This is a genomic window from Streptomyces sp. NPDC102259 (genome assembly GCF_044766465.1).
Taxonomy (GTDB): Bacteria; Actinomycetota; Actinomycetes; order Streptomycetales; family Streptomycetaceae; genus Streptomyces.
Map to the genome: position 1 here is coordinate 1 of NZ_JBIWMA010000007.1, position 55,587 is coordinate 55,587.

General features: G+C 72.0%; 50 protein-coding genes and 3 pseudogenes (1 of these 53 only partly in view). 34 read left to right on the forward strand and 19 right to left on the reverse strand.

The annotated features are described in order from the left end of the window. Together ACIRPU_RS18165 and ACIRPU_RS18170 are read left to right on the forward strand one after the other, a co-directional pair. Window positions 1-157: inositol monophosphatase family protein (locus ACIRPU_RS18165; RefSeq protein WP_403868726.1), on the forward strand; the 157-nt coding region annotated here is incomplete at its 5' end. A 41-nt stretch (window positions 158-198) separates the two neighbouring features. After that, on the forward strand, window positions 199-795 hold the full coding sequence (locus ACIRPU_RS18170; protein WP_403867996.1) for an NADPH-dependent F420 reductase: 597 nt from the start codon (window positions 199-201) through the stop codon (window positions 793-795). 57 nt (window positions 796-852) lie between these two features. Here the strand turns inward: ACIRPU_RS18170 and ACIRPU_RS18175 are convergent. Then, a pseudogene (locus tag ACIRPU_RS18175) lies at window positions 853-933 on the reverse strand (hypothetical protein); the annotation flags it as partial. 452 nt (window positions 934-1,385) lie between these two features. Between ACIRPU_RS18175 and ACIRPU_RS18180 the strand changes: the two are divergent. Further along, a complete protein-coding gene (locus ACIRPU_RS18180; protein WP_403867999.1) occupies window positions 1,386-3,977 on the forward strand; it encodes a fibronectin type III domain-containing protein in 2,592 nt (863 codons plus the stop codon). Window positions 3,978-4,164: 187 nt separating this feature from the next. Here the strand turns inward: ACIRPU_RS18180 and ACIRPU_RS18185 are convergent. Further along, a pseudogene (locus tag ACIRPU_RS18185) lies at window positions 4,165-4,635 on the reverse strand (transposase); the annotation flags it as partial. Between the two features lie 203 nt (window positions 4,636-4,838). Here ACIRPU_RS18185 and ACIRPU_RS18190 point away from each other — a divergent pair. Together ACIRPU_RS18190 and ACIRPU_RS18195 are read left to right on the forward strand one after the other, a co-directional pair. Then, window positions 4,839-5,027 (forward strand): aldehyde dehydrogenase family protein, encoded by a 189-nt coding sequence (locus ACIRPU_RS18190; protein ID WP_403868002.1) that lies wholly within the window; start codon window positions 4,839-4,841, stop codon window positions 5,025-5,027. A 2-nt stretch (window positions 5,028-5,029) separates the two neighbouring features. Further along, a complete protein-coding gene (locus tag ACIRPU_RS18195; protein ID WP_403868005.1) occupies window positions 5,030-6,076 on the forward strand; it encodes an aldehyde dehydrogenase family protein in 1,047 nt (348 codons plus the stop codon). Window positions 6,077-6,312: 236 nt separating this feature from the next. Here the strand turns inward: ACIRPU_RS18195 and ACIRPU_RS18200 are convergent, their stop codons facing one another. Then, on the reverse strand, window positions 6,313-9,144 hold the full coding sequence (locus ACIRPU_RS18200; protein ID WP_403868008.1) for a transcriptional regulator: 2,832 nt from the start codon (window positions 9,142-9,144) through the stop codon (window positions 6,313-6,315). Window positions 9,145-9,278: 134 nt separating this feature from the next. On the opposite strand from ACIRPU_RS18200, the gene ACIRPU_RS18205 reads away from it, so the two are divergent. From ACIRPU_RS18205 to infA, 3 genes are all read left to right on the forward strand, one after another. Continuing rightward, window positions 9,279-9,485 carry a hypothetical protein gene (locus ACIRPU_RS18205; protein ID WP_403868010.1) on the forward strand — a complete coding sequence of 69 codons (207 nt, stop codon included), beginning with the start codon at window positions 9,279-9,281 and terminating at the stop codon, window positions 9,483-9,485. A gap of 327 nt (window positions 9,486-9,812) precedes the next feature. Next, the gene (locus ACIRPU_RS18210; protein ID WP_403868013.1) at window positions 9,813-10,604 is read left to right on the forward strand and encodes a GNAT family N-acetyltransferase; all 792 of its coding nucleotides are present in this window, start codon (window positions 9,813-9,815) and stop codon (window positions 10,602-10,604) included. Beyond that, on the forward strand, window positions 10,601-10,825 hold the full coding sequence (infA, locus tag ACIRPU_RS18215; RefSeq protein WP_403868016.1) for a translation initiation factor IF-1: 225 nt from the start codon (window positions 10,601-10,603) through the stop codon (window positions 10,823-10,825). Before ACIRPU_RS18210 ends, infA begins: the two co-directional genes overlap by 4 nt. 272 nt (window positions 10,826-11,097) lie before the next feature. Here infA and ACIRPU_RS18220 read toward each other — a convergent pair whose 3' ends face one another. Then, window positions 11,098-11,451, reverse strand: coding sequence for a hypothetical protein (locus tag ACIRPU_RS18220; protein ID WP_403868019.1), 354 nt, complete (start codon window positions 11,449-11,451; stop codon window positions 11,098-11,100). Window positions 11,452-11,765: 314 nt separating this feature from the next. Between ACIRPU_RS18220 and ACIRPU_RS18225 the strand changes: the two are divergent. Then, window positions 11,766-11,984, forward strand: a pseudogene (locus ACIRPU_RS18225) (response regulator transcription factor); the annotation flags it as partial. 150 nt (window positions 11,985-12,134) lie between these two features. Here the strand turns inward: ACIRPU_RS18225 and ACIRPU_RS18230 are convergent. From ACIRPU_RS18230 to ACIRPU_RS18245, 4 genes are all read right to left on the reverse strand, one after another. Beyond that, a complete protein-coding gene (locus ACIRPU_RS18230; RefSeq protein ID WP_403868022.1) occupies window positions 12,135-15,071 on the reverse strand; it encodes a hypothetical protein in 2,937 nt (978 codons plus the stop codon). A gap of 2 nt (window positions 15,072-15,073) precedes the next feature. Next, window positions 15,074-16,921 (reverse strand): HSP90 family protein, encoded by a 1,848-nt coding sequence (locus ACIRPU_RS18235; RefSeq protein WP_403868025.1) that lies wholly within the window; start codon window positions 16,919-16,921, stop codon window positions 15,074-15,076. 63 nt (window positions 16,922-16,984) lie between these two features. Continuing rightward, window positions 16,985-17,974: a hypothetical protein gene (locus ACIRPU_RS18240; RefSeq protein ID WP_403868028.1), complete on the reverse strand. Its 990-nt coding sequence runs from the start codon at window positions 17,972-17,974 to the stop codon at window positions 16,985-16,987. A gap of 182 nt (window positions 17,975-18,156) precedes the next feature. Next, entirely contained in the window at window positions 18,157-18,993 is an 837-nt protein-coding gene (locus ACIRPU_RS18245) for a helix-turn-helix domain-containing protein (RefSeq protein WP_403868031.1), read from the reverse strand. Between the two features lie 112 nt (window positions 18,994-19,105). Here ACIRPU_RS18245 and ACIRPU_RS18250 point away from each other — a divergent pair, with 112 nt between their 5' ends. The 4 genes from ACIRPU_RS18250 to ACIRPU_RS18265 all read left to right on the forward strand — a co-directional run bounded on the left by ACIRPU_RS18250 (window position 19,106) and on the right by ACIRPU_RS18265 (window position 22,804). After that, a complete protein-coding gene (locus ACIRPU_RS18250) occupies window positions 19,106-19,702 on the forward strand; it encodes an NADPH-dependent FMN reductase (RefSeq protein ID WP_403868034.1) in 597 nt (198 codons plus the stop codon). Between the two features lie 303 nt (window positions 19,703-20,005). Beyond that, a complete protein-coding gene (locus ACIRPU_RS18255) occupies window positions 20,006-20,743 on the forward strand; it encodes a DUF4232 domain-containing protein (protein WP_403868037.1) in 738 nt (245 codons plus the stop codon). A gap of 144 nt (window positions 20,744-20,887) precedes the next feature. After that, window positions 20,888-22,081 (forward strand): sensor histidine kinase, encoded by a 1,194-nt coding sequence (locus tag ACIRPU_RS18260; protein WP_403868040.1) that lies wholly within the window; start codon window positions 20,888-20,890, stop codon window positions 22,079-22,081. 30 nt (window positions 22,082-22,111) lie between these two features. Beyond that, on the forward strand, window positions 22,112-22,804 hold the full coding sequence (locus tag ACIRPU_RS18265; protein WP_403868043.1) for a response regulator: 693 nt from the start codon (window positions 22,112-22,114) through the stop codon (window positions 22,802-22,804). Between the two features lie 167 nt (window positions 22,805-22,971). Here ACIRPU_RS18265 and ACIRPU_RS18270 read toward each other — a convergent pair whose 3' ends face one another. Beyond that, window positions 22,972-23,370 carry an ATP-binding protein gene (locus ACIRPU_RS18270; protein WP_403868727.1) on the reverse strand — a complete coding sequence of 133 codons (399 nt, stop codon included), beginning with the start codon at window positions 23,368-23,370 and terminating at the stop codon, window positions 22,972-22,974. Between the two features lie 234 nt (window positions 23,371-23,604). On the opposite strand from ACIRPU_RS18270, the gene ACIRPU_RS18275 reads away from it, so the two are divergent. The 4 genes from ACIRPU_RS18275 to ACIRPU_RS18290 all read left to right on the forward strand — a co-directional run bounded on the left by ACIRPU_RS18275 (window position 23,605) and on the right by ACIRPU_RS18290 (window position 25,739). Continuing rightward, window positions 23,605-23,982, forward strand: coding sequence for an STAS domain-containing protein (locus ACIRPU_RS18275; RefSeq protein ID WP_403868046.1), 378 nt, complete (start codon window positions 23,605-23,607; stop codon window positions 23,980-23,982). Window positions 23,983-24,134: 152 nt separating this feature from the next. Beyond that, window positions 24,135-24,701 (forward strand): universal stress protein, encoded by a 567-nt coding sequence (locus ACIRPU_RS18280; protein WP_403868049.1) that lies wholly within the window; start codon window positions 24,135-24,137, stop codon window positions 24,699-24,701. 42 nt (window positions 24,702-24,743) lie between these two features. Further along, on the forward strand, window positions 24,744-25,226 hold the full coding sequence (locus ACIRPU_RS18285; protein WP_403868052.1) for a MarR family winged helix-turn-helix transcriptional regulator: 483 nt from the start codon (window positions 24,744-24,746) through the stop codon (window positions 25,224-25,226). 141 nt (window positions 25,227-25,367) lie between these two features. Then, a complete protein-coding gene (locus tag ACIRPU_RS18290; RefSeq protein WP_403868055.1) occupies window positions 25,368-25,739 on the forward strand; it encodes a tetratricopeptide repeat protein in 372 nt (123 codons plus the stop codon). Between the two features lie 64 nt (window positions 25,740-25,803). Here the strand turns inward: ACIRPU_RS18290 and ACIRPU_RS18295 are convergent, their stop codons facing one another. Then, on the reverse strand, window positions 25,804-27,237 hold the full coding sequence (locus tag ACIRPU_RS18295; protein ID WP_403868058.1) for a PepSY-associated TM helix domain-containing protein: 1,434 nt from the start codon (window positions 27,235-27,237) through the stop codon (window positions 25,804-25,806). A gap of 158 nt (window positions 27,238-27,395) precedes the next feature. Between ACIRPU_RS18295 and ACIRPU_RS18300 the strand changes: the two genes are divergently transcribed. After that, a complete protein-coding gene (locus ACIRPU_RS18300; protein ID WP_403868060.1) occupies window positions 27,396-28,040 on the forward strand; it encodes a peptide deformylase in 645 nt (214 codons plus the stop codon). 22 nt (window positions 28,041-28,062) lie between these two features. Here the strand turns inward: ACIRPU_RS18300 and ACIRPU_RS18305 are convergent, their stop codons facing one another. Beyond that, on the reverse strand, window positions 28,063-29,481 hold the full coding sequence (locus ACIRPU_RS18305; RefSeq protein ID WP_403868063.1) for a dihydrolipoyl dehydrogenase family protein: 1,419 nt from the start codon (window positions 29,479-29,481) through the stop codon (window positions 28,063-28,065). Window positions 29,482-29,624: 143 nt separating this feature from the next. On the opposite strand from ACIRPU_RS18305, the gene trxA reads away from it, so the two are divergent. Beyond that, the gene (trxA, locus tag ACIRPU_RS18310; RefSeq protein ID WP_384115720.1) at window positions 29,625-30,029 is read left to right on the forward strand and encodes a thioredoxin; all 405 of its coding nucleotides are present in this window, start codon (window positions 29,625-29,627) and stop codon (window positions 30,027-30,029) included. 12 nt (window positions 30,030-30,041) lie between these two features. On the opposite strand, the gene ACIRPU_RS18315 is transcribed toward trxA, so the two are convergent. The 3 genes from ACIRPU_RS18315 to ACIRPU_RS18325 are packed head-to-tail and all read right to left on the reverse strand — an operon-like array spanning window position 30,042 to window position 33,759. Then, the gene (locus ACIRPU_RS18315) at window positions 30,042-31,478 is read right to left on the reverse strand and encodes an aldehyde dehydrogenase family protein (RefSeq protein WP_403868066.1); all 1,437 of its coding nucleotides are present in this window, start codon (window positions 31,476-31,478) and stop codon (window positions 30,042-30,044) included. Window positions 31,479-31,517: 39 nt separating this feature from the next. After that, complete coding sequence (locus tag ACIRPU_RS18320) at window positions 31,518-32,696, reverse strand: 4-hydroxybenzoate 3-monooxygenase (protein ID WP_403868069.1); 1,179 nt, start codon at window positions 32,694-32,696, stop codon at window positions 31,518-31,520. Between the two features lie 25 nt (window positions 32,697-32,721). After that, window positions 32,722-33,759: a LacI family DNA-binding transcriptional regulator gene (locus tag ACIRPU_RS18325; protein ID WP_403868072.1), complete on the reverse strand. Its 1,038-nt coding sequence runs from the start codon at window positions 33,757-33,759 to the stop codon at window positions 32,722-32,724. 128 nt (window positions 33,760-33,887) lie between these two features. On the opposite strand from ACIRPU_RS18325, the gene ACIRPU_RS18330 reads away from it, so the two are divergent. Both ACIRPU_RS18330 and ACIRPU_RS18335 read left to right on the forward strand, forming a co-directional pair. After that, entirely contained in the window at window positions 33,888-34,559 is a 672-nt protein-coding gene (locus ACIRPU_RS18330; protein WP_403868075.1) for a TetR/AcrR family transcriptional regulator, read from the forward strand. Window positions 34,560-34,576: 17 nt separating this feature from the next. Then, window positions 34,577-35,707 carry an FAD-dependent oxidoreductase gene (locus tag ACIRPU_RS18335; RefSeq protein WP_403868078.1) on the forward strand — a complete coding sequence of 377 codons (1,131 nt, stop codon included), beginning with the start codon at window positions 34,577-34,579 and terminating at the stop codon, window positions 35,705-35,707. Here ACIRPU_RS18335 and ACIRPU_RS18340 read toward each other — a convergent pair. Next, the gene (locus ACIRPU_RS18340; RefSeq protein WP_403868081.1) at window positions 35,691-36,416 is read right to left on the reverse strand and encodes a TetR/AcrR family transcriptional regulator; all 726 of its coding nucleotides are present in this window, start codon (window positions 36,414-36,416) and stop codon (window positions 35,691-35,693) included. The two genes, ACIRPU_RS18335 and ACIRPU_RS18340, sit on opposite strands and share 17 nt — an antisense overlap. A 100-nt stretch (window positions 36,417-36,516) precedes the next feature. Here ACIRPU_RS18340 and ACIRPU_RS18345 point away from each other — a divergent pair, with 100 nt between their 5' ends. After that, window positions 36,517-37,080, forward strand: a complete 564-nt coding sequence (locus ACIRPU_RS18345; RefSeq protein WP_355702163.1) for an NAD(P)H-dependent oxidoreductase — start codon at window positions 36,517-36,519, stop codon at window positions 37,078-37,080. Between the two features lie 217 nt (window positions 37,081-37,297). On the opposite strand, the gene ACIRPU_RS18350 is transcribed toward ACIRPU_RS18345, so the two are convergent. Then, entirely contained in the window at window positions 37,298-38,179 is an 882-nt protein-coding gene (locus tag ACIRPU_RS18350) for an LLM class F420-dependent oxidoreductase (protein WP_403868084.1), read from the reverse strand. A 259-nt stretch (window positions 38,180-38,438) separates the two neighbouring features. Here ACIRPU_RS18350 and ACIRPU_RS18355 point away from each other — a divergent pair, with 259 nt between their 5' ends. Beyond that, complete coding sequence (locus tag ACIRPU_RS18355) at window positions 38,439-39,386, forward strand: FkbM family methyltransferase (protein ID WP_355702165.1); 948 nt, start codon at window positions 38,439-38,441, stop codon at window positions 39,384-39,386. Here the strand turns inward: ACIRPU_RS18355 and ACIRPU_RS18360 are convergent. Next, window positions 39,376-40,365, reverse strand: a complete 990-nt coding sequence (locus tag ACIRPU_RS18360; protein WP_403868087.1) for a TerC family protein — start codon at window positions 40,363-40,365, stop codon at window positions 39,376-39,378. The two genes, ACIRPU_RS18355 and ACIRPU_RS18360, sit on opposite strands and share 11 nt — an antisense overlap. Window positions 40,366-40,607: 242 nt before the next feature. On the opposite strand from ACIRPU_RS18360, the gene ACIRPU_RS18365 reads away from it, so the two are divergent. Together ACIRPU_RS18365 and ACIRPU_RS18370 are read left to right on the forward strand one after the other, a co-directional pair. Beyond that, window positions 40,608-41,582, forward strand: coding sequence for an alpha/beta hydrolase (locus ACIRPU_RS18365; RefSeq protein WP_403868090.1), 975 nt, complete (start codon window positions 40,608-40,610; stop codon window positions 41,580-41,582). Window positions 41,583-41,741: 159 nt separating this feature from the next. Continuing rightward, on the forward strand, window positions 41,742-42,731 hold the full coding sequence (locus tag ACIRPU_RS18370) for a helix-turn-helix domain-containing protein (protein WP_403868093.1): 990 nt from the start codon (window positions 41,742-41,744) through the stop codon (window positions 42,729-42,731). Window positions 42,732-42,820: 89 nt separating this feature from the next. Here ACIRPU_RS18370 and ACIRPU_RS18375 read toward each other — a convergent pair whose 3' ends face one another. Continuing rightward, the gene (locus ACIRPU_RS18375) at window positions 42,821-44,278 is read right to left on the reverse strand and encodes an MFS transporter (RefSeq protein WP_403868096.1); all 1,458 of its coding nucleotides are present in this window, start codon (window positions 44,276-44,278) and stop codon (window positions 42,821-42,823) included. A gap of 173 nt (window positions 44,279-44,451) precedes the next feature. Between ACIRPU_RS18375 and ACIRPU_RS18380 the strand changes: the two genes are divergently transcribed. From ACIRPU_RS18380 to ACIRPU_RS18400, 5 genes are all read left to right on the forward strand, one after another. After that, entirely contained in the window at window positions 44,452-44,907 is a 456-nt protein-coding gene (locus tag ACIRPU_RS18380; RefSeq protein WP_403868099.1) for a MarR family winged helix-turn-helix transcriptional regulator, read from the forward strand. Between the two features lie 203 nt (window positions 44,908-45,110). Further along, window positions 45,111-46,232, forward strand: a complete 1,122-nt coding sequence (locus ACIRPU_RS18385) for a PP2C family protein-serine/threonine phosphatase (protein WP_403868102.1) — start codon at window positions 45,111-45,113, stop codon at window positions 46,230-46,232. A gap of 93 nt (window positions 46,233-46,325) precedes the next feature. Then, the gene (locus tag ACIRPU_RS18390) at window positions 46,326-47,051 is read left to right on the forward strand and encodes a response regulator transcription factor (protein ID WP_403868105.1); all 726 of its coding nucleotides are present in this window, start codon (window positions 46,326-46,328) and stop codon (window positions 47,049-47,051) included. After that, complete coding sequence (locus tag ACIRPU_RS18395; RefSeq protein WP_403868108.1) at window positions 47,048-48,649, forward strand: sensor histidine kinase; 1,602 nt, start codon at window positions 47,048-47,050, stop codon at window positions 48,647-48,649. Before ACIRPU_RS18390 ends, ACIRPU_RS18395 begins: the two co-directional genes overlap by 4 nt. Before the next feature lie 166 nt (window positions 48,650-48,815). Next, window positions 48,816-50,156 carry a DUF3500 domain-containing protein gene (locus ACIRPU_RS18400; protein WP_403868111.1) on the forward strand — a complete coding sequence of 447 codons (1,341 nt, stop codon included), beginning with the start codon at window positions 48,816-48,818 and terminating at the stop codon, window positions 50,154-50,156. A gap of 57 nt (window positions 50,157-50,213) precedes the next feature. Here the strand turns inward: ACIRPU_RS18400 and ACIRPU_RS18405 are convergent, their stop codons facing one another. Further along, window positions 50,214-51,602, reverse strand: a complete 1,389-nt coding sequence (locus ACIRPU_RS18405; protein ID WP_403868117.1) for an AbfB domain-containing protein — start codon at window positions 51,600-51,602, stop codon at window positions 50,214-50,216. A gap of 259 nt (window positions 51,603-51,861) precedes the next feature. Between ACIRPU_RS18405 and ACIRPU_RS18410 the strand changes: the two genes are divergently transcribed. From ACIRPU_RS18410 to ACIRPU_RS18425, 4 genes are all read left to right on the forward strand, one after another. After that, window positions 51,862-53,283 carry an amidase gene (locus ACIRPU_RS18410; protein WP_403868120.1) on the forward strand — a complete coding sequence of 474 codons (1,422 nt, stop codon included), beginning with the start codon at window positions 51,862-51,864 and terminating at the stop codon, window positions 53,281-53,283. A 26-nt stretch (window positions 53,284-53,309) separates the two neighbouring features. Next, window positions 53,310-53,528 carry a hypothetical protein gene (locus ACIRPU_RS18415; RefSeq protein WP_307166599.1) on the forward strand — a complete coding sequence of 73 codons (219 nt, stop codon included), beginning with the start codon at window positions 53,310-53,312 and terminating at the stop codon, window positions 53,526-53,528. Between the two features lie 154 nt (window positions 53,529-53,682). After that, the gene (locus tag ACIRPU_RS18420) at window positions 53,683-55,179 is read left to right on the forward strand and encodes a flotillin family protein (RefSeq protein WP_403868123.1); all 1,497 of its coding nucleotides are present in this window, start codon (window positions 53,683-53,685) and stop codon (window positions 55,177-55,179) included. A gap of 44 nt (window positions 55,180-55,223) precedes the next feature. Further along, window positions 55,224-55,587: the 5' portion of a type II toxin-antitoxin system PemK/MazF family toxin gene (locus ACIRPU_RS18425; protein WP_384115671.1), read on the forward strand. It continues 83 nt past the right edge of the window; 364 of the gene's 447 nt are visible here — the first part of the coding sequence; the start codon lies at window positions 55,224-55,226; the stop codon falls past the right edge of the window.

Consider the following 55,587-nt stretch of genomic DNA (forward strand, 5'->3'; position numbering starts at 1 on the left):
CGCCCGCGCGGACCTGCTTCCCGGAGCGCTGCTCGTCACCGAGGCCGGCGGACGGATCTCCGACGCCGAGGGCCGCCCCTGGACCCCACAGAGCCGGAGCTTCCTGGCCGCCGCACCCGGCGTCCACGCCGAGGCCGTATCCACGCTCTCGCGCTGACCACACACCACTATCCGCACATACGAAAGGACCTGATCAACATGACCACGATCGCAGTTCTCGGAAACGGCCGCGTCGGCGGCAACCTCGCCACCGCCCTCACCCGGGCAGGGCACGAGGTCACAGCAGTGGACCGCGCGCCGGGTGCCGCCGCCGACGCCGCCCGCACAGCCCAGGTCGTCTTCAATGCCACCCCGGGCGCCGGCTCGCTGGACCGGCTCGCCGCGCTGCGCGAAGACCTGCGGGGCAAGATCCTCGTCGACGTCTCCAACGCCACCACCGACGGAGCCGACGGACTGCCCGCCGACCTGATCTACCCCGGCTCCAGCCTCGCCGAACAACTCCAGGAAGCCCTCCCCGACACACACGTCGTCAAGACCCTCAACACCATGCTGTTCATGGTCATGACTGCCCCGGGAAAGCTGGCCACCCCGCCCACCGCCTACCTGTCCGGAAACGACGAGCAGGCCAAGAAGACCATCGCCGGTCTCCTCGGCGACCTGGGATGGGATCCCGCCTGGATCGAGGACCTCGGCGACATCACCACCGCTCGTGCCACCGAAGCCATGATCCTCGTCGTTCCGCACATCCTGCGCCGCAACGGGTTCACCCCGTTCGCCGTCTCCCTCGCTCGCTGACTTCGGAGCCCGGCCCCCGATTCCCCCCGCCGCCACCCGAAGGACAGGGCACCACGCCTCGTCGTTCGGCACGCGACGCGACAGCAGCCGCCTGCCTTCGCCGTCCAGGACCACGCAGTGGTGATGGGTCTTGCCCATGTCCACGCCCGCCCATATCTGGGGCACGGGTTCATCCGGTTCGTCGGTGTGTACTGCTCTCCCGAACAACCTCGCCAGCGTGGTCCCACTCAGCGATACACCCGCAGGTGCCCGCAGCTCCTCATCAGCGGCCGAGTCGTCGTAAGACACCGGGGGGGGCTGGGTGAGCTGAACCATCCAGGGCAACCGCCTGAAAGCCATACCCGGTGTCTCCGGGCCTCTGGACCTTACGACGGCCCGTCCCACCCACCAACAACGTAGGACCGCCTGAACCCCTCGTCAGCAGAAGGGGACGTCACCTTGTCCAGTTTCCCATGCAGGGTTCATCGGATGAAGAACTGTCTTTCAAACGAGGAGATGAGAAGGTGAATCCGCACATATTTGAGGGCTTGCGCAGATGGGCGAGCCGTCGGCTTTCAGGGCGTCGAAGACGTGCTTCATGGACGGCGGCTGTGGCCCTCGTGGTGGCCACGGCACTGATCTGCGGCACAGGGGTGTCGGCTGAGGCCGCACCGGGCCGGAAGCCGGTCGTCGCGCAGCTGGCCACCGACGCTCTGAACGGTTCGGTGACCGCCGAGGCCGACGGGGATCTCACGTTCACCCTTGACCCGCTCGTCACGTACGACTCGACGGCCATGCAGCAGCGGCTCGACGAGGCCGAGGACCTGAATCCCCGCTTGAGTGACACGGTCAAGGCGGAGCTTGAGCAGTTCCCGGTGGGCATTGGCAGCGAAGATGCCTCGGCGTGGGTGGATTTCGACGGCACGCTGAGCATGACGGCAGACCACACCGGCCTGTCCCTCACCATTGATGCCTCGGATGTACAGGCTTCCGAGACCTGGTTGCAGTGGGCGTTCGCCATGGCGATGGGCTATCTGACCAACTATCTGACTGTATTCGGTTGCTTATACCTCTTCCCTGAACTAGCCCGCGCCTGCTCCATCGTCGGGGGATTCACCGGTGCCCTCATCAGAGGCCTCGTCACCCAGTTCTTCAACCATCAGCTGGGGGACGCGCAAGCGTACCGGCAGACCTTTCTGAGAGCGTTGAAGGCGGCGGTTTGGGTGTACGCGAAGGGCAAGTTCCTGGACTGGCTGGAATCGAAGTTCCCCGGGCTCGTCACCGAGGTGAGTAACGCGCTGAGGGAACAGGCGTGGTCGTGGGCGAAGGACGCTGCGACCTGGGTCGCCGATGTGCTCAGGGACATGGCCGAGATGCTTCCCGACGGGATAGCGGAGTGGGGTCCGCCGCCGCCGGGCACCACCGACGCGCCGCTCAGGGTCATGGTGGTGGGCGACTCGATGACCCAGGGCGACGAAGGGGACTGGACATGGCGTTACCGCCTGTGGGAATGGTTTAGGGACCAGGGCGTCAATGTCGACTTCGTCGGCCCGTACAACGGGACCAAGAATCCACCGGAGGCCGCCGCCCCGGCCCCGCCGCCGCTTCAGGGATTCCCGCCCCCACCTTCGGGCCAACCCCCCACCACCGGCGGGTACACCGCAGACGCCGACCCCTCCTTCGACAGCGACCACTTCGCCGTGTGGGGCCGACAGGTGGCGCAGGACAAGACGCTCATCCGTCAGATGGTGCAGAATTACAAGCCCGACCTGCTGCTGGTCGGGCTCGGGTTCAACGACATGGGCTGGTTCGTCAGCGGCCCCGAGGGAACTCTCGACAGCATGAGGATGCTGGTCAGCGAGGCCCGCGCCGCGAAGCCCGACATCAACTTCGCCCTGGCCAACGTGCCGCAGCGAACCCGCATCGGGGGCCGTGAGGACTTGATCGTCAGCACCGACGCGTACAACCGGATGCTCGCCGACGCGATTCCGCGGTGGAGCACCATCCTCTCCCCTGTGGCTCTCGTCGACTGGCGCGGCAACTACAGCTGCGGACCCGACAGTTGCCCGGCCGGCTACGACGGCCTGCACCCCAACGCTCTCGGCGAGTTCCAGATCGCCCAGGCTTTCGAGCGCACCCTGCACACCACGTACCACCTCGGCTTCAGTGTGCCCGGCTTCTCCGGACCGCCGTTCCGGCCCACCTCCACGCCGAGCAACGTCAGTGCCGAGGCCGTCCCGTCGGGCATCAAGGTGACCTGGGACCGCGCCTACGGCGCCCATGGCTACGACGTCCAGTACCGGATCCGGGGCGCTGCGGACTGGAGCCAGTTCCACGTGTCGACGAACCGCTTCGACACCACGTGGACCATCGACGGCCTGGCGTGGGAATACCAGGTCCGTACCAACAACGGCGACCAGACCTCCGACTGGTCCCCAGTGGTCAGCGCGATCTCCCACCCGCAGACCGCCCCACCGCCGACCGACGTCGCCACCCACGCCACCGCCACCGGCGTCGACGTCTCATGGACGCCGCCGACCGGTGATTTCACCGGTTCGATCGACCGCTACGAGGTCATCACCTGGGACTTTGACACCCCCGGCACGTTCATCGAGAGCGTGGGAATCCGGGGCACATCGGCGCACATCGGCGGCCTCATACCCGGGCGCCGATACCTGATCGCGGTGGCGACATGGAACGCCGCCGGCGGTGGCCTGCCCAAGATCGGCCATTCGGTAATCGTCGGCGGCGGCACCCCCGCGGTGCCGAGCGGCCTGAAGGTCACCTCCACCGACCCCACCACCGTTCAGCTGACTTGGAACGGATCGAGCGGGGCAGCCGGTTACCAGGTCTGGATCCGTAGCACATCCGTCGACAGCGGCGGCACCTACCAACCGGACACCACCACCGCCGACAGCACCAGCCACACTGTGGCCTTCCTGTTCCCCGGCACCTGGAACTACGAATTCTGCGTCAGTGCGTTCAACGGGAACGACGAGTCGCGTCGCTCCGACTGCGTGGTCGCACCCCGCCCCCCTGACACGGGGGCAAGCGATCCTGCGACGGGCGACAAGCCCGCCGGTCCCTCTGCCGCGGAAGTCTCACCGCCCGCGGTGACGGGACGCGACGGCGCGCTCGATGAGTTCGCTCAGCTCAATGAGCTTGCTCGATCTGTTCAGCTGTCGACCTCGACGACCTGGTAGCCGACAAGCCGACTCATTGAGCCTCTTCCAACCTGACTTTGTTGACCGCGAGTTGGACGGCTCTGCGCAACGACGAAGCTCCTGGTGGACGGGTTCTCGACCAAGATCACCCGTGTCCGCCGGGAGCTTCGCGTGCTTGTCTACCCGTCCGTCGTTTGATCTCTGACAGAGTGGAGTGCTGGGGACGGCGAGTGAGACGACGGGTCATCAGGGTGATTGCCGCCCAGGTGATCAGGCGCTCTGAGTGCTGGATGAGAACGCTCCCTCGCCTGGATCATGAACGCCCGCAGACACGCCCGCGACTACGAACGGCTCGACGATGGTGATCTCCGGGTGCATCAGCCGAAGCCGGAACAGGACTTCCTTCGCCGCCTGGGCGTCATGGAGGTCGGCGGGGTTGACCATGACCATCAGCGGCAGGCCGCGGGTGTCGACCACGAGATGCCGTTTGCGGCCGTTGATCTTTTTGCCTGGGGTCGTAACCGCGGGAGTCCTTCCCCACGGTCGATGCCGCTTTGACTGACTGCGAGTCGATGAACGTTGCGACCGCCCGGGGCCCCTCGCTCATCTCGCGGCGGACCCGCCCTGCCAGATGGTCGCGGATCTGGCCGATCACGCAGCGGGCCGCCCAGCGGGCCATGAAGCCCCAGACCATTCTTCTATGAGTTACGTGGACGTTCCGGCAGTACCCGGCGGACTGGGGTTCCTGACCTCGCTCACGGTCCACCGGCTCGCGCATGAAGCTTCCGGCCGCCGCGGTGGACGGTCGAACTCGGCATCGGCGCCGCCATGGCGAGCCCCGCTCTCAGGTCGGCTCACGCTCCCCCGGATTCGACGGGCGGATTGGCCGCAGCACGTCGTGTGGCCCATCGCTGCACGCCTGAGGCAGTCAGTTCCTCGACACGAGCAACAACGAAGTTCCACCACATTGAGGGCATCGACGACGCCGTACGCGCCGCCGAGGCCGCGCTGCCCGCCTGGCGCGACACCAGCCCCGCCGTACGCGGTGAACTCCTCTACCGCTGGGCCGAGCTGGTGCGCTGGGCCTGACCTTGCGCGAGGCGTACGGCGTGGTCGGCGCCATCATCCCGTGGAACGCGCCCGGCCCGATGACCGTCTTCAACACCGCCGCCCCGATCGCCGCCGGGAACACCGTCGTCCTCAAGCCGGCCGAGGACGCCCCGCTCACCGCGCTCTACCTGGCCCGACTGGCCCAGGAAGCGGGCATCCCGCCCGGCGTGTTCAACGTCGTCACCGGATACGGCGGTGAAGCCGGCGCCGCCCTTCCCGCACACCCCGGCATCCGCAAGATGAGCTTCACCGGCTCGCCCGCCACCGGATCCGCCGTGATGGAGGCCTGCGCCCGCAACCTGATCCCGCTCCAGCTCGAACTCGGCGGCAAGTCACCCCAGATCGTGCTGCCGGACGCCGACCTCGCCAAGGCCGTACCGGCGATCGTCCGCAGCATCGTCATGAACAGCGGCCAGGTCTGCGCCGCCGGCTCCCGTGTCCTGGTCCACTCCTCCCTGCACGACCGGCTCGTCGCCGAGCTCGCGGACGCCTTCCGTGCCGTCCGGGTCGGACTGTGGGACCAGCCCGTCGACATGGGACCGCTGATCAACGCCCGGCAGGAGAAGCGGGTGCTGGACTACCTCGCCATCGGGCGGGAGGAGGGCGCCGAAGTGGTCGTAGGCGGCGGCAAGTTGACCGGCGCGCCCTACGACGACGGCTACTTCGTCGAACCGACCCTCTTCGACCGTGTCACCCCGGACATGCGCATCGCCCAGGAGGAGATCTTCGGCCCCGTACTCTCCGTCCTCACCTACGAGGACGAGGAAGAGGCGGTCGCCATCGCCAACGGCACCCGCTACGGCCTCACCGCCACCGTCTGGACCCAGGACGTCGGCCGCGCCGTACGCCTCGCCCGCCGGATCCAGGCCGGCCAGGTCGCCGTCAACACCCTCGGTGACGGAGGGCCCGCCGGGGCGATCGGCGCACCCTTCGGCGGCTACAAGCACAGCGGCTTCGGCCGCTCCATGGGCCCCGACTACCTGGAGGACTGGACCCAGGTGAAGTGCGTCGTCATCAACTCCGCCTGACCGCCGCCTGGCTGGCCCAGCAGGCGTCGCAGTCCTCTGCCACCGCGCAGCTGGCCGCGTCACCGCGCGCGTCACGCTGGGTACGGCTGCGACGCGTCGATGCGCACGGTGGCGAGCCTGGGCGTGGCAGAGAGCCGGCTCGAGGTCGTCCAGGCCCATCACTGCCACGTCCTCGGGCACCCGCGGCCCGAGGTCGCCCAAGGCCGACCGTATGCCACGGCCAACCAGCTGGGTCGTCAGAGTGCTGATGAAGGCGGATGACGGCTTGCCGTCAGTTCTGGTCCTCGATCGGACACCCTCAGTTCCGCCAGGCGGGCGAGGGCACTGGGGTTGCCCGCGTCGGCGGCGTCCCGGGCAAGTTGGTCGGCCTGCCGTCGGTCTCCTGCCCTTTCGCGCATGATCGCGAGTCGTGTCATGGCATGTGTGTCCCCTGCCTCAGCTGCCGACCGGGCGAGTTCCTCCGCCCCTTGCCGGTCTCCCGCGGCTTCCCGCATATCGGCCAATCGCATCACGGCAGTGTTGCTTCCCCTCTGGGCGGCCTGCTGGGCGAGACGCGCCGCTCCTTGCCGATCCCCCGCGAGTTCACGCATCTCAGCCAGCCGAGTGAGAGCGCTGGTGTCTCCGGCGTCAGCCGCCAGCCGGGCCAGTTGCTCGGCTCCGTCTCGGTCCCCTGCCGCCTCCCTCAGGTCGGCCAGGCGGGCCGCGGCGCTGGGATTACCCGCTTCAGCAGCCTGGCGAGCGAGGCGTTCGGCGCCCTCCGGGTCCCCGGCAACCACTTTCATCTCGGCGAGTCGGGCCAGCGCGGTGGGATTGCCGTCTGCCGCGGCCTGCTGGAACAGCCGTTCGGCCCCGGGCAGGTCCCCGGCCGCCTCACGGATGGCAGCGATACGGATCAAGGCAAAGCGGTGACCGGCCTCGATGGCCTGTTGCGCAAGCTTCTCGGCCTCCTCGTGCGCACCCGCGGCCTCACGCATCTCGGCGAGCCGAACCAGGGCGAAGGACTGTCCCGCATGCGCGGCTCGCCTGGCGAGTTGCTCGGCCTCTCCTCGGCTGCCGGCCGTCTCCCGTTCAGCGGCCAGCCGGGCCAGCGCGCTGGCGTTCCCCACCCGACCGGCACGCTGGTAGAGGCGCTGGGCCTCGTGGCGGGCCGTCGGCCCCCCGGTTTCCCGGATCGCTGCCAGTCGGACCAGGGCAGTGGTGTCGCCGGCCTTGGCCGCCAACTGGCCCAGACGTTCGGCTCCCTGCGTGGCTCCGGCCAGCTCTCGCGCCTCGGCCAGGCGGACGAGCGGGCCGGTGTCGCCGCCCGCAGCGGCCCGCACGGCGAGTTCTTCCGCCTTCTTCCGGTTCCCGCCGGCCTCATGGATCTCCGCGAGCTGGCCCAGTCCCCTGGCGTCGCCCGCCTCGGCGGCCCGCTGCGCGAGATCCTCGGCATCCTCACGGTGGCCTGCCCTGTGCCGCATGACGGCCAGCCGGATGAGGGCGCTGGTACTCCCGGCGTCGGCAGCCTGTTGGAGTAGCTGGTCGGCCTCACCCCAGGCTCCGTTCGCGAGTCGGATCTCGGCGAGCCGCGCGATGGCATCGGTGTCACCCGAGTCGGCCGCCTGTTGGGCAAGTTGTCCGGCCCACCGGAAGCGCTGGCGGATGCGAGCGGCGTCAGCGAGATTGATGAGGCTCTCGGGGGTGAGATGGTCGTGTGCCGCCTGCCAGAACGACTCAGGAGGGCACAGCCGTGCACGGCTGCGTCGCCCGTGTTGCTCCAGGTAGTCGGCCAGCCGGTAGGAGTGCGGCGGAGCAGCCCCCGCCGCGGAGGATCTTCGAGTGGGGCGGGGCCGGACGCGCCGCAGGGGAGCAAGGCGACCATGGACGGGCGAGGTCACCTCGGCGAACGCCTGATCGATCCAGTTGTCCGCGAGATCGTCGTATTCGTCGTCGCTGAGGTAGTCGTCCACGGCCTGTTCGAGAAAGCCGACCGGCAGATACGGTCCCGCGCCAAGACGCCGAGCGTCCATGGAGACGTCGAGCAGGGCCCGAACAGGCGGGTCTGCCGACTCGTAACGACGCAGAAGCTCCGGTGCTCCCGCGAGGAATTGGGTCAGCCGACCGCTGTCGGTGTGCTGTAGGGCATGAGCGAGCTGGCGGTCACCGGCGGCCGCAAGGGCCCTGGCCTTGCTGATGGCGATGTGGTCGAAGCGGTCCGGCAGGGTGATGAGCCGCCCTGCCAGCAGTGAACGAGCCTGCGGATGCGGATCGGGGCTTCCGGGTCGAGGCAGGGCCATGTAGTCGTTCTGGTACTCGGGCCACAAGGTGCCCAGGACCAGCACCGGGCTGCGCGACACATCGGTGAGCAGGGTGTGGACGGCGGCGGCGATCCGTTCGCCGCTCTCGCCACCGACGTACTGCTGGGCGTCGTTCAGCCAGACCACGGTCCGTGGCTCGACTCGGGGCAGATCGGCGAGCGCGGCTTCGGTCCGGGTGGGATCGAAGGGGTGCCAGAGCCGCCATCCAAGCGCCGCCAACGGCTGTACGGCTTCCCAGCAGGCCCGTGTCTTGCCGGTCGAGGACGACCCCACCAGCACCGCCATCCCGCTGTGGCCCTCATCGGCGACCTCGACGAGTGTGGCGAGATGTTCGTCGTGCGGTCGACGCACATACGCGGGCAGTATCCCGCCCCTGCCCTGCCGACTCTGATCTCTGGGACTGTTCGGGCCGAACCGGGTGCCCGGTGCCTCGACCGCGAAATGAACTTCGAGATCGTGCGGATCCCACATAGGGATCGGCCGGCCCAGAGATCCGGTGTCGGCGACGGCGGCCGGTCCGCGCCCGTACGCGGTGTCGAGGAGGCCCAGCAGCACCTTCACGTCCAGGCGCAGAGCCCGTGCCAGCGCTCCCACGGTGTCCGCGGACGGCCCCGGCGCACCGACGCTCAGCGCCCGACTGACCGTTGTGCGCCCCAGCCGAGCCGCCTGCGCCAACTGGGTCTGGTTGATTCCCCGGGCTATCCGGCCCGTTTCGAGGCGAGACCGTAATTCCGCCAGCGCCGCAGCATCGCGCACATCGTCCGTACCCACGCGGAGCCCCCACCTTTGGCCATCGCCTGTTGTTCACCCATGTTCATCTTCGACCAGCGCACCGCGATGAACATCGCATCCCCGAAAGTCGGTGACACGACGGCAGCCATGCCGACCCGAAGGGACCTTCGAGAATGTCCGATCACTCCGCTCTGGTAGTCCTCGCCTGTGCCCTGGTGACCCTGGCCGGAATCTTCGTCGCAGCCGCAGCCGGCTACCTCGCCCGCCGCGACAGCGCCTCCTATCCAACGGCACTCACCCGGGCGGCCACCGCGTTCGCCGCCACTCTCACCCTGACCGCCGCTCTGGCAGCGGCCCTCACCGACGTGGCACACCGATGATCCAGGACATCGCCCCGCAACTCCTCCCGCTGGAGCGGGGGTTCGGGTGCGGGCGGACCCGCTGGCGGTGACTGGACCGCTCGGACGCGAGGCGGAGTCCTCGCGCGGTCGCACCGGATCGTGATCGCCTGACACCTCATGGAAAGGATTTGAGCGAGGCGGCGTCCCGCTGCTACTTTCGTCGTGGACCGTGAAATCGTCGTATGGAGGTGAGCCCCGTGAACGCAGTTACCCGTGGGTGCTCCCTCGATCCGTCACGGTCCGGCGGCTGACGTTCGGTGTCGCCAGGAGCGCCTGAGATCAAGGCACTCCTGGAAGGAAACACCGATGAACACGAAGCCCTTCACCTCTGGCCTGAGCGACAACGCGGTGACGATCACGCGCGTCGCGGACAGGCAATGGCATGCACTGGATGACGACCTGGTGGTCGGCCGCGGGCATGCCGATCACCGTCCCGACGGACGCTTGTTCGTCAGCATCGACGCCTGGCACGACGCCGCCTTCGACCGGCTCGCCGAGGCGATGCTGGCGGAACTGCCGACGCCGCTGCACACGGTGGTCGACGAAGCCGACGTCGAGCTGACGGCCGGCTGGCGGCGGGCCGGTTTCACGGTCCGGCGCCGCGAGTGGGAGTACGTCGTGCCGACCGACCCGCGGGTCACAGGACTCGAAGCAGTCCTGCCGCCTTCGGGCGTGACGATCGTGCCCGCCGGTCAGGCGGACGAGAGTCTGCTGCGGGCGGTGGACCGCGCGATCCGTGACGAAGTCGAGGCGACCGTCGGGTGGCAGTCGATGCCCGCGGAGGTGATCCCCCGCCCCGCAGGCGACACCATCGTCGACCCGTCGAAGTACGCGGTGGCCGCGACGCCGGACCGCTACCTGGGTCTGATCCGGGTGGTGCCGGTGAAACGGCCGCGCATCGGGCTGGTCGCGGTGCGGGCCGGCGAGCAGCGCCGCGGCATCGCGCGGGCGCTGCTCGCCCACGCGCTGGGGACGCTGCACCGCTCCGGGTTCGTCGCGGCCGGCACCGAGGTCCACGAGTCCAACCAAGCAGCCTCGGCGCTGTTCGAGGGCATCGGCGCCCGACCGATGAGCAGCAACCTCGAGCTGGTGCGATGACGAAGAACAAGAACGTCATCGAAGTCGAGGGCAAGGTCGTCGAGTGCCTGCGCAGCGCCATGTTCACGGTGGAGCTCGAGAACGGCCACCAGGTGCTCGCGCACATCAGCGGGAAGATCCGCAAGAACTACATCAGGATCATGCTGGAAGACCGGGTGCTGGTGGAGCTTCCGCCGTACGACCTGACACGTGGCCGGATCGTGTTCCGGTACCGGAACTAGCGGCGGTCGGCATCGTCCGTGACAGCTGATCCCAGGGCCCCGGTCACGGCGTTTCCGTGACCGGGGCCCCGGTGATGGCTCGCCACGGCCGCGGCGGCCACCGCTCCGGCCGCCGCCACCAGGTCCGGCCCGAGCCGAACTCCGGCTCCAGGGGCAGCAGTTGCCGGGTGACGTCGCCGTGCCGCACGTACAGACGCCCTGCGGGCGCAGCCGGACCGGAGCCCGCACGCGGGGGCGGCCGCAGCGGCGCGGCGGCGCGAGCCGTCCCCGCCTCAGTGGAACTCGTGGACCACCTGGATCTCGCCGACGATATGGGCGTTGAAGTCGTCGAGCTCCTCGGCCGGAACCCAGAGCTCGAGGATCGTCCGCCCGCCCGCCTGCTGGACGGGATACCGGCTCAAGAACTCCGACTCGACCTCGAAACGAGTGACGAAGCCGGCGCCGTCGTGCTTCACGTTCCAGTCCCGCGCGATCCTGATCGCGTAGTCCTCGTCGAGGACCGGGTAGAAGATCGGCTGCTCGGGCAGCCTGGGCGGCCACGCCCGCCAGTTCAGTTCCCGGACCAGATCCAGCTCCCTGGGACCGGTGGGGCGCCACAAGGTCGTCGTTGCCTGCCGGCTGGTCATGTGCGTCGCTCTCTGAACGTAGGCCGCCGGTACGGCGGGTCGGGAGATCGGACGATACCGGCACCGCGATCTCGGCAGCCACGCAGTTTCCGCACGCGACAACTCCGCGACCATCGGAGATGACCGTCGCGGCCCACAGGTGCCCGTCTGTCCACCGCGCGCTGGACGGACGGGCCGAGTCGGGCATGCGAAAAGGACAGAGCACGATCGGACACTTGCCGAATTTCGACTCCGGCCTCGGGTCGGCGCCTTGCCGCTCCCTTCCGGACAACGGGTTCCTGAACAGGCCGAGCACCGTGGCGACCGGCTCCAGGGAGATCCTCACCCCCCGGGGACTGGCGCCGTCGGGGATCGGCCCCCGCGAGGTGGATGTGCTGCGTCTGGTGGCCGAGGGCAAGGAGCTCGCCGAGATCGCGAAGAAGCTCTCCTACTCCGAACGCACCGTCAAGTACACCCTGTACGGCGTGATGAAGCGCATGCGGCTGCCCAACCGCGCCCACGCCGTCTCCTACGCCATACGTGCCGGGCTCATCCGACCCGGAACGGCACGCGCCTCCTCGGTGAAGCGGGACGGCTTTCGGAACTCGGCCCGCCCAGGAGCCGCGCCGGGGGGCGCCCCGGCACCGGCACTCGCCGCCCCGGGCCGTCGACGACGAGCACAGCCCGGTGGGCGTGCCGCCGCGTCACTCCTCGTCGCGCAGCCGGGCCGCCAGGGAGACCAGCGGTTCGGTCTCCTCGGTGTGGCCCGCGGCGGTCAGGTGGGAGACCGCCGCGTCGAGGCGGCTGAGGGCGGGTGCGGGGCGTTTCAGGTAGATGCCCTCCACGGCACCCGCGAGGCGGACGCACTCGGCCCACTCGCCGGCGCGGTCGTCGTCCCGCCCCGGCTCGCCGAGCAGCGCCAGGGCCTTCTCCAGGGCGGCCAGGGCTGCCTCGTACTCGCCTGCGTAGGCGTTGACCCGTCCGTGTTCGTAGGCGAGAGCGGTGTCCAGGGAGCGGCCGCGGGCCTCGTGTTCGGCGGCGCGGGCCTCGTCGGCGATCCGGCCGGCCTCGGCGAGGAAGGCGAGGGCGTCGGCCAGGCCGTCGGCGCCCTCCTGCTGAGCCCGGAGCCGGGCGAGTTCGCGCAGGCAGTTGCTGAGCTGCTCGTAGCTCGGGGCCTGGGCGTGGGCCAGGAGTGCCTGGTCCAGGGCCTCGCGGGCCCGGCCGAACTCGCCGGACTCGCCGAGGAGGACGGCCGTCTCCGCAGCGATCATGACGTGGCTTCCCGGGTCGTCGTCCCAGCCGGCCGACTCGGCGGCGAGCGCGACGTACTCCGCCGTGGCGGCCTTGAGGTCCTCCCCCGCGTGCAGCGCGCGGGCGCGGGTCAGACGCAGCTGGGCGACGAGCCGGTCGCCCGCCTCTCCGTCGCCGATGTCCGGTTCCGCCAGCAGGGAGTCGAGCAGCGCGATGCAGTCCTCGACACGGCCCAGGTCGAGGCTGAGCCGGGCCACGTTGCTGTACGCGCGGAACGCGTCCGTCCGGCTGCCGCCGCGAAGCTCCAGCTCCGCGGAGCGCGTCAGGTGCCGCAGGGCCTCGTCGGAGCGGCCCAGGTGCAAGCAGGCCTCGGCCAGATCGTTGTGGAGGCGGCCGGCGTCGACCGTGCCGGCCGGCCAGTCGGCGGCCGCCCGCAGGGCTTCGGTCAGGTTCGTGTACGCCGTCTGCGCGTCCTGGAGGAGGAGTTGGAGCCGGCCGCGCAGTCCGAGCGTGCGGGGCAGGTGCCACGCGGGACCGTGCGCCTTCAGCCGGTCGAGGAGGGCGTCGATCTCGGTGACCGCGGCGGACAGGTCGCCGGAGATCGCGTGCGTGCTGACCCGCAGCAGCAGGGCGCCGGAGATCTGCCCGCCGAGGTCGTGCCGGGTGGCGAACGCGTGCAGCAGCTCCACCTCGGCGAGGACCGGCGCGACGTGCGCGTCGCTCCCCGAGGTCTGCAGGCGCAAGCCGAGCGCGGTCGCCCGCAGCCGCAGCAGGCGGGCCTCCTGGAACGGTGCGAGGCCGGGCGTCTCCTCGTGCAGGCGGACCAAGGACGCGTGGGCCGCGGTCAGGGCGGCGGCCTTCGCCTCGGCTCCGTCGGCGCCCTGCGCGGCGCTCTCGGCGGTGGGGAGCAGGGCGCAGGCGCGGGCGAGCGCCGCGTGTCCCGGCAGCCCGGCGTCGTCGTACAGGGCCGCGGCCTCCTCGTGGAGGGCGGCGGCCTCGGCGAACTCGTCCTTCTCGCCCGCCCGGCTCGCCTCGTCGGCCAGCAGATCCGCGCGCAGGCGTACGAGCGGGCCCACGGCCGGGTCGTCGGGGTGGGTGTAGTCACGGGCGGCGACGAGAGTGCGCAGCCGCGCCCAGCAGGCCTGCGCGTCCGGGTGCGCCTGCTCGTCCAAGTCCCTTGCCCGGCGGATGAGTTCGGGCAGTGAGACGGGGGCGGCGGCGGCCGGACGGGCGGCGGGGGCGGCGACCGGGGGCGCGGCCACGTCGTCGAGGCTGCGGGTGCGCAGGGTCAGTTCCAGTGCGTCCAGGAGCGGGGCACGGTCGAGGCGGGCCCTGCGGCGGTCGGTGTGCGCCGTGGTCCCGTTGCGGTCGTCGAAGCGGGCGGCGAGGCCGTCCCCGCGGTCGCGCACCTCGGCGCGCAGACCGGCCACCGTCCAGGTGCGGCCCGCGTAACCGGTGGCGGGCAGTTCGCCGCGGCCGAGGAGCTCGACGCGCTGGAGGAGGACCTCGACGCCGGTGAGGAAACCGAGCTGGTCCAGCGGCGAGTCGACCTCGTCGAACAGGCTCCGGTTCTCGGCGAGCAGTTCCAGGCCGCGTGCCTCGTTTCCGGTGAGCGCGCAGAACTCCAGGTGCCGTCCTACCTCCTGGGACATCGAGGGGTTGCGGCGGCAGCCGCGGTAGCCGGCCAGGTGCAGCTCGCGGGCCCGGTCGGTGCGGCCGGTGCGCAGCAGGGGCAGCAGCGCGTGCGAGACGGAGCGGGCCGGCTCCTCCTGGCAGGACTCCTTGCCGTCCAGGACGGGCTCCCAGGTGCGCAGCGCCCGTTCGTCGTCGCCCGCCGCGAGGTGGTACAGGGCGCGCTCGCAGATCTCGCAGGCCTCGCAGTCGCTGAGCCGGGTACGGGTGCGGCCCGCCCACAGCTCGTAGGCGAGGGTGGTGTCCTCGCCGACGTGAGCGGCCAGCAGGTACGCCTGTCCGTAGTAGGGCTGGAGGTCCAGGCCGGCCTTCTCGTACCGGTCGCGCATCTCCGTCAGCCACTGGCGCAGGCTCGCCAGTGGTATCTCGGGCAGCGCGCGCAGGGCGTGGGCCACCCACTTGAACCGCCAGAACAGCAGGTGGCGCAGGCGCTCGTCGAAGACGTCGGGCTGCTCGTCGAAGAGGGTCAGCAGACGGGCGAAGACGACGGGCGACTTCCGGGGTTCGGAGCCGTAGGTGTACGCCTCCTGGAGTTCGAGCAGCGCGTGGACGAGGGGGCCGGGCTCCGCGAACTGCTCGGCGGCGTCGACGAGTTCCTCGGCGGTGACGGTGCGGGTCCGCCCGTAGGGGCGCCGGTCGTTCTCCTGGAGCGCCTGGAACAGCTCGTCGGTGTTCTGGGGTGCGGGTGCGGTCGGCATCGTCAGCTGTCCTTGCGGAGGGCGTGGGCGAGCAGGTCGAGGAAGGAGCGGTTGATGAGGCTCGATTCGGCGGGCCTCAGCGGGCGCCGGGACAGCATCGCGGCCTGCCCGTAGAGGGCTTCGGCGCTGGTGCGGGCCAGCTCGGGCTCGTCGATGGCGACGGCGGTGCGCACCAGCGGGTTGAGCTGGTTGAGGATCAGCTGGGCCCGCGGCGCCTCCTGGCGCAGGGCGCCGAGGATGTCGCCCCACACGCCGCCCTCCTGCTCACGGGCGAGCTGGGAGCGGGTGCGCTCGTGCCGGGCCTCGCGGCTGTCGACGAGGAGGGCGGGGGCGGAGGCGGGCTGGAAGGTGCGCAGCGCGACGTCGCAGTCGAAGACGGCGAGGGCGTCGCGGGCCAGGGCGAGGTAGGAGGCGGCGGCGAGTTCCGTCTCCCGGTCGACGGGGTCGAGGTGGGCGGTGAGGGTCGCCGGGTCGAGGTCGGCGACGACGGCCTCGGGCCTGATCTCGGGCAGCCGGTGGACCAGTTCGCGGTCGTAGGTGTAGCCGCCGTTGACGACGCCGAGCCCGGCGGCCGAGGCGATCGCCGCGACCTGCCGGAACTCCTCCACGCTCGACGTCACGAGCACGGTGCGGTGGGTGCGCGCGAACTCGTCGAGGGTGGCGTGCCCGTCGGTGGTCTCGAACGGCAGCCAGGGCAGCAGCATCCGCAGGATCTCGTCGTCGTGCACCGCGAGCGACTTCACGGCCAGGTGGTGGGCCTGGAGGAAGCGGGCGAGCAGGTCCGGATCGCTGGCGGCGGCCCGGGCTATCCAGGTGCGCAGCCGATCGGCGAGGGCGTCGCGGACGGCGGCGAGCGTGTCGTCCTCGTACAGGGACTCGCGGGACGCCGTCGGGCGCAGGCTCTCGGCGTCGACGACGCAGCGGACGAAGAAGGCCCACTCGGGCAGGATCTCCTCGGCCTGCTCGGACAGCAGCATCCCCTTGACGTGCACGCGGTGACCGTGGCGGCGTCCGGCCGGCACCGTCTCGGGCAGCACGCACGCGATGCCCCTGAGGCCGACGGCCGGCAGGTCCAGCTCGATGGTGTCCAGCGGCGTGAACCCGAAGACGTCCGTGCCGTACGCGGCCAGCGCACGGGAACGGGCTCCCGGCGTGGGGTACGTACGCGCCCAGGGCGCGGTCTCGGGGTTGACGGACGCGCCCGGTCCGCCCGTGCCGTCGTCGAAGGTCAGCGGGTGGCGCAGCAGGGAGCCGAAGTGCCGGGCCAGCGCGTGCACCTGTGCCGGGCGGGTCCACTCGGCCGTGTCGGCACGCGGCGTCAGCGTGACGGTGGTGCCGGGCCGGGGGCGGGCGGTGGCGGGCAGGGTGCGGACGGTGTAGCTGCCGTCGCCGCGTCCGCGCCACTCCACGGCGGGGGCGTCGGGGGTGCGGGCGGAACGGCTCAGGACGTGGATCTCGTCCGCGACCAGGAAGCAGGAGAGCAGGCCGATTCCGAACTGGCCGATGAAGTCGCCGCGTTGCTCGGCGATGCCCTCGGCGCGCTTGCTGCTGCGGCCGATCGTGGCGAGGAAGGTGTGCACGTCGGCCTCGGTGAGGCCGACGCCGTCGTCCTCCACGCGGACCACGGAGCCGTCGGCGTACAGGCGGATGCCGAAGGCGCCCGCGGGTACGGCCGGTTCGAGGCCGTGCCGGGCGGTCAGCGCGTCCACCGCGTTCTGCATCAGTTCACGCAGGTAGACGCGGGGGCTGGAGTAGAGGTGGTGGGAGAGGAGTTCGACGAGGCCGCGCAGATCCACCTGGAAGGTGCGGTCGGCGCCGGCCGGGTCAACGGCGGTGTCGGGCAGAGTCATCGGGCAGTCCGGGGTGGAAGGGGCGACGGGTGGCGGGCAGGCGGCGCCGGGGCCGGCGGGCGCTCAGGCAGCACGGCGGTGGTAGCGCGCGAACTGCTTCTCGGGCTCTTCGAAGTACTTCCACGGCCAGGCGGTGAAGGCGCCGTCCAGCGTGCGGAAGACGCGCCGGACCGTGTGGCGTTCACCGGACAACGACAGGGCCATGGCGAACATGTTGAAGTCCTGCTGCCAGCCCGGACGCCAGGCGTAGGCGGGGTGCAGGATGCTGTGGTCGGCCGCTTCCCGCAACTGTGCCTGGATCTCGGAGGTCGCGAGGTAGTCCCCGCGATCCGACTCCACCCACTCCTCGATGTACGCGATGGCGATCACACAGCCGAGGCGGTGCCCGTGCGGGGCGCGGGAGGCCGCGTCCTGGGCGAACGCCAGGGCCTGTCCCGGCTTGCCGCTCCAACGCGGCTGCAACTGCGACACCCACTCGACGTGGGTGTCCAGGTCGAGCGGGTCGCGGCGCAGCGCGGCGTCGCGCCGGGTCTCGTTGACGGCGGGGCCCAACGACATGCCACGGCCCGAGGTGAGGAGCCGGCGCCACGGCGCGACCCAGTCCGGCCGTAGTTCGGCGGCTTCGAGCAGCTGCTCCTCGGCGATGCGGAGCCGCTCGTGGAAGACCCGCCACTGCTCCTGCGAGACGTTCACGGCACGGTCGGCGGTGCGGGCCTCCCAGCCCCAGACGATGTGGCGGGCCCCCGATATCAGCAGGGCCGTCGCCCGGTGTTCCTTGTCCTCCTCGACGGCCCGCCCGATCCAGTCCTGCACACCGTCCACGTCGGCCAGTTCACCGAGCACCTGGTGGTCGCTGCCCAGATCGAAGGGGGCCAGGGCCGCCTTGACCGCCTCCCAGCCGCCGGCCTCGGCGGCCCGCACCAGCGCGAGCACCCGCGCGTCCCCGAGCGCGCGCAGCGTGTACATCCCGTTCTTCTGTCTGCGCGGGACGGGAAGGGCGTGCGGATCCGCCACCGGTCTCTCCGCACCCCTGCCGAACAGCTTGCCGAACATGCCGCGCCCTCCCCTGGTCCCGCGTGATCGTCCGGGGCAGCATAAGCGGCCCCACCGACACCACTTCCACAGGGTTTTCACCGGTGCCGCACGGCCCCGGTCCCGCTCCGGACCCTCCCGGCCCCGGTCGGAGTCCGGCCGGGTCGGACCGCGGCGTGCCGAGGGGCTGTGTTCGGCGTCGGTCAGGAGATGGCGCGGAGTCGGCCGTGGGGGCGTTCGCGGAGTTGCTCGACGGCCTGGGCCGTCTTGTCGTCCGCGGGAAGGAAGACGATGAGCTGTTGTGCGTCCGCGGAGAGTTCGAGCGTCTCGCGGCGCAGCCGGAGTGCGCCCGCGGAGGGGTGGTCGAGCCGGAGGATGCCACGTCGGGGCACCACGTGGCGGTTCCGGCGGCGGGTGAAGTCGGGTCCGGCGAGGGCCGCGAGCTGCGCGGTGAGCCAGGCGGAGTTCTCGGCGGACGGTGCGAGCCACAGGTCGAACGCCTGCTCGTCGGCGATGTCGTCCCAGTCGGCGAAGAACGTGCGGGCGCGGGTGTCGGTGAAGACGTAGCGGGTGAGGTTCGGGGCGTCGCCGTCGAGCAGTCCGGCCGCGCCGGTCACCGACGCGAACGCGCCGGTGTGGGCGAGGACGTCGCCCAACCGGTTGGTGACCATGGCGATGCCCGGTTCCAGGAGGCGGAGCGTCTCCCGCACCGACGGTCGCACCTGTCGGCGCGGTGGTGCGGGCTGGGGGTGGGCGGAGCATTCGCCGCCGGTGATCTTCGCGAGGTAGCGCAGGTGGTCGCGTTCCGTGGGGTCGAGGCTGAGAGCGTCGGCGAGCGCGTGGATCACCGCCACCGAGGGGCGGCGGTCACGGCCCTGCTCGATGCGGGTCAGGTATTCGACGCTGATGCCGGCCCGCGCGGCGAGGTCCAGGCGCCGCAGGCCGGGTGACCGGCGGCGGCCGTGATCGGGCAGCCCGAGCGACTGCGGCTGGATGCTGTCGCGCTTGGCCCGGACGAAATCCCCCAACGGCGTGCCCATAGGAGGAGCATAGGACGTGGTCCGCCGAGAGCGCAGTGCTCAGCGTGGCCCTGCGGGGGCCAGCCTGAGCACGGTCTGGCTGCGGCCACGGCGCGGCCCGATCGTGGTGCGCATGGACAACGACAAGCACAGTCTGGTGATCATCGTCGGGAGCGTCCGGGAGGGACGGTTCGGCCCGGTCGTGGCCGCGTGGATCGCCGAACAGGCGCGCCTGCACGCCGGTTTCGACGTGGACGTCGTCGATCTGGCCGAGATCGACATCCCGCTCACGCTCCCCGCGGCCTCGCCGAAGTACGCCGGCGACGACTACCCCCGTCCGGCCGGAATGGCGACGCTGACGTCGGCGCTGGAGAGCGCCGACGCGTTCGTCGTGGTCACGCCGGAGTACAACCACAGCTACCCCGCCTCGCTGAAGGCGGCCATCGACTGGCACTTCACCCAGTGGACGGCCAAGCCCGTCGCCTTCGTCAGCTACGGCGGCGCGGCGGGCGGCCGGCACGCGGTGCTGCACCTGGAGAACGTGCTGACCGAACTGCACGCGGTGACCATCCGCGACGGCCTGGCCTTTCCGAACTACTACACGGCGTGGCAGGACGGCCGTCCGCTCGACCCACAGGTCCCCGGGTACGCCAAGACCCTCTTCGATCAACTGGCCTGGTGGGCGGGCGCGTTGCGCACCGCGCGCGAGGCCACGCCCTACCCCGCATGACGACGCCGGGACGGCGTGCGTCCGGCCGTCGGTGATCTCCCCCCGGCCCCCTCGGGTTGACGGGTCAACCGGAGGTTGACCCTGCCGTCGGCTCCGGGTCTACGTCGAGGCGCCGCACGACGCCCGAAGTCGACGCAGCCGCCGGCTCCCTGCCGGACGCCGACGACACCCTCGCTCTCCTAGCCTCGGTATCGCCGGGACGACGTGCCGGCACGCCGGCCCGGCGAGGCGGGAGCCGAGAGTCGGGCACGGCCGGGCACGGCCGGCAACGGGGAACACCATGAACGCTCACGGGGGAACACCATGAACACTGCTGTCCGCAAGAACCGCAAGAGGTCCAGGAGCGCAAAGGGCTGGAAGTCCTGTGCCGTCGGCGCCGCGGCGATCGGCGCGATGCTCGCGTCCACCGCGTGCGAACCGAGCGAGGCCGACGACGCGGCGGACTCCACCGCCTCGGGCCGACCGAGCGCGACGAGCCCGGCGAAGCCCGGTTCGACGGGTACGACGGGTTCGGCCACGCCCGGCTCGACGGGTTCGGCCACGCCGAGCGGCGGCTCGGGCTCCACCGGTGGCGGGAGCGGGGGCGGCGGCGGGGCCGTCCCCGCCTGCGCCGCGGAGGACCTCTCGTTCGGCACCACGCTCGAGGACGGGAAGGGCGAAGTCCCCAAGCATCTGCTCATCACCGTCACCAACGCCGGCGACGAGAAGTGCGTCGTCCACCACTACCCGCACCTCTTCCTCGGCGACTACGCCGAGGCCCGGTACCCGATCGACGTGTACGAGGACAGCGACCCGAAGGCGCCCGTCGCCCTCGCTCCGGGTGACGAGGCGTACGCCGCTCTGCTCGCCTCCGGCGTCCCCATGGACCAGTACGAGACGAACACGATCACCCTCCTCCTCCACGGCCGCGAGCTCGGCAGCGACGGGAGCGGCCCGATCGGCGTCGACCTGCCCCGCACGGTGGCGTTCGACGACGGCGCCCGCGTCACCTACTGGACGACCGCTTCCGGCTTCGCCCTGGACTTCATCATGTCCTCCTGACCGACCTCGACCGGGACCACTTCCCCGTCACCGACCTGCGCCTGCCCTGCCCGGGACGTCCCCGGCAGGGCGGGCCGTCAGCTGCCACCCAGGCAACTCCCGTAGGAGGCGGATCAGTTGAGGACCGTCGTCTACCATGTCCGGATGCCCGCGACGGAGGCCTTCCGGCCGCGCCCGGCCAACGTCGCCCTCGCCTTCGGGTTCGCCCTCGCGGGCTGCCTGGCCGGCGCCTTCTACCATCCGGCGTCCTGGCGGCCGTTCGACCTGTGGGCCTATCTGCTCACCTCGCTGATCGCCCTGTCCCTCGCTCTGCGGGAGAACCGGCCGTTCGGCGTGCTCGTGATCACGGCGGCCGGATTCGCCGGATATCTGCTGCTCGGATACCAGCCCTCTCTCAACTTCTGGGTTCCCGCGGTCGCGTTCATCTCCGTCACGGCCCGGGAAGGACGCGTCCGTACGGTGTGCGGTACCGCGCTGCTCGCCGCGGTCGTCGCCCTCAGCGGGGTGTACGGCCGGCTGCCCTGGCCCGTCGTGGCCGTGCAGGCCCTGATCGTGCCGGCCGTCGCCTGCACCGTCGGGCTCACCCAGCGCCGTCTCGCCGGACGCAACGCCGAGTTGAGGCGGCTGACCGCCCTGCTCGATCAGCAGCAGCGCCAGGAGGCCCGCCGGGCCGTCCTCGACGAGCGTTTCCGCATCGCGCGTGAGCTGCATGACACGATCTCGCAGCACATGACGATCGTCACCCTCCAGGCCGGGCTGGCCGAGTACGTGTTCTTCACCGACCCTCCTGCCGCCCGCAAGGCGCTCGGCACGGCTGCCGCGGCCGGGCGGGAGTCGTTGGAGGAGCTTCGCCGACTGCTGGTCGTGCTGCGCACCTACGACCTCGGCGGCGTATCCGGTCCCGAGGATCCGGCCGACCCGGTCCCCGCCGACCTGTTGGCCGACGTCGACCGCATTCCCGCGCTCGCCGAGCGGCTGGAGGCGGCCGGCCTGCGCGTCGAGGTCCGGTTCGAGGGAGCGCGCAGGCCCCTGCACCCGGGAGTCGAACTGTGCGCCTACCGCGTCGTCCAGGAAGCCCTCACCAATGTCGTGAAGCACTCCGGGTCGGCCGCCGCCGAAGTGACCGTCCGCTACCTGGACGACGAACTACGCGTGACGGTGCTCGACGAGGGTGGCCCGCTTTCGGCCACATCCACCGACGGATCCGGACACGGCTTGATCGGAATGCGGGAACGGGCCAAGATTTGGCACGGCTCGCTGACAGCCGGTGCGCGCCCGGGGGGCGGATTCCAGGTACGACTCAGTCTTCCCCTGGGGCAGGACCGCAACGGCGGCTGATCCGTGACGTGAGCATCTCCGAGGAGCGCTGTGGCCCGCATCCTGGTTGTGGACGATCAGCATCTCATCCGCTCGGGCATCGTCACGCTGCTGCGGACGGTGGAAGGGCTCGGCCCGGTCGTGGAGGCGTCGGACGGTGTGGAGGCCGTCGCCGCGGCCCGCGAGCACCGCCCGGATCTGATCCTGATGGACATCAAGATGCCGCGGCTCAGCGGGCTCGCGGCCGCGGAGCGCATTCTCGCCCTCGGTCTCGACCCGGCTCCGCGCATCGTCGTCCTCACCACCTTCGACGACGACGAGTTCGTCTACGCGGCCCTGCGCGCCGGCTGCAGCGGCTTCCTGCTGAAGGACATGCCGCCGCAGCAGCTTCTCAGCGCCGTCACGGCGACCCTCTCCGCCGACCTCCTGGTCGCTCCGGCCCACGTCCGGCGGCTCATCGAGAGACACGCCGTCCACCCGCAGCGGTCCCGGACCGAGACCGACTCGACGAGCCTGCTCACGGGGCGCGAGGTGGAAGTGCTCGGATTCGTCGCCGAGGGCCTCGCCAACGAGGAGATCGCCGGGCACATGTGCGTCAGCGAGTCCACCGTCAAGACCCATCTGCACCGGGTGATGACCAAGCTGAATCTCCACAGCCGCGCCCAGGCGGTGGTGTTCGCCTACGAGACGGGCATCGCGCAGGTCGGCGGCCGGCCGGTGCGACCGGACGCGCCCGACGCCTGACGGTCGCCGCGAGACCTTGGCGCCGGCATGTCGCCGTCAGCCGTGCGGTCGCTCGTGCCCGGTCGTCGCTGTTCGTCGCCCTGCTCGTCCCGCTCATCCTGCTCATCCTGCTCGTCCTGCTCGTCCTGCTCGTCAAGAAGCCCGCGTCAGGCGCCGGTGGCGCCGTCTCAGGGGGTGTCGGCGAGGGCGATGCGTGCCGTGATGCGTTTGCCGACCGGTTCCTGCTCGATGAAGAGGTCCTCGGTGACGGCCTTGACGATCTCCAGTCCGTGCTGGCCGATCCTGCCGGGATCGCCGGCCCGCGCCACGGGAACGGTCGGGTCGCTGTCCCACACGACGACTTCCACCGCACGGGCGGTGAGGCGCAGTTCCATCAGGACGGGACCGGGGGCGTACTTGCGGGCGTTGGTGACCAGCTCGCTGACCACGAGCTGGGTGAGGTCCCTCGCGCGTGCGGGCACGGGCAGGCGATGGTGGGCATGGGCCCGGTCGAGGAAGGCGATGGCGTGGTGGCGGGCGTCCGCGATGCAGCCGTCGTCCGCGCCCAGGGCATAGCCCGCGCGCATCAGATGCCCGTTCCGCCCGCCACGGCCGTCACCGCCGTCACCGCCGGCGTGGGATTCCTCCACGTTTCTCGCCCTCACTCCCCCGTTCACGTGCGCCGGTACCCGCGATCGCGCCGTGCATGCCACGGGGGTGCCGTTCGGCGCAGCCGCCCGGGTGCATGCCGCCGCGGTGGTGGGGCAGAATCTTCCGCGCACGCCCTGACCCGGGGCCAGCCGAACGCAGTCGAGGAGACGGTGACCGACATCGAGAAAGCGGACCGGCCGGGGAGCCTGTCCGTCGCGCATCGCGTGGTCGACGGCGTCCGTGTGGTGACCGTGCACGGCGAGATCGACCACGACGTCAAGGACGTCCTCAGGGAAGCCCTGCTCTGCGAGGACGGCGCGGTGCCGCCCCTGCGGGTCGTGGCGGACCTCAGCGGAGTGACCTTCATGGACTCCAGCGGCATCAACGTCTTCCTCGCCGCGTACCGGCAGGTGACCGGCGCACAGGGCTGGCTGCGCATCGCCGCCGCGCAGGAGCCCGTCCTGCACGTCCTGCGACTGGTCGGCGTCGACGCCCTCCTCGCCTGTCACCCCACCATCGAGCAGGCCCTGAACCCCGACCCGGAATGACGTCGGGCAGTTGGTCCGTCCCCGGGGCGGCTCGCTCGGTCGACGACGGGTGCCTGGGCTGTTCAGGGCCTCACAGGGTAGGCGGGACGAAGCGGTTTCGCGCAGGGTCGCCGCCCGGGCGAATGGGTCGGGCGCGCAGAACGGAGGAAGCGATGTCCGAGTCCCGCCCGTCCTCGGCCGCCCGTGTCGTCGTGGGGGTGAGCGGCTCGCTGGGGAGTCTCACCGCCCTGGGCCGGGCCGCCGACGAGGCGCGGCGCCGGGGAGCCGAACTCTGGCCGGTGCTGGCCTGGGAGCCGCCGGGCGGGGAGCTCGCCGCCCGCAGGTCGACGGCCGCGGCCGTCCTGGTCGAGGACTGGGAGCGACTGGCGCGTGAGAGGCTGCTCGGCGCCCTGCGCGAGGTCATCGGGGACGACGGCCATGGGTTGCGCACGCGGGCCCTCATCGCGCGCGGCACCCCGGGTCCCGCGCTGGTCGGGACCGCCGACCGGGAGGACGACCTGCTCGTGATCGGCGCCGGACGGCGTGGCCTGCTGCACCGGGCGCTGTGGCCGTCGACCAGCCGCTACTGCCTGGCCCGCGCCGCCTGCCCGGTGCTGGCGGTGCCGCCGTCACCGCTCCAGGCCGCCCTGGCCGCCGCGCACCGCCGGAACGCGTGGCGGCTGAGACTGGACACCGGGCACCTCGCGAGGGAGTTCGCGACGGTGCCGCCCGACCGCTGAGGCCGCGCCTCGGGGCGATAGTAGCCATGTACTCTATCGCCCATGAGTGAGCGCAAGGGTCCCGAAGCGGCGACGCCCGGTTTTCTGGTGTGGCGGCTGTCGACGAAGTGGCGCGTGGCCGTGGACCGGGCGGTGGCCCCGCTCGGCCTCACCCACGCCCAGTACTCGCTGGTCGCCTCGCTGTACGGGATGCAGCGCGCCGGCGAACGGCCCAGCCAGCGCCGCCTCGCCGACCACACCGGACTCGAGCCGCTCTACGTCTCCAAGCTGGCGCGCGCCCTGGAGTCCGCCGGCCTGCTCGAACGCACCCGGGACCCCCGCGACCCGCGCGCCGTGCAGCTCGCCCTGACCGAGCAGGGGCAGGACGTGACGAGACGGGCCGTCAAGGTGGTCCAGGGACTTCTGGAACAGCTGCTGGAACCGCTCGGAGGCCTGACGAGCCCGCGGACCCGCGCACTCACCGGCGAGCTGTCCCTCCTGCTCGACGTACCGCTCGACCCCACCGACGGGAGAACGCGGGAGTGACGATGCCGACGCCCCCCACCCCACCACCCGGCGGGTCGATGCGGAGCCTGCGGAGCTGACACGCGCGGCTCGGTGGCACACCCGCCAGGTGGTGGAATATTCAATCACCGTGCCCGGTTGTCGGCCTCGAAGGAGGCACCAGTGGACACCACGTACGAGACGACCGACGACACCGCCTACTACGCCCACGGAACGCCGGCCGAGCGGTGGGAGCGGGCGCGGCTGTTCTTCGCCGCGAAGGAGTACACCGCCGCCGCGCGGGTGCTGGCCGGACTGGTCGAAGAGGTGCCGGAGCAGACCGGACCGCGGCTACTGCTGGCCCGCGCCTACTATCACTCGGCCCAACTTCGGCGCGCCGAGACCGAGTTGCGGCAGATCGTCGAGCGTGACCCGGTGGAGCAGTACGCCCGGCTGATGCTGGGCCGCACCCTGGAGCGACAGGGGCGGCACACGGAGGCGGGACCGCACCTGCGGCTCGCCTCGGCGCTGGCCGGCGACTTCCCGGAGGCCTGAGCCCGCACGACGAGCGGCCCGGCGGTGACCTCCACCGCCGGGCCGCTTCCGTGCCCGGGCCCGTTCAGGCGGCCGTCCGCCGCCCCCGCCGGTGCGCGACCTCGCCGAGGACGACGTCCACGACCAGGAAGCCGGCGAGCGGGATGCCGAGGAGCGGGACGAAGTAGGCCACCACGGCGACCGCCGCCATCAGCGGGACGAGGACGTGGGGCGGGACCTGCGCCCAGGCGCCGCGCGGAATGGGCCGGCCGAAGGCGGACCCTCGGCCGCGCTGCCACCACATGCGGTAGCCCCACACGATCAACAGGATCAGGGAACCCGCGAGGAGCATCAGCGCGAGCTGGTTGACCAGGCCGAACAGGACGCCGGTGTGCAGGTCGATGCCCCAGCGGGTCAGTTTGGCGAGCAGCGGGTGGTCGTCGAACCGCAGCACGTCGGTGACCTCGCCGGTGGCCGGGTCGACCGCCACCGCGTCCTGCTTCTCGGGCCAGCTGCGCTGCACCTGCTTGACCACGTATGCGGAGGAGGCGTCCGCGGGCGGGACGATCTCGACCGGGTCGCCCAGCCCCTCGGCCCGCGCGGCGGCCAGGATCGCGTCGAGGCCGACGCCGTGCTCGCCGTCCCCGCCCGCGCCGGAGGCCGCGTCGTGACCGGCGTGCTCGCCGCCGCCCGCGGCCGCAGACACCGACGGGGTGGCCTGGCCGAGCGAGGTGCGCAGCACGTCGATGTTGGCGCCCGCGTACGTGGACCAGGTCAGTCCGGTCGCGGACAGGAAGACGAAGCCGACGGCGGCCCACACGCCGACGGTGCCGTGCAGACCCAGCGTGCGGCGTCGTCCGGCGGTGCCGCGGACCTTGCGCAGGGCGCGCCGCCGGGAGAACCAGAGCACCGGACCGCCGCCCGCGATCACCCACAGCCAGCTGGCGGCGAGTTCGCTGTAGAGGCGGCCGTTCTCGCCGAGGTGCAGATCGCGGTGCAACTCGTCGATCCAGGTGCGCAGCGGCAGCGCGCCGGTGGAGCCGTACTGCTCCAGCGCGCCCCGTACCTTGCCCGTGTACGGGTCGACGAACACGGCGAGGGTGTGGGCGGCTTCGACGCCCTCGACGCCGGACAGCATCACCCGGGTCGTGGCGTCGTCCGCCGGCGAGGGGCGGACGGCCGAGACCGTGCCCTCGGGGTGGGCCTTGCGGGCGGCGTCCACCTGCTCGGAGATCGGCAGCTTCGCGTCGCCGGCCGGCACGGTCATCTCGTGGGAGTACACGAGCTTCTCGGCCTGGAACGCGCCGGCATAGAGGAACCCGGTGACGGCGGCGACCAGCAGGAACGGCGCCACGAACACGCCGGCGTAGAAGTGCAGACGCAGTATCAGCGGGCGCAACGGGGCCCATGGGCCGCGGGACTTCGGCGCGGGGGCCGCTGCTTGCGGGGCCTCGTCCGATGAGGGCCCTCCCGTTCGAGCGGAGCCCGGAGTGGGGGAGGTCGAGGGAGCGGTGGACATGGCGGGGCTTCTCCGGGGGCAGCAGGAGTGGGGCGGGGACAGCGGTCCGGGGGACGTTCTTCAGCCGTGACGCACCAGTAGTCGGCGGCGGACCGCACCGAGTTCCCGTCGCTTCGAGTGACGTGAGTCACACCGCGCGGTCGTGGCATGCTGGTCCGATGGCATCTCCCAGTCCCCGCGCGCCCCTTGCCGACCGGATCGAGGAACTCCTCGCCCCCGGCGGCCCGTTGCCCATCGTCGCGGCCGGAGACCCGGTCCTGCGGACGGGCACACCGCGCTACGAGGGCGAGCTCGACCCCGCTCTGCTGGCCCGGTTCGTCGAGGCCCTGCGCGTCACCATGCACGCGGCGCCGGGCGTCGGCCTCGCCGCCCCGCAGGTCGGTGTGGAACTGCGGATCGCCGTCATCGAGGACCCGGCGCCGGTGCCCGAAGAGGTGCGGCTGGCCCGCGGCCGGGTGCCCCAGCCGTTCCGGGTCCTGGTCAACCCGTCGTACGAGCCGGTCGGTTCGGCCCGCGCCGCCTTCTTCGAAGGCTGCCTGAGCGTGCCGGGCTACCAGGCGGTGGTGACCCGGCACGCCGAGGTGCGGCTCACGGGTGCGGACGAGCACGGCCGGCCGCTGGACGAGGTGTTCGGCGGCTGGCCCGCCCGTATCGTCCAGCACGAGACGGACCACCTCGACGGTCTGCTCTACCTCGACCGGGCCGAACCGCGCTCGCTCTCGGCCAACGAGGCCGTGCTCGAGCGCTGGACGCAGCCGACGGCGGACCGCGCCGCGCGGGCGCTGGGGTTCGAACTCCCCTGAGCCGCGGGCCGGTCGGGTTCCGTCAGTTGTCCCGGTAGGCCTCCAGCAGCCGCAGCCACACCTCGCTGAGCGTCGGGTAGGACGGGACGGCGTGCCACAGCCGGGCGAGCGGGACCTGGGCGGCGACCGCGATCGTCGCCGAGTGGATCAGCTCGCCGACGCCCGGACCGACGAAGGTGACGCCGCGCAGGATCTCCTGCTCCAGGTCGACGACCATCCGGGCACGGCCCTTGTAGCCCTCGGCGTACAGGCCCGCTCCGGCCACCGACGACATGTCGACGTCGACGGCCCGCACCCGGTGTCCGGCCTGTTCGGCCTCGGCGAGCGAGAGGCCGACGGCGGCCGCCTCCGGGTCGGTGAAGACGACCTGGGGGACGGACTCGTGGTCGGCCGTGGCGGCGTGGGCGCTCCACGGGTCGCTCTCCGGCAGCTCGGAACCGGCCGCGCGGGCGGCGATGGCGGCGCCCGCTATCCGGGCCTGGTACTTGCCCTGGTGGGTGAGGAGCGCCCGGCGGTTGACGTCGCCCACCCCGTAGAGCCAGTCGGTGCCGGTGACGCGCAGACTGTCGTCGACGGTGAGCCAGGAGCCGGGTGCCAGGCCGACGGTGTCCAGGCCGATGTCGTCGGTGCGCGGGGCGCGGCCGACGGCGAAGAGGATCTCGTCGGCCTCGATGCGTTCGCCGGTGTCGGTGACGACCACGACGGTGCCGTCGGAGCGGGTCACCGACGCCACCGAGGTGCCGGTGCGTACGTCCGCGCCGGCCTCGGCGAGCGCCTCGGCGACCAGTTCGCCCGCGAACGGCTCCATCCGGTCGAGCAGGCCCTTGCCCCGCACGAGGAGGGTGACCTGCGAGCCGAGCGCCTGCCAGGCGGTGGCCATCTCGGTGGCGACGACTCCCCCGCCGACCACGACGAGCCGGCCGGGCGCGGACTGGGCGCTGGTGGCCTCCCTGCTGGTCCAGGGCCTGACCTCGGCGAGACCCGGCAGGTCGGGCAGGGCGGCGCGGGTGCCGGTGGCGACGACGACCGCGTGGCGGGCCGTGAGCACCTTGTCCCCCACCGTCACCGTGCGCGGCCCGGTCAGTCTGCCGTGGCCGCGGTACAGGTCCGCGCCGATGCTCTTGATCCAGTCGACCTGGCCGTCGTCCGTCCAGTCGCCGGTGAACCAGTTGCGGCGGGCGAGGACCGCCGCCGTGTCCAGCGGGCCTTGCACCGCCTCGCGCAGGCCGGGCAGCCTGCGGGCGTCCGCTTGGGCGATCACCGGGCGCAGCAGGGCCTTGCTGGGCATGCAGGCCCAGTACGAGCACTCGCCGCCGACCAGTTCGCTCTCCACTACCGCGGTGGTGAGGCCGGCCGCACGGGTGCGGTCGGCGACGTTCTCCCCCACGGGCCCGGCTCCGAGCACCACCACGTCGTACAGGTTGGCTTCCGTTTCCGTCATGGGGTCAGTCTGGTGGGTGGTGTGCCGCGTGGCCACACGGGTAGGGGCGCGGAATACGCGTCGGGTCGGCCGTGTTGTCGCGGACGGCTTCACCCCATGTCAGGAGACCCCTGACAGGAAGCACCGGGAAGAGGAATCACGCCATGAGCAGCACCGTGGAGCTCACCAAGGAGAACTTCGACCAGACGGTCACCGACAACGACTTCGTGCTGATCGACTTCTGGGCGTCCTGGTGCGGCCCGTGCCGTCAGTTCGCCCCGGTCTACGACAAGGCCGCGCAGGAGAACCCGGACCTGGTGTTCGGCAAGGTGGACACCGAGGCGCAGCCGGAGCTGGCCGCGGCCTTCGGCATCCAGTCGATCCCGACGCTGATGATCGTGCGGGACCGGGTGGCCGTGTTCGCCCAGCCCGGCGCCCTGCCCGAGGCCGCCCTCACGGACGTCATCGGACAGGCGCGCAAGCTGGACATGGACGAGGTCCGCAAGTCCGTCGAGGAAGAGCAGGCCAAGGCCGGGGCCGACGACTCCCCGGCCACCCAGGGCGAGTAGTCCCGGGACTTCCTAGAAGGGGTACGGCGCGACGTCCGCGCGCACCGTCGTCCAGCGCACGTCGGTGAAGGCCTCGAGGTTGGCCTCGCCGCCGAAGCGGGCGCCGGTGCCGGAGGCGGCGACCCCGCCGAAGGGGGCGACGGCCTCGTCGTTCACCGTCTGGTCGTTGATGTGCACGATGCCGGTCGGGACGCGTTCGGCGAGTTCCAGGCCGCGGGCGGCGTCGCGGGTGACGATGCCGAGCGAGAGGCCGTAGGAGCTGCGCGCGGCCAGTGCCGCCGCCTCGTCCACCGTGTGGAAGGAGCGTACGGGGGCCACCGGGCCGAAGACCTCCTCCGCGTAGGCGGGGGTGTCGTCGTCGACGCCCGCGAGGACGGTCGGCCGGTAGAAGAGGTCCTCGTGCCTGCCGCCCGCGGCGAGCTTGGCGCCGGCCGCGGTGCTGGCCTCCACCAAACCGTGCACCTTGGTGAGTTGACCGCCGTCGATGAGCGGGCCGAGGTGGACCTGCGCGCGGTGCGGGTCGCCGACGGCGAGGGCGTCGGCCTTCGCCGCGAGCCGCTCCACGTACTCCTCGTAGAGGGAGGCGTGCACCAGGTGGCGGCCGGTGGTCATGCAGATCTGGCCCTGGTGGAAGAAGGAACCCCAGGCCGCGGTGGAGATCACCGCGTCCAGGTCGGCGTCCTCCAGCACGATCAGGGCGGAGTTGCCGCCGAGTTCGAGGTGGGCCCGCTTGAGATGGCGGCCTGCGACCTCGCCGACCGCCCGGCCGGCGCCGGTGGAGCCGGTGAAGGAGATCACCGGCACGCGCGGGTCGGCGACCAGGGCCGCACCGGTCTCGGCGCCGCCCGGGAGGATGTGCAGGAGGTTCTCGGGCAGGCCCGCCTCCGCGAAGACCGCGGCCAGGGCCAGGCCGCCGCACACCGCCGTACGCGGGTCCGGCTTGAGGACGACCGCGTTGCCGAGGGCGAGGGCGGGCGCCACGGACCGGATCGACAGGATCAGCGGGGCGTTGAACGGGGAGATCACGCCCACCACGCCGACGGGCACGCGCCGGGTGTACGACAGCCGGGGCGCCTCGCTGGGCAGCACCTGTCCGGCCGGGCGGGAGGCGAGTGCGGCGGCCTCGTAGCACTCCTGGGCGGCGACGTGCAGCTCGAAGTCGGCCTTGCCGGGTATCGAACCGGACTCGCGGACGATCCACTCGCGCAGCTCTTCGGCGTGCGCGGTGAACAGGTCGCCGGCCTTGCGCAGCACTCCGGCGCGCACGAAGTGGGGCAGCCGGGCCCACTCGGCCTGCGCGGCGCGGGCGGCCTCGGCGGCGGGGCCGACGTCCGCGGCGCCCGCCAGGTCGACGGTGCCCAGCGGGTCGCCGGTGGCGGGTTCGGTGACGGTGTACCGGGGGCCCGACAAGGTGCGGGACTGCCAGTTCTTGGGGTCGAGCAGCGGCATGAAGGCTCTCCGATCGGTGACCCGCGGGACTCGCGGCTCTCACAGGGGGAGGGGAAGTCCCGTGTAGTTGGCCGCCAGTTCGGCGGCGGCGTGGCGGGATGCGGTGATCCGGCGCAGCCGGGCGAGCTGCATCCGATGGTCGAACGCATCTCCATCTGGTTGAGCGTGCAACATCCTAGTCATGTCGTCGGAAAAGCGGGTCGCCTGCCACACACGTCGCAGACTGAGGTCCGAGTACCCGTCCAGCAGCCTCGTGGACCCGGTGGCGTGCAGTTCCGCGAAGGCCCTCCCTAGCAGCCGTACGTCCGAGACGGCGAGGTTGAGCCCTTTGGCGCCGGTCGGCGGCACGATGTGGGCGGCGTCCCCCGCGAGCAGGAGCCGGCCGTGCCGCATCGGCTCGTGGACGAGGCTGCGCAGCGGCGTCACGGACTTGCTGATCACGGGGCCGCGGCGCAGCGTCCAGTCGGCGTCGACGGCGAAGCGGGCGGTGAGTTCGTCCCAGATCCGGTCGTCGGGCCACTCCCGCAGGACGGTGCCGTTGGGGACCTGGAGGTAGAGCCGGGAGATCCGCGGCGACCGCATGCTGTGCAGGGCGAAGCCGCGTTCGTGGCGCGCGTAGATCAACTCCTCGCAGGAGGGCGGCACTTCGGCGAGGACACTGAGCCAGGAGTACGGGTAGTCGTGCTTATACGTCCGGCCCGCGTCGACCGGGAAGGCGTCGCGGGCGACGCCGTGCGAGCCGTCGCAGCCGACCACCCACTCGCAGGAGAGGGTCCGTTCGCGGCCCTCGTGCCGGAACCGCACGACGGGCGACCCGCTCAGCGGCTTCTCCACGGCGAGCGCCGCCGCCTCGAACAACAGGGGCGGCCCGTCGGCGAGTTGGAGGGCGACGAGGTCCTTCACGAGCTCCGTCTGGGCGTAGATCGTGACCGTACGACCACCGGTGAGGACGGGGAAGTCGAGGTGGTGGCGTTCGCGGTCGAAGCGCAGCTCGATGCCGTGGTGCACCAGGCCCTCGGCGTCGAGCCGGCCGGCCGCGTCCGCCGCGCGCAGGGCGTCGACCGTGCCCTGCTCCAGCATTCCGGCACGCTGACGCCGCTCCACGTACTGCCTCGTCCTGCTCTCCAGGACCACACAGTCGACGCCCGCGCGGTGCAGCAGCCGGGCCAGGAGCAGCCCCGCGGGGCCGCCGCCGATGATGCCGACCGTCGCACGCATGGCACGCCTCCCCTGCGACCGTAGTTCAGCTGGAGTCGCGCCGCACCACGGTGACTCCGAACGGTTCGTGCGACTCAGGGGCGGCCGCGGGGCCGCGCACCGCCCGGTCGACCAGCGAGGCCAGGTCGCGGCCGGAGGGCAGCGCGATCCGGACGGTGCTGAGCCGGGGCCGCAGCAGCCGCCCGAGCATCAGGTCGTCGGCGCCGATGACGGCGACGTCCTCGGGGACGCGCACGCCCGCGCTCTGCAGAGCGCGCATCAGCAGCATGGCGTACTCGTCGTTGTAGGCGAAGACGGCGTCGAGGCCGAGGGCGGGCCAGCGGGCGGCGAGGGCGGCCGCGGACTCCTCCGTGTAGGCCAGGGACAGCTCGGTGACGGTGGCGTCCGTGCCGTGCAGCGCCTCGCGGGAGCCGGCCAGCCGGGGCGCGGAGAAGATCTCCATGCCGCGCTCGGCCGGGACGACCACCCCGATCCGGCGGCGACCGCGGGCGTACAGGTGCGCGGCGGCGCTGCGGCCGACGTCGGCGTGGTCCAGGAGCAGCGCGCGGGCGCCCTCGACCGCCTCGGGACCGAGGGTCACCACGGCCCGGGCGCCGGACCTCTTCAGCACGGCGACCCCCTCGGGGCCGATGCCGGGGCTGGGCACCAGCACGGCGACGGGCCGCAGTTCGGCCCAGGCCCGGGCGGCGTCGTCACCGCGCAGACCGGTGGCGCCGTACTGGACCACGGTGTAGTCGAGGCGGCTGAGCGCCCCCTGGAAGTCGTGCACGAACTGGGAGTAGAGGGGGCCCGCCGGGACGGGCAGGGTGGGCATCAGGACCATGCGGCTGTGTCCGGCCCGCAGGGTACGGGCGGCCGCGTGCGGCACGTACCCGAGTTCCTTGGCGGCCTCGTGCACGCGACGGCGGGTGGGCTCGCTGATGCGTACGGCGCTGGCGTTGTTCAGGACGTAGGAGACGGTCGCGCGCGAGACGCCGGCCAGGCGGGCCACGTCGGCGCTCGTGGGCACGGGGCGCGGCACCGGCGGCTTCGTCGGCGCGGGCGTGTTCGGTATCTGCACCATGACGTACGGCATCTTGGCAGAAGCAGTGAGCGGGCCTCCGGGCGGGGGACGCCGAAATCCGATGAGCCGTCAACGAACATGTTCGTCACGTACTTGTTCGTGACGAACATGTTCGGTACCGTGAAGGCATGACAGCACGCCCCGCCACCCCGCGCAGCCGCCGCGAACGCCCGGCCAAGCCCGCTCTGAGCAGGGAGGGCATCGTGGCCGCCGCCCTCACGGTGCTGCGCGCCGAAGGCCTGCGGAAGGTGACCATGCGGCGCCTGGCCGAGGAGCTCGACACCGGCCCGGCCTCCCTGTACGTGTACGTCCGCAACACGGCGGAGCTGCACGCGGCCGTGCTCGACGAGCTGCTCGGCACGGTCGGACCGACATCGACCGAGGGAAGCTGGCGCGAGCGGCTGGAGGGGGTGCTCACCTCCTACACCGCGATGCTCCTCGCCCACCCGGACCTCGCCCGCTCCGCGCTCACCGCCCGGCCCAGCGGCCCGCACTACCTGAACCTGATCGAGACCCTGCTGGCCCTGCTCGACGAGGGCGGGGTGCCGCCCGCGCAGGCCGCGTGGGGCGTGGACCTGCTGCTCCAGCACGCCACCGCGACCGCCGCCGAGCACACGGACGAGGCCTCCCAGGAGGACTGGGACGCCCTGCGGCAGGCGGTGCTCGATGCCTCGGAGCGGACCCACCCGCACATCGCCGGGCTCGCCGGACCCCTGCTCTCCGGACCGCCCGAGGCCCGCCTCTCCTGGGGGTTCCAGACCCTGATCGGCGGCATCGAGCGGACCGCCGTACCCGAATGACGACCACAGGAGGACTCATGCACCACCACCCCGTAGCGATCATCGGCGCCGGACTCGGCGGCCTCACCCTCGCCCGTGTGCTGCACGTGCACGGCGTCGAGGCGGCCGTCTTCGACCTGGACGCCTCCCCCACCGCCCGCACCCAGGGCGGCATGCTCGACATCCACCAGGACTCCGGCCAGGAGGCGCTGCGCGCCGCCGGACTGCACGAGGAGTTCCGGGCGCTGGTCCTGCCCGGCGGCCAGGCCACCCGGGTCCTCGACAAGGACGCGGTGGTCCGCTTCGAGGAGGCCGACGACGGGTCCGGCGAGCGTCCCGAGGTCGACCGCGGCGCCCTGCGCGACCTGCTGCTGCACTCACTGCCCGAGGGAGCGGTCCGCTGGGGCCACAGGGTCACCGGCGCGCGTGCGCTGGGCGACGGGCGGCACGAGGTGCGGCTCGAGGACGACTCCGCCTTCACCACGGACCTGCTGGTCGGCGCCGACGGAGCCTGGTCGCGGATCCGCCCGCTGGTCTCCGACGCCCGGCCCGCGTACACGGGCGTGTCGTTCGTCGAGACGGACCTGCTGGAGGCGGACGCACGCCATCCGGTGAGCGCCGGGGTGGTCGGCGGCGGGTTCCTCTTCGCGCTCGGCGCCGGCAAGGGGTTCCTCGCCCACCGCGAGCCCGACGGCAGCCTGCACGTCTACACCGCCCTGCGGGTCGCCGAGGACTGGGCGGACGGCGTCGACTTCGGCGACGCCGAGGCTGCCAGGGCTCAGGTGCTGGAGCACTTCGCGGACTGGGACAAGAGCCTGCGGGCGCTGGTCGCGGACGCCGACGGACCGCTGGTGCCGCGCCTGATCCACGCCCTGCCGGTCGGCCACCGCTGGGACCGCGTCCCCGGCGTCACCCTGCTCGGCGACGCCGCCCACCTGATGTCGCCGTTCGCGGGCGAGGGCGCCAACCTCGCGATGCTGGACGGCGCCGAACTGGGCCTGTCCCTGGCCGCCCACCCGGGCGAGCGCGAGGCCGCGCTGGCCGCCTACGAGGAGAAGCTGTTCCCGCGCAGCGCGACCGCCGCGGCCGACTCCGCCCGCAACGGCGAGACGCTGTTCGCCGAGGACGCCCCGCAGGCCGTCGTCGACCTCTTCACCCAGCAGCCCTGACCGGCGTCCCGCTCGGCACATCGTTCGGCACACCGCTCGGCACATCGCTCGTCACCCGGTCGACGAGTTCGCTCCAGCCGGCCTCCAGGCGCGCCGCCGGCATGCCGCACTGCCGGGTGAGGTGATGGACGAGGACCGGGCTGAGGTACCCCATCAGCGTGTGGGCCAGCAGCTCGACGTCCGCGTCGGGCAGCGCCTGGCGCAGCAGCAGCACCAGGTGGCTGTGATGGACACGGCGCGGGGGCACGGAGTACCGGCGGTCGGGTCCGGGCTCGGCCGCCAGCTGAAGGTCCAGTTCGTCCACGGCCCGCCTGAGCATGGCGACGCCGAACGCCCGCAGGCGCTCCACGGACTCCGCGCCCGGTCCCAGCGGCGGGGGACCGCTCAGGAACGCGGCCTGGAAGTTGCGCTCCGAGTGGTCCAGGAGCGCGGTCAGCAGCCCGGTGCGGTCGCCGAAGCGCCGGAACACCGTGCCCTTGCCCACGTTCGCCGCGCTCGCCACCGCCTCCATCGTGACCCCGGCCGCGCCGTGCTCGGCGATCAGCCGGGCGGCGGCGTCCAGCAGCCTGGCGCGGTTGCGGGCCGCGTCGGCGCGCAGGCACGGCTCGTCACCGGCCGGCCCCAACTGCAGCAGTTCGGGCTCGGTCAGGTTCTCCTCGGGCTCCGGACAGGGAGGCAGAACGGTGGACATGAACTCAGCGTAAAGCATCGGGAATGAAACTGGACCGCGGTCCGGTTAGGGTGCTAGAACATTAAACGGACCTCGGTCCGTATTCGTATCAGCAATGTTTCAGCCTCTGGGAGTACCCATGTCTGTCCGCATCCTCGCGCTCGTCGGCAGCCTTCGCGCCGGTTCGACCAACCGCCAGCTCGCCGAGGCGGCCGTCAAGGTCGCTCCCGAGGGCGCCGACGTCGACCTCTTCGAGGGCCTGGCCGAGATCCCCTTCTACAACGAGGACCTCGACGTCGAGGGCAGCGTGCCGGCCGCCGCCGCCAAGCTGCGTGCCGCCGCCCAGGCCGCCGACGCCTTCCTGCTCTTCTCCCCCGAGTACAACGGCACCATCCCGGCCGTCCTGAAGAACGCCATCGACTGGCTGTCCCGCCCGTACGGCTCCGGCGCCTTCGGCGGCAAGCCCGTCGCCGTGGTCGGCACCGCGTTCGGCCAGTTCGGTGGCGTGTGGGCGCAGGACGAGGCCCGCAAGGCCGTGGGCATCGCCGGCGGCAAGGTCATCGAGGACCTCAAGCTCTCCATCCCGGGCTCGCTGACCCGCTTCGCCGAGACCCACCCGGTGGACGACGCCGAGGTCGCCGCCCAGCTGACCGAGGTCGTGGCCCGTCTGCACGGCCACGCGGGCGAGGTCGCGGCCGCCTGACCACCCCTGACCGTCTGACCACCTCACCGCCTGACCGCCCGACCGCCTGACGGGCGGAACGGCGAGACTGCACGACGGCAGCGCGACGTGGTGGCCGAAGGGGTCTGGAGCGGTTTCCGGGCCCCTTTCGTCGTACGCGCCCCCGGCGTGCGCGGCGTACACGCCCCGGGCGTACACGCCCATGGTGCGCGCCCCTGGTGCGCGCCCCCGGCGCCGGTCAGTCCAGCTCGGCCAGCCGCAGCACGGCGGGGGCCACGAAACGCTCGATCCAGACCGCCGTCTCCCCCAGGCGCGGCGCGAGGATCACCGTGTCGACGCCGAGCTTGGTGTACCCGGTGAGGTCGCGCAGAAGGCCGTCCAGGTCGCCGTCGGTGGCGGCGTCGCCGGAGTAGGTGATCGTCTTCAGGACGGTGTCGTAGTCGCGCCCCTCCGCCTCGCAGTGCCCGCGCAGGACCTCCAGCTTGTGCCGGACCTCCTCGGGGGTCGAGGCGAAGAGATTGCAGGCGTCCGCGTACCGGGCGACCAACCGCAGCGTCTTGCGCTCGCCTCCGCCGCCGATCAGGATCTCCGGGTGCGGGGAGCTGACCGGGGCGGGCACGCACAGGGTCTCGGCCAGCCGGTAGTGCTCGCCCTCGAACGGCCCGTCGTCGTCCGGGTCCCACATCTGCAGGCAGACCCGCAGGGCCTCCTCCAGCCGCTCGAACCGCTCCGCCGTCGACGGGAAGGTCACGCCGAGCCCCTCGTGCTCACGGTCGTACCAGGCGGCCCCGATGCCCAGCGAGGCGCGCCCGCCGGACAGCACGTCGAGCGTGGTGGCGATCTTGGCGAGCAGTCCGGGGTGCCGGTAGGTGACGCCGGTGACCAGGGCGCCGAGTCTGACCGTGGAGGTGTGGGCCGCGAGATACGCCAGCGTCGCGTACGCCTCCAGCATGGGCGCCTCGGCGCCGCCGTTGAACTCCATCTGGAAGTAGTGGTCCATCACCGACAGCCGGCTCACCCCGGCCGCCTCCGCGGCGACACCGGCCGCGGCGAGCTCGGCGCCCAGCGCGGGCGCGCCCCCCGCGTTGCCGAACTGGTTGATGTGCACGCCCACGCGCATGTCCGTCTCCGATCGTCCGGTCCTGCGGTCCTTCGGTCCGTTGATCCTTCGGTCCGTTGATCCTGCGGTCCTGCGGTCCCGCGGTCCCGCGGTTTTTTTCCTCGCCGCTCACCGGCCCCGGTGACGCTAGACCCTGGAGCGCTCTCGAAGTCAAGGGACACCGGCCGGACCGGGGCGCGCGTCTTCGTCCGGTCATCCGATCGGCGAATGTCGTTCAACTCGCGGACCGCGTCCCGTCGCGTCTGATAGGGCTGGGCAGATGCAGACCCTCTATCGACGACTGCTCGACCTGATGCCCCGTATCGGGATCCAGGTGACCGACCTCGGACCGGGGACGGCGGTGGTCTCGCGGCGCGGCGGCCCGTACCGGGTGACCGGCGCGGACAAGGACACCTGGGTGCTGCGGCGGACCCGGGACGGTGCGCGGTCCGAGGTCGCCGAGGGCGGCGCCGTACGACTGGGCGACACCGGCGCGCTGCTCCTGATGGAGAACCCGGGCGGACTGGACGAGCGCGGACTCCAACTGGCGGCCGCCGAGTACCTCTGCACGCAGCACGTGGTCGCGATGCTGGAGCTCTACGGCGTGAACTGCGTCTTCGACGTCGGAGCCAACAACGGCCAGTACGCCAAGCGGCTGCGGAAACTCGGCTACACCGGCCGGATCGTGTCCTTCGAGCCCACCTCGGAGACGTTCGCCCGCCTCGAGAAGGCCGCGGCGGAGGACCCCGACTGGCAGGTGCACCGGTGCGGACTCGGCCGCGAGGAGACGACGGCCGAGATCCACGTCGGCTGGAAGACGATGAACTCGCTGCTGCCGGCCAGCGACTACGGCAAGGGCCGCTACAGCAGGTTCACGAAGGCCGACACCGAGGAGATCCGCGTCCGCCGACTGGACGAGGTCATGGCCGAGGCACTGGACGGCCTCGCCGAGCCGCGCCCCTTCCTGAAGATGGACACCCAGGGCTACGACCTCGAGGTGTTCGCCGGCGCCGGGGAGCGGATCGCGGAGTTCGTGGGGATGCAGTCCGAGGTCGCGGTGCTGAAACTGTACGAGGGCAGTCCTGGCATGGGGGAGGCCGTCGCGGTGTACGAGGCCGCCGGGTTCGGCATCACCGGCATGTACCCCGTGACGCGCGAGGCGAGTACGGGACGGGTGATCGAGTTCGACTGCGTGCTGATGCGGGCGGACGCGGCGCCTACACCGTAGAACCGTCCCGCTCCGCCCCCTCCTGCCGCTCCTGCCGCTCCTGCCGTGCGGAGGCCCGCAGGCTGGTGAAGGTGGTGACCGCGAGGACGAGCACGATGAACCCGAGCGAGAAGGGGATGCCGATCTCGGGCACGTGCACCCCGGATTCGTGCAGCGCGTGCAGCACCAGCTTGACGCCGATGAAGCCGAGGATGATCGACAGGCCGTAGCTGAGGTGGACCAGCTTCTTCAGCAGGCCGCCGATGAGGAAGTACAGCTGCCTGAGGCCCATCAGCGCGAAGGCGTTGGCGGTGAACACGATGTACGGGTCCTCGGTCAGGCCGTAGATGGCGGGGATCGAGTCGAGGGCGAACAGCACGTCGGTGGAGCCGATCGCGAGCATCACGACCAGCATCGGGGTCATGACCCGCTTGCCGTTCTGCTCGATCCACAGCTTCGTCCCGTGATAGCGGTCGGCCACGCCGAACCGCTTCTCCACGGCCTTCAGCAGCTTGTTCTCCTCGTACTCCTCCTCGTGGTCGCCCTTCTTGGCATCCTGGACCAGCTTCCACGCCGTCCAGATCAGGAAGGCTCCGAAGAGGTAGAACACCCAGGAGAACGTCGAGATGATCGCCGCGCCCGCGGCGATGAACAGCGCGCGCAGCACGAGGGCCACCAGCACGCCCACCATCAGCACCCGCTGCTGGTACTGCGAGGGCACCGCGAACTTGCCCATGATCAGGACGAACACGAAGAGGTTGTCCACGCTCAGCGACTTCTCGGTGATGTAGCCCGCGAAGAACTCCCCCGTCGGTTTGCCGCCCCCGAAGAGAAACACGCCGAGGCCGAACAGACAGGCCAGGACGACCCAGACGACCGTCCAGGTCCCGGCCTCGCGGACCGAGACGTCGTGCGGTTTGCGGCCGATGAAGAAGTCGGCGGCGACGAGCGCGCACAGCGCCGCGACGGTCAGCAGCCAGACGGAGGGCGAGACGTTCACTGGCGGTCACTCCTGGTACCTGCGTGGGGGCGAAAATCATTGTCGGCCGCGACGCGTCCTTTCCACCCCGCACAGGTGAACAAGAAGTCATGTCCTGGCAAGCTGCGGAGCGGGGGCGTGGCCGTCACCCGCCGAACGGCGGGCAGGTCCCGCCGTACGGCGGCGCCCCGGCGGGCGGCCGGTGGGCCGATCATGGGCCGCACGAGCCGCCGCGCAACCGCGCTCCGCATGAGGAGAAGCCCATGAAGTCCGCACCGCCGCCCTTCGACCCCGAACTCGGCGCCGCCCTGGAACTCATCCGGGAGATGATCCAGCCCGGACTGGCCCCCGAGGACATCGAAGCCGTCCGTCAGGGGCCGGGGATCGCCCTGCTGGCCGAGCTGGACCTGACCCTGGGCGGGGCCTTCGAGGTCGAGGACCGGACGGTGCCGGGGCCTCAGGGCTCCCCCGAGATCTCGCTGCTGATCTGCCGGCCCACCGGGCCGGCTCCGCAGCGCCCACGTCCGGTCGTCTACCACGTGCACGGCGGCGGCATGATCATCGGCAACAACCGGGTCGGTGTGGACGTGGCCCTGGAGTGGGCACGGGAACTGGACATGGTCGTGGTGTCCGTGGAGTACCGGCTGGCGCCCGAGCACCCGCATCCGGCGCCCGTCGACGACGTGTACGCCGGTCTGCTGTGGACGGCGGAGCACGCCGCGGAACTGGGCGCGGACCCCGAGCGGATCGTGCTCGCCGGGGCCAGCGCGGGCGGCGGCCTCGCTGCCGCGCTGGCCCTGCTGCTGCGCGATCGTCAAGGGCCGCGGCTGCTCGGCCAGTTGCTGCTGTGCCCGATGCTGGACGACCGCAACGACACCCCCTCCAGCCACCAGATGGCGGGCCTGGGCGTCTGGGACCGCACCGCCAACGAGACCGGGTGGACGGCCCTCCTCGGCGAGCGGCGCGGTGGCCCGGACGTCTCCCCGTACGCGGCGCCCGCCCGTGCCGAGGACCTGTCCGGCCTGCCTCCGGCCTTTCTCGACGTGGGCTCCGCCGAGACGTTCCGGGACGAGGTGGTCGCCTACGCCTCCCGGATATGGCAGGCCGGCGGGGTCGCGGAACTGCACGTCTGGCCGGGCGGTTTCCACGGCTTCGACGGCTTCGCGCCGCAGGCCGCGCTGTCCAGGTCGGCCCGCGCGGCCCACCTGGACTGGCTGCGCAGGCTGCTCGCCGAGTGACGCCCGCGGGCAGCGGCTCAGCGCTCGGCGGCTCAGCGGCTCAGCGGCTCAGCGGCTCAGCGGCTCAGCGGCTCAGCGGCGCACGAACTCCACGGCGCCCGAGCGGAAGCGGTGACCGCGCCCCTCCTCGTCGGCGCTCGCGTGCCGCATCATGGCCGTATGAAAGAGCTGGCCGGGCGCCTGACCGCACTGGACCCGGACGCCGGCGCCGCCGTGCGGGTCATCGCCTACTTCGACCGGCTGGCCGAGTCCCGGGCCGGCGTGGAGGCGCTGGTGCGCGGGGCCGCGGTGCTCGCCGGGGTGCCCGCGCGGCTCGTCGACGCCGACCGGCGGGTGCGGGTCCGGGTGGAGCCCGACGGGACGCGCCGGGACACGGAGCTGCCGCCGGACCCGGACTGGCCGTGCACGGCGCTGACGCCCGACGGCCCTCCCGCACTGTGGCTGGAACGCGCCGGAGCGACGCCCAGCGTCGTGGACGCCGTGATCCTGGAACGGGCGGTCGGCGCGGCCCGCGTCGTGCTCGACCGCACCCGCGGCCGGGCTCCGCTCGACGATCCCGCCCTGGTCGAGACGCTCCTCGACGCCACGGCCGGCGAACCGGCCCGGCTGCACGCGGCCCGCCGTCTCGGGCTGGGCACCGCCGAGGCGGCCCGCGCCCTGGCCACGCCCGGCGGCCGGCCCCGGGTGCTGTCCGCGGACGCCCGGGACGCGGTTCCGGCGGGCCGGGTGGGGGTCGGACCCGCCGTGCCGGTGCAGGACCTGCCCCGCTCCTGGGCCGCGGCCCGCACCGCGCTCCGCTTCACCGCGGACGGCACCGCGCAGGACCCGGGCCCCCGTGTCGTGTACGCCGACGAACTGGGCGGCATCGCCCTGCTGGCCGACCTCGTCGTGCCGGGAGCCGAGCCCCCGGCGGACGTCCTCGCGGTCGAGGCGGCCGCCGCGGACGCCCCCTGGCTGCTCACCACCCTGCACGCGGTCACCGCCACCGCGAGTCTGCGGTCGGCGGCGGCCGAGGCGAACGTCCACCACTCCACCCTCCAGGACCGGCTGGCCCACGCCGAGCATCTGCTGGGGTGGCCGGTGCGCACGCCCCAGGGCCGGCTGCGGCTGCACCTCGCGCTGACGATGCGGCGGCTGGCGCGGCCGTGACGGCGCTCCTCCGCGCCGGCGACGAGCCGCTCGGACCGGCCCCGGCGCCCGGGGCACTGCTCCCGAGTGAGGGGGCGACCTCCGGCGTCTCAGACCTTGGCCTGCTCGGGCGCGGCGCTCCGGTCGCCGGCGTCCTCGCCGGCCGCCGCGGCGCGGGCGGCGGGGATGACGGCGGCGATGCCCGCGGAGATCAGGGCGAGTGCGCCGCCGACCAGGAGCGCGGTGCGGAAGCCGTCCTCGGAGGCGAAGGTGTAGCCGCCCATGGTCGTGGTCATCTGGGAGAGGATCACGCCGATGACGGCGGAGCCGATCGAGGTGCCGAGCGAACGCATCAGGGTGTTGAAGCCGTTGGCGGCCGCGGTCTCCGTGAGCGGGACCGAGCTCATGATCAGGGCGGGCATGGCGCCGTAGGCGAGGCCCACGCCACCGCTGGTGATGAGCGTGACCACCATGACGCCCCAGGCGGAACCCATCAGGGCCAGGGAGACGAAGTAGCCGGCGGCCAGCACCAGGGCGCCGCAGACCAGCGTGAACTTCGGACCGCGGGCGTTGGTGAGCTTTCCGCCGAGCGGGGAGATCAGCATCATCATCAGGCCGCCGGGCGCCATCCACAGACCCGCCGCGAGCATCGACTGGCCGAGGCCGTAGCCGGTGGCCTCGGGGAACTGGAGCAGCTGCGGCATCACCAGCATGCTCGCGTACATGCCGAAGCCGATGAAGACCGAGGCGAGGTTGGTCAGGAGCACCCGGGGACGGGCCGTGGTGCGCAGGTCGATCAGCGGGTCGGTGGTACGCACCTCCCACACTCCCCAGCCGACCAGCGCCACGACGGCGGCGGCGAACAGACCGAGTGTGGCGCCCGAGGTCCAGCCCCACTCGGCGCCCTTGGAGACGGCGAGCAGCAGCGAGACCAGGCCGGCGCCGAGACCGATCGCGCCGGGCAGGTCGAAGCGCTGGCCCTTGGCGCCCGCGGGAACGTCCGGGACGAGCATGAAGATCAGGACGGCGACGGCGGCGGCCAGGGCGGCGGAGCCCCAGAACAGCACCCGCCAGTTCGCGTACTGGGCGACGGCGGCGGCCAGCGGCAGGCCGATGGCGCCGCCGATGCCCATGGAGGCGCTGACCAGCGCGATGGAGCCGCTGAGCTTCTCGGCCGGGACGACGTCCCGCAGCAGTGCGATGCCGAGGGGCACCATGCCCATGCCCATGCCCTGGAGTCCGCGTCCCACGATCATCGTCACGACGTCGGAGGCGAACGCGCACACCACCGAGCCCACGATCAGCGGCACGGAACAGGCGAGCAGCATCCGGCGCTTGCCGAGCAGGTCGCCGAGGCGGCCGACGACCGGCACGCACACGGCGGCCACCAGCAGGGTGACCGTGATCACCCAGGCGGCGTTCGAGGACGAGGTGTCCAGGATCTGCGGCAGCTCGGCGATGAGCGGGGTGACCAGCGTCTGCATGATCGCCGCGGTGGTGCCGGCGAAGGCCAGCGTGGCGATCACGGCGCCTGGGCGGGCCGTGGGCTGGAGAGCGGGGGCGCCCATGGGGACTCCTCGACTTGGGATGTGCGGTGAAGGATCCGCGCGAATGGATCCGCGCGAATGGATCCGCGTGAGGATGTGCATCGTACATGTCGTATGTATCGAGCACATGCTGTGGGCTGTGCACAGTGGTGTGCCAGGATGGTGCGGGCGCACGGAAGCAGGAGGTCGGGCACATGGAGACGCCGACGCACGAGGTCGAGTACGAGCAGATGCTGCTCAGCCGTCACACGTTCCTGAACCAGCGGGGCGGTCGCCGCAAGAACAGCCTCATGGAGCGCAGCGCCTACATCATGCTGAGCCGGATCCGGGTCCAGGGACCCATGTCGATCGGGGAACTCAGCGAGGCCTTCGGCCTGGACGCCTCCACCCTGAACCGGCAGACCGCGGCGGCGATGCGTTCGGGGCTCATCGAGCGGATCCCCGACCCCGAGGGCGGGATGGCCCGCAAGTTCCGGCTCACGGACGAGGGCACGCGGCTGCTGGACTCGGAGCGCGAGGGGATCGTGGAGATCCTGGACCAGGTGATGACCGACTGGCCGGACGAGGACGTCGCCGCCTTCGCGGGCTATCTGCGGCGCTTCAACTACGGCATCGAGGCCATCGGCGGCCGCCCCTGGCCACGCCCGTGACGGGGTGGCCGCTCAGGACCTGCTGACCTCATCGCCGTCGCCGGGCCCGCCCCCGGGCCGGACGCGGCGGTGCTACGAGCGCTCGGCGCCGCGCTCCGGCTCGTGCGGCCCGCCGTGAACCGCGGTCGGCGCCACCGGTCGCCCGGGCCGACGATCTGTCTAAAGTACAGACTGAGAGAGTCACCACCTGCGCGGGAGTTCCCATGACCGGTCTCCGTCGGAAGCGCCCCACCGACGCTCTCGAAGCCATCGAGCCCCCGGGCAACGCCGAGACGGTCGTCGGCGTGCTGTCGGTGACGGTCCTGGTGGAGCTGCTCGGCGTCCTGTCCGGATCCGAGGTGTGGCTCCTCGGGCTGCTGGTCTTCCTGCCGGGCACGGCGTCGGCGCTGTGCACCGTCCAGCAGACGAAGTTCGTCGCCGCGTGGACCACCCTGTTCGTCACCCTCACCCTGCTCCTGCGGGCCAACGACAACGGCCGGTGGCTCGACCGGGCGCTGCTGGTGCTGCTCACCCTCGCCCTGGGAGCCGCCTCCGTCTACGCCTGCCACCGGCGCATCGCGCGCGAGCACGAGATGCTGCGGCTGCGCTCCACCGCCGCCGCCATGCAGCGGCACATCCTGCACCCCCTGCCCCTGCTCACCGACGACGTGCTGGTCAACGGCGTCTACGAACCCGTGCAGGAGGACCGGCTCGTCGGCGGTGACATCTACGACGTCGTCGCCTCGCCCTTCGGTACGCGCGTGCTGATCGGGGACGTGCAGGGCAAGGGGCTGGCCGCCGTGGGCGCCGCGTTCGCCGTCATCGGCGCCTTCCGTGAGGCGGCCCACCGCGAGCCCACGCTGACCGCGCTCGTGGACGCCCTGGACACCTCCGTCGTCCGGCACAACTTCTACGCCGAACAGACCGGCGACGACGAGCGGTTCGTCACCGCCCTCATCATCGGCGTCGACGCGGGAGCCGAGGCGCAGGTCGTCAACTGCGGGCACATCCCGCCCCGGTTGGTGCACGACGGCGCGGTCACCACACCGGCGGTGGACACCGGCGTCCCGCTCGGGCTCGCCGAACTGGCCGCCGAACCCACGACGGTCGAGTGGTTCGCGTTCCCGGCCGGTTCCACCCTGGTGCTGACCACCGACGGCCTCACCGAGACCCGCGCGCACGACGGCACGTTCTACCCGGTCGACGAGCGTCTGATGAAACACCTCGACCTCTCCCCCACCGAGTTGCCCCTGGCCCTGCACGAGGACGCCCGCGCGTACGCCGGGGACGACCGCCGCCACGACGACGTCGCCGTGCTGACCGTCCGCCGGTCACCGCGGCGCTGAGCGCGGGCCGCCGGCCGGGCGGCCGATCCCTCCCATGGCGCGCGCTCAGCTCGCGCACATGCTCCTCATGGCGAACGGAGAGAGGGTCGAGCCATGTCTGGCGCCCCCGGTACCCGTGCAGGCACGGTTCGCGTGCTGATAGTCGACGACGAGCCCGAGCTCACCGAGCTGCTGTCCGCGGCCGTGACCGAGGCGGGCTGGCGCTCCTTCACCGCGGCGGACGGGCGCAGCGCGCTGCGCATCGCGCGGGACTGCGCCCCGCACGTCGTCGTCCTCGACGGCATGCTGCCCGACGTGGACGGGGTCGAGGTACTGCGCAGGCTGCGCGGCGAGAACGCCCGGCTGCCCGTGCTGATGCTCACCGCACGGGACGCGCTGGAGCACCGGCTCGACGGGCTGTCGGCCGGCGCGGACGACTATGTGACCAAGCCGTTCTCCCTGGAAGAGGTCGTGTTGCGGCTGCGCGGACTGCTGCGCAGGGCCGGTCCCGACGAGAGCGCCGACCAGGGTCCCGTGCGGGTGCTGGGCGATCTCGTGCTGGCCGAGAGCACCCGCGAGGTGCGGCGCGGCGGAGCGCCGGTCCCGCTGACCACCAAGGAGTTCGACCTGCTCCGGTTCCTCATGAGCCATCCGCACCAGGTGCTCAGCAAGGCCCAGATCCTCGACCACGTCTGGAACGCCTCCTTCGACGGCGAGGGGAACCTGGTCGAGGTCTACATCTACGGACTGCGCGCCAAGATCGACAAGGGGCGGGTGCCGATGATCCGTACCGTGCGTGGCGCGGGGTACGCGATCAGAGCAGCGGACGAACGGGCATGACGGTCCTGTCGGGCCGGCCGCGCGGGGCGAGGCCGGCCGGCACCGGTCTGGGCCGGCGCTCCCTGCGTGTGCGCCTCGTGCTCTTCGTCTCCGTGACCCTGGTCGCCGTGTGCGCGGCCATGGCGCTCAGCACCGTACTCGTCCAACGCGTCTATCTGCTCGGCGATCTGGACCAGCGCGTCACCGACGCCGCCGAGCGCAGCCAGGGCGGATTGCAGCGCCGGACGGGCGGCGCGACGGATCTGGGGTTCCTCAACGAGCGCGGGCAGCCGGCCGGCACCCTGGCGGCCCGGTTCGCCGACGGCGAGATCATCGCCGCCGAGGTGGTGACCGAGGACGGCCGTCAGCGGGTCCTCACCGGCGCTCAGCGCGCCGCCCTGAAGGGGATCACCGCGGACGGGTCGGTGCACACCCGCATCGTCCCGGGCCTCGGCACCTACCGGGTGACCGCGCTCGGCGGCGACGGGGTCCCCGTCCTGGCCGGGCTCCCGATGGCCGACGTACAGCAGGTGATCGACCGTCTGGTGGCCGTCGAGGCGGTGATCGCCGCCCTCGGACTGGCCACCGCGGCCTGCGCCTCCGCCGTCGTCATACGGCGGCAGCTGCGCCCGCTGGGCCGGGTCGCGGCCACCGCCGCCGAGGTCGCCCGGGTGCCGCTGGACCGCGGTGAGGTCGCCGTGCTCGCCCGCGTCGCCGCGCGGGACACCGACCCCGGCACCGAGGCCGGCCAGGTCGGCGTCGTGCTCAACCAGTTGATCGACCACGTGGAGTCCTCGCTCGCCGAACGCCGGCGCACCGAGGAGCGCATGCGCCGGTTCCTCGCCGACGCCAGCCATGAGCTGCGCACACCGCTCGCCTCGATCGCGGGGTACGCCGAGTACATGAACGGCGGCAACCGGACGATCGCGCCGGAACTGGCCTGGCATCGCGTCCTGGCCCAGTCGGCCCGGATGACCGGCCTGGTGGAGGATCTGCTGCTGCTCGCCCGCCTCGACGAGGGCCGGCCGCTCCAGCGGACCGAGGTGAATCTCGCGACGCTGGTCGCGGAGGCCGTCTGGGACGCGCAGGCCGCGGGAGGCGAGCACGACTGGCGGCTCGCGCTGCGCCTCGACGGCCCCGTGACGGTGTTCGGCGACGCCTCCCGGCTCCATCAGGTGGTGGCCAACCTGTTGGCCAACGCCCGTGTGCACACACCGGCCGGCACCAAGGTCACCGTCGTCGTGGAGACCCTGGAGGCCCGGGAGACGCCCTCGGTGGCGGGGACGGGGCCGGGAACGGCGGCGGAAAAGGAGCCGGGGACGCGGTCCGGCGCCGCCCGGTGCGTGATTCGCGTACGGGACGACGGTCCGGGCATCCCGCCCGGCCTGCTCCCCTCGATCTTCGAGCGGTTCACCCGGGCCGACGGCTCCCGCTCCCGTACGCCGGGCGCGGAGGGCGGCACGGGCCTGGGCCTGGCCATCGCGGCGGCCCTCACGGAGGCGCACGGCGGCCGGATCGACGTACGCAGCGAACCGGGGCGAACCGAGTTCTCGGTGACGCTCCCGACGGCCTGCCGCTCCGCCGCCCCGTCGTCCGTCCCGTCGTCCTCGCAACTCTAAGGGCTCTCACAGAACCGCAGGCCGGACCGGGTGCGGACACCTCTCCCGCACCGATCGCGACGGTCGTCCGGTCGCCGCTTCAGGCCTGCCTCAGTTGGCTCCGCCACAGTGATCACCCGGCGGCCGTTCAGCGGGGACGTGCCCCTGACGAAGGGAACCAGCGACGATGACCGAGCTCGACTCCGGTGAACCGACGGCCCACGAGACACAGTCGGACGCCGGCCGCCGCACGCACGCGAGCCGCCGCAACTTCATGCGCAAGGTCTTCTTCGCCGCCGGTGCCACGGCCGTCGCGACGATGGCCGGGGCCGGGGCCCGGGCCGCGCTGGCCGACGACGCCACCGCCACCGCCTCCGCCGATCCGAGCGCGGTGCCGAGCGGCGCGCCCAGCGGGGGTCCGGGCGGCGGAACCGGCGGTCCCGGCAACCAGACGATCACCGAGGACTTCTTCGGCCTCACCACCGACGGCAAGCGGATCGACGACCTGTTCACGATCCACTCCACGGGCGTGAGGACCGCCCCGGTGATCGCCGCCGCGAACGCCTTCCTGGCCGGGCTCAGCGACGCCCAGAAGGCCTCGACGCAGTTCACGGTCCACTCCACCGAGTGGCGGCTGTGGAGCAACGTCGACTCCTACGCCCGCCAGGGCGTGTCCCTCGCCGACCTGAGCGACGACCAGAAGGCCCTGGGCACCGCTCTGTTGAAGTCGGCGCTCAGCGCCGACGGCTTGGAGACCACCGAGAAGATCCGGAGGATCAACCAGGCGGCCGGCGAGGCCATCGGCAACACGAACTCCTTCAACGAGGACGCCTATTACTGGACCGTGATGGGCACCCCGTCGGCGACCGAGCCCTGGGGCTTCCAGTTCGACGGCCACCACCTGGTGATCAACTACTTCGTCCTCGGCGACCAGGTCGTGATGAGCCCCTGCTTCTGGGGTTCGGAGCCGACCTCGATGGAGATCGACGGCGAGACGGTCACCGTCTGCCACGAGGAGGTCGTCGCCGGCCTGGCCTTCATCAACTCCCTCAGCGCGACGCAGCAGGCGGTCGCCATCGAGTCGTCCACCAAGTCCAACGAGTCGATGACGGCGGGCGCGTTCTCCGACAACGCGGTCCAGGCGTACACCGGCATCCGCGGCAACGCCCTGACGGCCGCCCAGAAGACCGAGCTCCTCGGCATCGTGCAGGCCTTCACCGGGCGGGCCAGGGCCGACGTGGCGAAGGTGACGCTGGCCGAGGTCCGCAAGCACCTCGACGACACCTACGTCACCTGGGCCGGCGGCACCGGCAACGACGACGCCTTCTACGTCCGCGTCCACAGCCCGGTCGTCTGGATCGAGGTCGACTGCCAGGCTCCGGGCCCCCTCGCGGGCGCGTACGGCGCCACCCAGGGCAGCGGCGCCACCCAGAAGCACGTCCACTCCGTCGTCCGCACCCCCAACGGCAACGACTACGGCAAGGAGCTCCTCAGGCAGCACTACCTGACGTCGCCGCACCACCGGTGAGGTCGCGGCGGTGGACCACCGGGCCGGGGCCCCGTCGGCCCGGCCCGGTCCATCGGCTCAGGCCCAGGCGGTCGCCGCGACGAACGAGCTGTCCTGGCGGAACAGGTCCGTGCCGTCCGACTGTTCCACCCGGAGCTGGTAGTTGTAGTGGCGCAGGTAGTAGCCGGGGTAGTTGTACGACTCGAAGCGGATCGAACCGCTCGCCGAGCCCGTCCGGGCGATGAAGGTGGCGTCCTTCGCGAAGGACGCCGTGCCGTCGTTGGCGTCGAAGCGGCCGCGGAAGGAGTAGTGGCGCAGGTAGTTGCCGGCCGCGTCGCGGAAGGAGTACGCGTTCGCGTCGGCGAGGCCGGCCACCACGGTGAAGGTGGACGCCTGCTTCTCGGCGGTGGTGCTCGAACCGGTCACCACGGGCAGGTTGAGCAGGGCGGACTGCTCCTGCCAGTAGCGCGTGGTGTAGTTCGCCGACCGGAGGGAGCGGGTGGCGTTCTTCGTGAGGCTCGGGCCGCCGGTCACCGTCTCCTTGATGACCGTGAAGTGGCGTGCCGTGCCGGAGATGCCGGGCAGCGCCTTGGGCGCGCTCCAGGTGGCGAAGGAGTCGTAGCTGTCGCTGTAGTAGTAATAGCCGTCGCCGTAGCCGTCGAAGAAGATGCGCCAGGCGCCGTTGTCGAGCTGGATGACGGACGGGCCCTCGCGGTAGCTGCCCCAGCCCGCCCAGTCGCCGGTCCTGGTGATCGTGTAGGGGCCGGCCAGGCTCGACGCCGTGCCGTACTCGATGTACTTCGCCGTCTCGTTCTTCGTGAACGCGTGGTACGTCGAGCCGACCTTCACGATGTAGGTGTCGATGTGGTTCGACCCGATGCCGGACAGGGCGACCGGTGAACTCCAGGCGGTGAGAGCCGAGTTGGTGGCCTTCAGCAGATACGGGGTGAAGATCCACTCGTCGCTGGTCACCGAGCAGGACACGATGACGTTGACACTGCCGTCGCTGTCGACGAACCACTCCGGCGCCCAGGCGCGGGAGAGGTTGGTGATCGGGACCGTGTAGTCGTACAGGAACGTCCAGTTGACCCGGTCGGAGCTGCGGGCGAACCCGATGGTGGTGCTGGCGTCCTGCCAGGTGTGGGTCGTGTAGGTGACGTAGTAGTAGCCGTTGGTGTGCTTGAAGATGCTCGCGTCGCGGATGCGGTTGCTCGGCGGGGTGTAGGCGGAGGACTGCACCAGCCGGAAGTCGGTGGCGTCGTCGGACTGGTAGACGTTCACCGTTCCGTCGTTGCTGTTGAGGAAGGGCACGATCGTGTAGCGGGTGGCCGATCCGGCGGCCGGCGCGGCGGCGAGGGCCGTGCCGAGCAGGCCGGGCGCCTCGCCGAGCACGAGTGCCGTGGCGGGCAGGACGGCCATCGCGCGCAGCAGGGCACGGCGGGACGGGGCGGGGGGACGGGGCGTCATGGCGGCTCTCCTACGGCTCAAGGCACGTCCAGCGGTTCGACATCCCGAACGCAGTTCGGAAAGTCGATCAGAAAGTAGGGGTGCGACTGGAACACGTCAATCCTTTGCGCAGGAACGGACGATGCCTGTGGGACTTCTGTGGCGGGTCGGCCGCCGCCCTGGTGGCGGACGGGTACGCCCCTTGCACCCGCGTGCCGTTCCGCCGCCGGGCCGCCGGACGTTACCGTGCGGTAGACATCGTCGTCCCGGAGGTGCCCGCATGACGCCCGACCGTGCCGCAGGCCTGACGGCCACCGCCCGCGCGCTGGCCGAGGGCGAGGTGTCCTCCCGCACGCTCGTGGAGCGGACCCTCGCCCGGATCGAGGCGAGCCAGGGCACCCTCAACGCCTTCCGGATCGTCCGGGCCGAGGCGGCGCTCGCCGAAGCCGACGCCGCCGACCGGAAGTTGGCCGCCGGGGACAGACCGCCCCTGCTCGGAGTCCCCGTCGCCGTGAAGGACGACATGGACGTGGCGGGCGAACCGACCGCCTTCGGCTGCCAGGGCGCGCACCCCACGGTCGCCGAGGACGGCGAGGCGGTACGGCGGCTGCGCGCGGCCGGGGCCGTGATCGTCGGCAAGACCAACACCTGCGAGCTGGGCCAGTGGCCGTTCACCGAGGGCCCGGCCTTCGGCGCGACCCGCAACCCGTGGAGCACCGAGCACACCCCGGGCGGCTCCTCCGGCGGTTCGGCGGCCGCGGTCGCCGCGGGTCTGGTGCCGGCCGCGCTCGGCTCGGACGGGGCCGGCTCGGTCCGCATCCCCGCCTCCTGGACGCATCTGGTCGGCATCAAGCCCCAGCGCGGCCGCGTCTCGACCTGGCCGCGCGGCGAGTCGTTCCACGGCATCACGGTCAACGGCACGCTGGCCCGTACGGTCGCGGACGCGGCGCTGCTGCTCGACGCCGCGAGCGGCAACCACGCCCACGACCCGCACCGGCCGCCCGCCGTCGACGCCTCGGCCGCGGTGGGCCGTGACCCCGGCCGGCTGCGGATCGCGCTGTCGCTGAAGCCGCCGTTCACCGCCGTGCCCGCCCGGCTGCGACCCGAGGTGCGCGCCCGCGTCCTCGAACTCGCCGAGACACTGGCGGGCCTGGGCCACACCGTCGAGGAGGCCGACCCGCCGTACGGGCAGATCGGCCTCGCCTTCGTGCCCCGGGCCACCGCGGGCATCACCGAGCGGGTCGCCGAGGCGCCCTTCCCCGCGCTTCTCGACCGGCGCACCCGGGGCGCCGCCCGGCTGGGCCGGCTGCTGGGCGGGGTCCCGCTGCGGGCGGCCCGGCGCGCGGAGGCCGTCCTGCACCGCCGTATCGGCGGCTTCTTCGACACGTACGACGTGATCCTCGCGCCGACGACGGCCGCTCCCCCGCCCCGCATCGGCGCCATGCTGGAGCTGAGCGGCTTCGCCACCGACCGCGCCATGATCGCCGCCTGCCCCTACGCCTGGCCGTGGAACGTGCTGGGCTGGCCCGGCGTCAACGTCCCCGCCGGTTTCGCGCCCGGCGGGCTGCCGGTCGGCGCGCAGCTGCTCGGCCCGGCGAACAGCGAGCCGTTGCTGATCTCGCTCGCCGCCCAACTGGAGGCGGAGCTGCGCTGGCACGAGCGGTGGCCGCGGGAAGCGGTCGCGGACTCGCCGGCCGGATGAGCGGGTTCCGCCCGTACGCTGTGACCATGGACGATGCGTCGATGGTCGGGCTCATGGGGCGGGTCACCGGGACGATCGGGCCCGGACTCGTCGGCGAGGTGATCGTCCGGGTGCGTGGCGGGGCCGAACACTTCCTCGCGCACCCGGCGGACGGCTCGGGCCGCATCGAGTGCGGCACGGTGGTGATGGTCGTGGAGCACCTACCCCCCAGGACGGTCTACGTCACCCGGGCATACGACAGTTGAGCCTGTCCCGGCGCAGGTGAGAGCCGTTCTGTACGTCTTCGGGAACGTAAGCGTCAAGATTGCAACAAGGATGCGTCAGCGTCTTCAACCCTGACCCGGGCAGGCGCAGACTCCCTTCGTTCGGTGCCGAAAGGGCACCATCAAAAGGGGGCGTATGCCGATGGTTGTCGGCGTCGTTGCGGGGGTTGCGGTTGTCGCCGTCCTCGCTCTGATCGGTCTGTTCAAGATGATGTGGCGCGTCGCGGAGCCCAACGAGGCACTCGTCATCTCCGGCTCCAACCACCGCACCGAGGGCCTCGAGGCGGGCATGGGGTTCCGCATCGTCACCGGGCGCGGGACGATGGTGATGCCCGGGGTGCAGGTGGTGCGCAAGCTGTCGCTCGACCTGAACGAGACCGAACTGCATGTGGACTGCGTGACGCACCAGGGGATTCCGCTCAAGGTGCGGGGCGTGGTCATCTTCAAGGTCGGCGACGACTTCGTGTCGATCGCCAACGCGGCCCGCCGCTTCCTCGACCAGCAGAAGCTGATGTCGGAGCGGGTGCACAACGTCTTCGCCGGTCATCTGCGGTCCATCGTGGGCGGGTTGACGGTCGAGGACATGATCCGCGACCGGGAGAAGCTCACCGGGCAGACCCGTGCCGCCTGCGGTACGGAGATGGAGAAGCTGGGCCTGATCGTGGACTCGCTCCAGATCCACGAGATCGAGGACCCGACCGGCTACATCAAGAACATGGCGATGCCGCACGCGGCGGCCGTGCAGCGGGACGCGCGGATCGCGCAGGCGGAGGCGAATCGTCTCGCCACGGAGGCGGAGCAGGCCTCGTTCGCCCGGATGGCGGAGGCCACCCGGGACAGCGAGATCCTCCAGGCCGGCTACCAGGCCGAGCGGGACAAGGCGGGCGCCAAGGCCCGTCAGGCGGGGCCCCTCGCCGACGCCGCCTCCCGGCAGGAGGTCGTCGTCCAGGAGACGCGGGTCGCCGAACTCGAGGCGCAGCGGCGCGAACAGCAGCTCCAGGCGGACGTCCGCAAGCCGGCGGACGCGCAGGCCTACGAGAAGCGCACGCTGGCCGAGGCGGAGCGCGACGCCCGGATCTCGGCGGCGCAGGCCAAGGCGAAGGAGACGGAGCTCGCGGCCGCCGCCGAGGCGACCCGGGTCAAGGCCGCAGCAGGCGCCGAGGCCGAGGCGACCCGGACCCGGGGTGAGGCCTCCGCGGCCGCCACCCGGGCCACCGGTGAGGCCGAGGCGGCCTCCGCACAGGCCAGGGGTCTGGCGGCGGCCGAGGCGGCGAAGGCACAGGGTCTCGCGGAGGCGGAGGCCATCAAGGCCCGCGCCGCCGCGCTCGCCGAGAACCAGGAGGCGGTCGTCGCCCAGCAACTCGCCGAGAACTGGCCGGAGATCGTGAAGGCGGGAGCGTCCGCCTTCGGCAACGTCGACAACATGGTGCTGCTCAACGGCGCCGACGGCATGGCGGACGTGTTCGCCAAGGCGCTCACCATGGGCGGGACGGGACTCGGTCTGGCCCGTCAGCTGCTCGCCTCGATGAACCAGAACGGGCAGGCCGCGAACGGGCAGGGCACGAACGGCACTTCGCCGCTCAACGGGACCGGGGGCCCGCCCGTTCAGCGGGTGCCGGTCGAGGAGAAGTGACCCGCTGACGACGCGGTCACGGGGGCACCGCTTAAGGTGCCCCCGTGACCGCGTTTACCGATGAAGACGTCCCGGGCCGCTCCGGCCCCACCGCCACCACCGAGGCCGACCCCCGCGAGGTCGGCCGGGTGCGCACCGAGTACTCCCCCGCCCACGACGGCGACCCGGACCCCGGCGAGATCGTGTGGACCTGGGTGCCGTTCGAGGAGAACGACGGCCGGGGCAAGGACCGCCCGGTGCTCGTCGTCGCCCGGGAGGCGGGCGGGACCTTCCTCGCCGTACAGCTGTCGAGCAAGCGGCACGACGGCGACCGCGAGTGGGTGCCGATCGGCGGCGGGCCCTGGGACCGCTCCGGACGGGACTCCTGGGTGGACGTCGACCGCGTCCTGCGGCTGCACGAGGACGGCA

Bases quoted from the DNA above. Each gene is read 5' to 3' on its own strand.
- ACIRPU_RS18365 (WP_403868090.1), top strand. From the start codon at position 40,608: ATGAAGTCCGCACCGCCGCCCTTCGACCCCGAACTCGGCGCCGCCCTG.
- ACIRPU_RS18370 (WP_403868093.1), top strand. From the start codon at position 41,742: ATGAAAGAGCTGGCCGGGCGCCTGACCGCACTGGACCCGGACGCCGGC.
- ACIRPU_RS18245 (WP_403868031.1), bottom strand. From the start codon at position 18,993: ATGGGCACGCCGTTGGGGGATTTCGTCCGGGCCAAGCGCGACAGCATC.
- ACIRPU_RS18400 (WP_403868111.1), top strand. From the start codon at position 48,816: ATGACCGAGCTCGACTCCGGTGAACCGACGGCCCACGAGACACAGTCG.
- ACIRPU_RS18295 (WP_403868058.1), bottom strand. From the start codon at position 27,237: ATGTCCACCGCTCCCTCGACCTCCCCCACTCCGGGCTCCGCTCGAACG.
- ACIRPU_RS18305 (WP_403868063.1), bottom strand. From the start codon at position 29,481: ATGACGGAAACGGAAGCCAACCTGTACGACGTGGTGGTGCTCGGAGCC.
- ACIRPU_RS18205 (WP_403868010.1), top strand. From the start codon at position 9,279: ATGTCCGATCACTCCGCTCTGGTAGTCCTCGCCTGTGCCCTGGTGACC.
- trxA (WP_384115720.1), top strand. From the start codon at position 29,625: ATGAGCAGCACCGTGGAGCTCACCAAGGAGAACTTCGACCAGACGGTC.
- ACIRPU_RS18350 (WP_403868084.1), bottom strand. From the start codon at position 38,179: ATGCGCGTGGGCGTGCACATCAACCAGTTCGGCAACGCGGGGGGCGCG.
- ACIRPU_RS18240 (WP_403868028.1), bottom strand. From the start codon at position 17,974: ATGTTCGGCAAGCTGTTCGGCAGGGGTGCGGAGAGACCGGTGGCGGAT.
- ACIRPU_RS18250 (WP_403868034.1), top strand. From the start codon at position 19,106: ATGGACAACGACAAGCACAGTCTGGTGATCATCGTCGGGAGCGTCCGG.
- ACIRPU_RS18385 (WP_403868102.1), top strand. From the start codon at position 45,111: ATGACCGGTCTCCGTCGGAAGCGCCCCACCGACGCTCTCGAAGCCATC.
- ACIRPU_RS18375 (WP_403868096.1), bottom strand. From the start codon at position 44,278: ATGGGCGCCCCCGCTCTCCAGCCCACGGCCCGCCCAGGCGCCGTGATC.
- ACIRPU_RS18210 (WP_403868013.1), top strand. From the start codon at position 9,813: ATGAACACGAAGCCCTTCACCTCTGGCCTGAGCGACAACGCGGTGACG.
- ACIRPU_RS18260 (WP_403868040.1), top strand. From the start codon at position 20,888: ATGCCCGCGACGGAGGCCTTCCGGCCGCGCCCGGCCAACGTCGCCCTC.
- ACIRPU_RS18325 (WP_403868072.1), bottom strand. From the start codon at position 33,759: ATGGTGCAGATACCGAACACGCCCGCGCCGACGAAGCCGCCGGTGCCG.
- ACIRPU_RS18420 (WP_403868123.1), top strand. From the start codon at position 53,683: ATGCCGATGGTTGTCGGCGTCGTTGCGGGGGTTGCGGTTGTCGCCGTC.
- ACIRPU_RS18330 (WP_403868075.1), top strand. From the start codon at position 33,888: ATGACAGCACGCCCCGCCACCCCGCGCAGCCGCCGCGAACGCCCGGCC.
- ACIRPU_RS18380 (WP_403868099.1), top strand. From the start codon at position 44,452: ATGGAGACGCCGACGCACGAGGTCGAGTACGAGCAGATGCTGCTCAGC.
- ACIRPU_RS18320 (WP_403868069.1), bottom strand. From the start codon at position 32,696: ATGCGTGCGACGGTCGGCATCATCGGCGGCGGCCCCGCGGGGCTGCTC.
- ACIRPU_RS18390 (WP_403868105.1), top strand. From the start codon at position 46,326: ATGTCTGGCGCCCCCGGTACCCGTGCAGGCACGGTTCGCGTGCTGATA.
- ACIRPU_RS18255 (WP_403868037.1), top strand. From the start codon at position 20,006: ATGAACACTGCTGTCCGCAAGAACCGCAAGAGGTCCAGGAGCGCAAAG.
- ACIRPU_RS18410 (WP_403868120.1), top strand. From the start codon at position 51,862: ATGACGCCCGACCGTGCCGCAGGCCTGACGGCCACCGCCCGCGCGCTG.
- ACIRPU_RS18395 (WP_403868108.1), top strand. From the start codon at position 47,048: ATGACGGTCCTGTCGGGCCGGCCGCGCGGGGCGAGGCCGGCCGGCACC.
- ACIRPU_RS18335 (WP_403868078.1), top strand. From the start codon at position 34,577: ATGCACCACCACCCCGTAGCGATCATCGGCGCCGGACTCGGCGGCCTC.
- ACIRPU_RS18300 (WP_403868060.1), top strand. From the start codon at position 27,396: ATGGCATCTCCCAGTCCCCGCGCGCCCCTTGCCGACCGGATCGAGGAA.
- ACIRPU_RS18355 (WP_355702165.1), top strand. From the start codon at position 38,439: ATGCAGACCCTCTATCGACGACTGCTCGACCTGATGCCCCGTATCGGG.
- ACIRPU_RS18315 (WP_403868066.1), bottom strand. From the start codon at position 31,478: ATGCCGCTGCTCGACCCCAAGAACTGGCAGTCCCGCACCTTGTCGGGC.
- ACIRPU_RS18285 (WP_403868052.1), top strand. From the start codon at position 24,744: ATGAGTGAGCGCAAGGGTCCCGAAGCGGCGACGCCCGGTTTTCTGGTG.
- ACIRPU_RS18170 (WP_403867996.1), top strand. From the start codon at position 199: ATGACCACGATCGCAGTTCTCGGAAACGGCCGCGTCGGCGGCAACCTC.
- ACIRPU_RS18415 (WP_307166599.1), top strand. From the start codon at position 53,310: ATGGACGATGCGTCGATGGTCGGGCTCATGGGGCGGGTCACCGGGACG.
- ACIRPU_RS18230 (WP_403868022.1), bottom strand. From the start codon at position 15,071: ATGCCGACCGCACCCGCACCCCAGAACACCGACGAGCTGTTCCAGGCG.
- ACIRPU_RS18220 (WP_403868019.1), bottom strand. From the start codon at position 11,451: ATGACCAGCCGGCAGGCAACGACGACCTTGTGGCGCCCCACCGGTCCC.
- ACIRPU_RS18270 (WP_403868727.1), bottom strand. From the start codon at position 23,370: ATGCGCGCGGGCTATGCCCTGGGCGCGGACGACGGCTGCATCGCGGAC.
- ACIRPU_RS18405 (WP_403868117.1), bottom strand. From the start codon at position 51,602: ATGACGCCCCGTCCCCCCGCCCCGTCCCGCCGTGCCCTGCTGCGCGCG.
- ACIRPU_RS18340 (WP_403868081.1), bottom strand. From the start codon at position 36,416: ATGCTTTACGCTGAGTTCATGTCCACCGTTCTGCCTCCCTGTCCGGAG.
- ACIRPU_RS18235 (WP_403868025.1), bottom strand. From the start codon at position 16,921: ATGACTCTGCCCGACACCGCCGTTGACCCGGCCGGCGCCGACCGCACC.
- ACIRPU_RS18280 (WP_403868049.1), top strand. From the start codon at position 24,135: ATGTCCGAGTCCCGCCCGTCCTCGGCCGCCCGTGTCGTCGTGGGGGTG.
- ACIRPU_RS18345 (WP_355702163.1), top strand. From the start codon at position 36,517: ATGTCTGTCCGCATCCTCGCGCTCGTCGGCAGCCTTCGCGCCGGTTCG.
- infA (WP_403868016.1), top strand. From the start codon at position 10,601: ATGACGAAGAACAAGAACGTCATCGAAGTCGAGGGCAAGGTCGTCGAG.